The organism is Pantoea sp. X-Soil-ISGK-285 (genome assembly GCF_059730815.1).
On the sequence record NZ_AP035938.1, the window covers coordinates 2,914,041 to 2,970,210 of the forward strand.

The following is a 56,170-nucleotide window of genomic DNA, read 5'->3' on the forward strand; positions in this document are numbered from 1 at the left end:
CGATCATCGCGTGTCGCGAATCACCGGCCGGCAACAGACCCAGCAGGGTCTGCCATGCGTCGATAGCCTGACCATATTGCTGCTGTCCGTAAGCATTAAATGCCAGCAGGCTCAGCGTACGCAGGTTTTGCGGATCCGCTTTTAGCAATGCCTGCAGCAGCAGTGACGCCTGACGGTTATCCTGCGGGTCGGGGGATCGCGTCAGGACTTCGGCATAATCCTGTTTTAGCGCCAGATCGTTGGGAGCAAGCTGTAGCGCATGCTCAAATGCCTGGCTGGCCGTATCGGCATTATTCAGCACCATGCCGAGCCGTCCCAGCATCGTCCAGTCAGCCAGATTATCCGGTTCCGTTTGCAACGCGGTACGCAATCCGAGCTGTAAACGCGCCAGCTCCTCCATGCTCAGCGGTTTAGCGCCAGGGTCCATCAGTCGGGCACGCAGCTCAGGATACGCCTGCTGCACCTGCTTCCAGCCCGTGAGCTGTGCCAGGCCACCGGTTTTCAGGTAAGTCCCCAGCGATATCCCAATCAGCACGATCAGGCCTGGCAGCAAAATCCAGCGACCGCTGCTGTGTGATTTCATCGTCTGTGCCGGTGGAATATCCGCCAGCAGTGTCTGCTGTAACTCCCGCTCCATCAGTGGACGCTCAGCGACGACGCCCTGATCTTCATCCTGTGCCAGCTCATCTATCCGCTGATGGTAGAAGCGCTGATTAAGGCGATCGCGATCGCCTGTGCTGGCCTGACGTTGCCGCCAGCCCGCCGCCAGGAACAGCGTACAGGCCGCCAGCAGTAACAGAAAAAGGGTAATCCAAAATGCACTCATTACGGCTTCCTGTCTGACTTCAGTAGCGCATTAAGACGCTGTTGCTCATCTTCATCCAGCTCACTGCGGGTTTTGCGCTGACGGCTGCGCAGGATAATCACCGCACCGCCCATCAGCGCAAACAGCGCCGGACCAGCCCACAAAACCAAAGTTGAGGGCGTGACCGGTGGCGAATAGCTGACGAAGTTGCCATAGCGCGCCACCATGTAGTCGATGATCTGCTGGCGACTCTGGCCCTGCTTCATCAGCTGATAGACTTTCAGCCGCATATCGGCGGCAATCATGGCGTTTGAGTCGGCGATGCTGTTGTTCTGGCACTTCGGACAGCGCAGTGAAGCGGTCAGATCGCGGTATTGTTCTTCCTGGGCCACCGAGTCAAATTGCAGCGTGTCGATGCTTGCCCATAGGTTGATGCTGAACAGCAGGCCGCAGAGCAGTAACAGCATTCTCATGATCCCGCCTCCGCGCTGTATTTCACCCACAAGGGTTTCACTTCCTGATCCCAGACGCGCGCATTGAGATCGCCCGCGTGGCGATAACGGATGATCCCCTTACCGTCGATCAGAAAAGTTTCCGGCGCGCCATAGACGCCGAGATCCAGTCCCAGCATGCCGTTGCCATCATAGAGGCTCAGCGCGTAGGGGTTGCCCAGCGTATTCAGCCAGTTAACCGCCTTGTGACGATCGTCTTTGTAGTTCAGTCCGACGACGCGAATGCCCTGCTCCGCCAACGTATTCAGATACTGATGCTCGGCGCGACAGGTCGGACACCAGGTCGCCCAGACGTTCAGCAATATCGGTTTGCCATCCGTCAGCACGCGCTGGTCGTAGGTTTTGCCTGGCTGGTCGAGTGCTTCCAGCCGGAACAGCGGCACCGGCTTGCCGATCAGAGCGGATTCGAGACGGGTCGGATCGTCGCCATCGGCATTACGTGTCAGTTGCCACAGCAGCGCCGCCGCCAGCAACAGAAACAGCATCAGGGGAATAAACAGGATTTTTTTGTTCATGTCCGCTCCTCAATTCCCGCTTTTTTGCGCGAACGATAACGGGGATCAAACAGGCAGAACAGCCCACCCAGCGCCATCAGCGCGCCACCGAACCAGATCCAGCGGACAAAGGGTTTGTAGTAAATGCGCACGGCCCAGCCGCCATCCTCCAGCTCTTCGCCCAGCGCCGCATAGAGATCGCGGCTGAAACCCCCATCAATCGCCGCTTCGGTCATCATGGTGCGGGCGGCCGTATAAAAGCGTTTCTCTGCCTGCAGCGTCGCTTCATGTTTGCCGTTGCGCGTGACATCGATGATGCCCATGCCACCGCTGTAGTTAGGTCCCTGCAGATTCTGCACGCCGCGGAAGACAAAGTGATAGTGATGAATATCGATGCTATCACCCGCCTTCATCCGCACATCGCGTTCCACGCTGTACTGGGTGCTGAATGCAATACCGATCACCGTCACCCCTACCCCAAGATGGCCCAGTACCATGCCCCAGTGACTGCGCGACAGGTGACGTAAACCGGCAAAGAACGGATGGCGGTGAGTGGCGCGCTCATGAAGTTCCAGCAGCGTCAGCACGATAATCCAGAGTGACATCAGCAGGCCAACCACGGTCATCGCCTCAATGCGATCCTGCAGCCACCAGGGAATGATGACGGAACAGGCCAGGGTCACGATCAGCGCCAGCGCCAGCCGCTTTGCCAGCTTCTGCGGCTCATCGCGACGCCAGCGCACCAGTGGCCCGATCCCCATCAGTAGCGCAAACGGCGCCATCAGCCAGCTGAACATGGTGTTGAAGAACGGCTCACCGACCGAAATGCTGCCCAGGCCCAGTTGCTTGTGCACCAGCGGCAACAACGTGCCGAGCAGAACCACCAGCATCGCGGCAATCAGCAGCACGTTATTACTCAGCAAAAACGATTCGCGCGACCAGGTTTCATTCTGCACCCGGCCACGTACCTGCCCGCCTTTAATTGCGTAGAGCAGGAGCGAACTGCCGATAACAATCACCAGAAACGCGAGGATAAACATCCCGCGCGCCGGATCCGAGGCGAAGGAATGCACCGACACCAGCACCCCGGATCGCACCAGGAACGTCCCCAGCAGGCTCAGCGAAAACGCGGTAATCGCCAGCAGCACGGTCCAGGCCTTAAAGGTGCCTCGCTTTTCAGTGACCGCCAGCGAGTGCATCAGGGCGGTGCCTGCCAGCCACGGCATAAACGACGCATTTTCAACCGGGTCCCAGAACCACCAGCCGCCCCAGCCCAGTTCGTAATAGGCCCAGGCCGAGCCAAGGACAATACCAATCGTCAGAAAGACCCAGGCCGCCGTGGTCCAGGGACGCGACCAGCGCGCCCAGGCCGTATCCAGCCGTCCGGCCATCAGCGAGGCGATAGCAAAGGCAAACGCCACCGAAAAGCCGACATAGCCCATATAGAGCAGCGGCGGATGGAAGATCAGGCCGATATCCTGCAGCATCGGATTCAGGTCATGCCCGTCTATCGGGAAGTCCGGCAGCGTGCGGCCAAATGGATTCGAGGTCAGCAGGATAAACAGCAGGAAGCCGAGATTGATCATTCCCATGACCGCCAGCACGCGTGCCAGCGCATCCTGCGGCATTCCGCGACTGAATATCGCCACCGCTAATGTCCAGGTGCTGAGCAGCAACACCCACAGCAGCAGCGATCCTTCATGCGCGCCCCAGGTGGCAGCAATGCGATAGTAAACCGGCAGCAGGCTGTTGGAGTTTGTAACGACATAGGCAACGGTGAAATCGTTGCTGATAAAGGCCCAGACCAGCAGCGCAAAAGCCGCCGCGATGCAGATAAACAGACCGCAGGCCAGCGGACGCGCCATCGCCATCAGGCGGGCATCCTGGCGCACTGCGCCCCATAGTGGATAGCTGCTCAGCAGCAGGGAGAGCCCCAGCGCCAGGCAGAGCAGAAAAGTACCAATCTCGGGCATCATGATGATTTATTTCCCGCCTGATACAGCGACTGCGGGCCGGTGTGATTACTCTTCATCGCGTCTTCAATCTCCGGCGGCGTATATTTCTCATCATGTTTCGCCAGGACTTCTTTGGCGATCACCTGGTTGCCCGCCGCCAGCACGCCCTGCGCGACGACGCCCTGCCCTTCACGGAACAGATCCGGCAGGATGCCTTCAAAACTGACGCTGACCACGCCGCGGGCATCATAAAGTTTGAACGACACGGCAAGCGTATTCGGATCGCGCCGGACGCTGCCGGGCATCACCATGCCGCCGACGCGCAGCCGCTGACCCGCTTCGGGCTTCTCGTGCGCTTCGCCTTTGCCGTAAAGGATTTCACCTGGGGTATAGAACAGATCGATGTTTGAGCGCAGCGCATACATCACCAGCGCGGTGGCCAGGCCGAGGCCGAGCAGAATCGCCACTGCCGCATAGAGGCGGTTGCGTCGACGGGTATTCACAATGTCTCTCCTGCCGCTTCAGCCGCGGCTTTTTTAGATTTCGCTGCCCGGATGCGGCGTTCCCGCGCGTCGCGCTGGCGGATCTCAGCCAGCAGGCGGCGGTGCAGCAACAGGGTATGCAGCGTCAGCCCGACAAGCGGAATCAGCGTGCAGGCAACCGCCAGCCAGACATAGAAGGCGTAGCCCCCCATCTCAAAGAAGGCGTGCCAGGAGGAAAAGGCGGGTGTCATGCCTGCTCTCCTCGCTTCGCCACATCAATCGCCCAGGGACGGTGACGTTCGGTTAACAGAATCAGGTTGCGCAGCCGCATAAGGGTCAGCGTGATAAATACCAGCAGATAACCGATGATTGCCCAGCGCAGCGGCGTTCGCATCACCGGCGCAATCGCCTGCTGGAGAATGCCCGACGAGCCCTGATGCAGGGTATTCCACCACTGCACTGAGAAGTGAATGATCGGCAGATTAACTACGCCGACCAGGATGAGAACACCCGCGGCCCGGCCTGCGGTGCGGCGGTCATCAAAAGCGTGCCAGAGCGCAATCACGCCCATATAGAGGAACAGCAGCACCAGCTCCGAAGTGAGGCGCGCATCCCAGATCCACCAGGTCCCCCACATCGGCTTACCCCATGCGGATCCGGTGACCAGCGCAATAAAGGTAAAGACCGCGCCCACCGGTGCCATGGCGGCGGAAACCAGATCGGCCATTTTCATCTGCCACACCAGACCGATAAAGGCGGCGATGGCCATCGAGGCATAAATGCCCATCGACCACATCGCGGCGGGCACATGAATGTACATGATGCGGAAACTGTCGCCCTGCTGATAGTCAGCGGGAGCAAATCCAAAGCCCCAGGCCCAGCCCAGCAGCAACGCCGCCAGTCCTGAGATGGCGAACCACGGCACCAGTCGCCCCGAAAACTGATAGAGCCGTTCGGGCCTGGCCAGCTGATGTAACGCTTTCCACATATCAAATGCTCACATTAACGATAAAAGAGTGTTGCCGCGTCTTTTACGCGCGGTTATTTCAACGGCTGTTATTGCAAAGTAATTCTTAGCGCTGCCGCCGTAGCAAACGGGGAGAGCGTGGCGCTGCCCAGCAGCATCGCGCCGAGAATCGCCAGATAGCCATTAATCGGCAACCCCTGACTGGCCGCCTCCATCGCCGCACTGGCGAAGATCAAGACCGGAATAGCCAGCGGCAGCACCAGCAGGCTAAGCAGTACGCCACCGCGCCGTAAACCCACCGTGAGACCTACACCAATCGCGCCGAGAAAACTCAGGGTTGGCGTGCCGAGCAGCAGCGTCAGGGCCATCGCCCGCCAGCCATTAAAATCCAGTGACAGCAGCAGCGCGGCCAGCGGCGACAGGATTATCAGCGGCACGCCTGTGACCAGCCAGTGCGCCACTACTTTGCCGATAACCGTTACCGGGAGCGGCGTCGGCAGCAGTACCAGTTGCTCCAGCGAGCCATCGCTGAAGTCATCGCGAAACAGCCGCTCCAGCGCCAGCAGCGACGCCAGCAGCGCGGCAACCCAGGCTACGCCCGGTGCAATGCGCGCCAGCTGTTGCGGGTCAGGTCCGATGCCCAGCGGAAACAGGGTAATAACAATCAGGAAAAACCAGAGCGGATTGATCACATCAGCCCCGCTGCGAAAGGCGATGCGTAATTCACGCTGGATGAGGCGAAACAGCATCAGCCTTCCTCCCCGTCGCCGAGGCGAATTTTACGCACCCGCGCAGCATCCGCGGGCAAATCCTGATGGGTTGTCAGGATCACTGCGCCACCGTTATCGGCATGCCGGGCGAATTTCGCCATTAATTTTTTAACACCCGCTTTGTCGATGGCGGTCAGCGGCTCGTCGAGAATCCATATGCGGGCCTGGCTGAGCCATAGCCGCGCCAGCGCTACCCGACGCTGCTGACCCGCCGATAACCGGCTAACCGGCACCTCTTCGTCGCCCGTGAGATCGACGCTTTCCAGCGCAGCAAAGATCTGCGCATCACTGCAATCAGGATGGTAGAAACGCAGATTTTCCAGCGGTGTAAGCACGCCTTTGACACCGGGATGATGGCCCAGATAGAGCATCGCCTGATGCCAGGCTTCGCGCTGCCGCAGGATTGGCCGCTGCTGCCAGCGTATTTCACCCTGTTCAGGACGGCTCAGGCCAGCCAGCAGGCGCAGGAGTGAGGTCTTACCGGCACCATTGGGGCCTTCAATCTGCACAATGTCGCCTGCAGAGACGCGAAATGAGAGCTGCCGGAACAGCGCACGTTCGTCGTATGCACAAGTGAGCGTAATGATTTCCAACATCGAGGGGGGAATCGCACCAGCTAAAAGTGGCCGGGATATTACCACAATGTTGCTGTGGGCCGAAGTGTGAGCCACCGCTCAGTTTCGATGCCATGGGTTTATTCGTGCGGTATCGCTCGCAGTCTGAATAAAAATGCAGTTCCGAAAAACGTTGTTACGCTTATTCGCATCAATCGTTACATTATCGGCAAATAAAAAACGGCTACGCTTATTACGCGACAGCACTATCACCAGGAGAAAATATGAAGCCTTCATCAGGTAATGAACAGGGTCCTAACGACGTCGAGAGTGAAGAGAAGGATAAGGGCACTGACATCGAAGTCGATGAGGAGGCTTTACCCTCCCGCGCCGCTGCCATCCATGAAGAGATCCGCCAGGATGGGGAAAAGGAGCTGGAGCGCGATGGTATGGCGCTGCTCTGGTCAGCCATTGCGGCGGGCTTATCCATGGGCGCCTCGCTGATGGCGAAGGGGATATTTCAGGTGCATCTGGATGGCGTACCAGGGGCATTCCTGCTTGAAAACCTGGGTTATACCTTTGGTTTTGTTATCGTCATCATGGCGCGTCAGCAGCTGTTTACCGAAAATACCGTCACGGCAGTCCTGCCGGTTATGCACAAACCGACCTGGAGTAATGGCGCTCTGCTATTACGTTTATGGGGCATCGTCTTGCTGGGTAACCTGATCGGGACGGCACTGGGTGCGCTGGCGTTTAATGAGATGCCGATATTTGACGAGGCTACCCGTCAGGCGTTTACCAACATCAGTATGAAGGTGATGGAAAATACGCCCGGCGAGATGTTTGCCAATGCGGTGATCTCCGGCTGGATTATCGCCACCATGGTCTGGATGTTCCCCTCGGCGGGGGGCGCCAAACTGCTGGTGATTGTGATGATGACCTGGCTGGTTGCGCTGGGCGATCTGGCGCATATCGTGGTGGGATCGGTGGAAGTGCTCTATCTGGTCTTTAATGGCAGCATCAGCTGGTATGAATTCTTCTGGCCGTTTGCCCTGCCGACGCTGCTCGGCAACATTACCGGCGGCACGCTGATTTTTGCCCTGATCAGCCACGCGCAGATCCGCAACGACATGAGTGAAGCGGCCGTGGCTAAAGCGAAGGCTGAGAAGAAGAAGCAGGAGAAACGTCGCAAGCGTGAAGAGCAGGAAAAGGCTGAGTAAATCCAGGGCAGACAGAGCAGATTGAACCGCTCTGTCTACTTTTCAGGTCTGTTTGCTGAAGGCGATTTGCCAGGCGGGCGACTGAAAAACGTTTACTGGAAGTGTCTGCTGCAAAGAGGGAGTGAAGATTTTAGAGTCGGGGTGCCGCTTCAGTCTGGATGACATCCCGGACTTCAGTACAGCTGTTTCCGCTTTCTGCACGTAACGTTAGCGCGCGCAGAAAACCGGGATTGCTGGCGGAATGAGCAAACGGACGGCGATATAGTGAATCTCACTGCCTGTTTGCGCTATACTGCGCGCCGCTGTCCTCTTAGTTAAATGGATATAACGAGCCCCTCCTAAGGGCTAGTTGCAGGTTCGATTCCTGCAGGGGACACCAGACCTGCCCTGTACTTAAACCCGCCCAGTCAATTAAAACTATTAATAATCAATAACAAGCCATTACTGACGGCTATCCCCCTTTGCCCTTTTTCTTCTCAGAATCAATAATCATCTGCCGGCCCTGGCTATGTTCTTTAGGCAAATCCATCAACACCAGTGAATGAGTTGTGCTTATGACCTGCCAGGTCTGGGTTATTAGCTGGATACCTGTGCTTTAAATATCTTTTTTATTTTAATGAATCCTGTTTTATTTCTGCATAACGGGCAATCAGTTGCTTCAGATGCATCTCCAGCTGAGCTCTGACAGCCGCAGGCAAAGGTTCGCCTGCTGGATTTTGTGATAATACCCTTAGCTGCTCTTCAGCCGGTATGGGTTGATTAAAGGACTGCATAGCGGAAAAAACGACTGACTTCAGCTCACTGACCGTCAGGTATTTTCCTTTCTGCACATCCAGTTCGTTCAGCCTGTCACTCAGTTTTTGTAGTGTCGCCATTCCCTGAGACCAGCCATTCAGCTGTTCTGTTGGCAATGCGGCAGCATTAAGTTGTTGCTGCCACTGCTGGATTAGTGGCTTAGCCTGCTCCGGCCAAAGTACCCGGACCTGTTCCAGCAACTGTCGACTGTATTCAATATTCCAGTCAGGAGGCAATTTACCCAGCCGGGCAAGCTGCTGCTGTGTTTGTGTTATTAAAACCTGTGGTAACGGAGCTTGCTGACGCCACATATCCAGTTGTTCAGGCGTGAGAGATGCAGGCAATGGAGCCAGTGAGGCTGCAAGCTGAGTCTGCAACGGGACTGGCCGATTAAGAAACTGCCAGTTCCATAGTGTGACTGTGCTTACCACCAGCATGGTACACATCCCGGCAGCGAAGAATTTCCATTTTTTTACCTGATTGGGCATTGCCGCCATTGCTTCTGCATTCGCCTGGTGTTCCGGCAGCGCCGCATAAACCCACTTCACTACGCTTGCTGACGTATCTTCAGGCGGACTACCAGCAAGGTCCCTCGTGGATGCTGCGGCACTATTCATCGCGGTGGCAGGCAACCTGATACCTGGCTGAATGTCCGGCCTGGTGCTGGTTATGCCATCGCTGTGTTCCAGCCTGGCAGCACTGTTGTGCATCAAGGTACATAACGTATCGAGCTGGCTCAGATGCTTAAGCTCCAGGCCCTGCAGCACCTCACCCAGAGCGGTAAGCTGTTGCTCCGCCCGATACAGCTGGCTGAGGTCGCTGTGATTTAGCGGGAGCGAGCGAATCAGTTGCTGTAAACGCTGACTCAGACTGCTGAGGATTTTCATGCGGGCATGGACAGGCTGCGGCCAGAGTGCGCCCCACTGATGGCTTATCAGTGCCTCGAGTATCGCCAGACCTTCATTGAGCCCCAATAAACCAGCCAGTTGCGTTCGGGCCAGCGTGTACCAGGACAGCGTCTGTAGCTCCACACCATTCTGCTCAAACAGTGAGAGACAGCGTTTTTCGGCATAACGGGCTGGCTGACGCTCATGGTCAGGGGCTTTTTCAGCGGCGCGCGGCGTTTATCGTGGTGCCAGATTTTCGCCTGTGTGTTGGGTGCCAGCAGGCGCACCAGCGAGGCCATGCCTTCTGCGGTACGCCCCGGCAGCAACATGACCGGCAGCAGTGCCAGAAAGCGTGAAGCCGGAGTCGCGATACTGTCCGTGCAGCCGTTAATCCCGAGCCCGGCAAGTCCCAGCAGGTACTGCGAGGTGTTGTCCTTACCGCCTTCTTCGAAAGTCGCCGGGTATGAGTATTTACGCCAGATACGGTAGTACTGGGCAATCAGCCGGTGGTTGAAGATATCGAGGAAATCCGCGGTGGCCTCATACCCTTCCCGTCGCTGGGTAATGTCATCGATATAGTGCGTCGGCAGCGGGGACTCCACGCCGTAGAGTCCCATAAAGGTGATGCGCACAGTCGGCGGCAGATGCGAATGCTCAGACTGCTCAATACCTTTAATTTCTGAAGCCGGAAAACCCATCCCCGGGTGTGGCCGAAAACGTACCGGTTCATGACGTACCTGCCAGGTACTGCCCGTAACCGGTTTGTCCGGCTGGTTCTGCTCCAGCAACTGGCAGAAGCGGTAAAAGTTGATATATGGCAGCCGGTCCCCCAGTTGCGCTATCAGCCGGGCAGGCGCGGACTGTGATTCTCTTTCCACCGGATGCATTTTCCTTCTGGCTGAACAATGAGGGTGAGCTGGTTAAACTGGTTCATATCGGCATACAGAGCAAAGAACCGGTTGAGCATTTCACCAAACAGGTGAATATCGCCCTCGCCGGTGAAGCCGTTGCTGTCGAGGGTCACTTCGATATCCAGCCCCCGCAGCAGGTAGCCCTGCTCAAAACGTTGCAGGCGGTGGTGCTCCACCTGCTGAATCGCCTCCAGACGCCGGGTATTCAGTTCATCTTCCTGCCAGTTATAAAGTGCCAGCGTCCCGCGCAGCACTTCGGCAGTACTCATCATATTCAGAAACCCGGAGCCGAGGTGGCTCAATACCCGCCAGTGGAAACGGTCTTCCGCAGGCGGGTAAACCGGCAGCGTGGGCTTACAGAGGTTGCGTACTGAAAGCGGTGTACTGACCACCTGCTCACTGCGGTCGAGCAGCGTGCTCTGAAGCGCCCGGCGCGGTAACTGACCGTTGGTGCCGGTGATTTGCAGCGATACGGCTTCGCGCTCAAACAGGCGGTCATCTTCCCACTGGTGCCCGCCCAGAATCAGCCAGGTGTCATACAGCCCGGTGACACCCCGCTTAACGCGGGTGTGGTAATAGCGAGGTGGCGCATGACTGCGCATCATCCCGCCCTTGTGGCGGAAGCTGCTGAACGGCACGTATTCGGCATCACTGGTGCGGTTTGAACCGGTAACCGAATCCACCGAATAAATCTCAGTATGCCCGTCCTGGAGCCGCTTAGGACGCAGCAGGTACTCACTTTCAAGCCCGGTGATGGTGAGAGGGTCAGCCTCCAGCGTAAACAGGTTAATCACCGGCACGCAGTGGAGGCGAACCGCATCATCGGTGACCGGCAGGTCTGATGGCCACGGCGTGCTGAAGACCACTTCGATGTCGAAGTACTCAGCCCCGGCAGGCGGCGTAATGTCGTCCAGACCGTTGAGGTGGACAAACATAAACTTGTTGCGGAAGGTAAAATACTCCAGCAGCAGCTGGTAGCCACTGAATGCGGTGTCGCCTTTCGGCCACAGCCCATCCTCTTCGGCAAACCCGCCCGGTGAGAAATACCCGTCAAGCCGGATACGGTCGATCTGCCCGGGCAGGCGCATATACAGAGCGGCCTGCCTTCTGGTCAGCATCAGGTGCAGCTGGCTACTGACGGGCGCGTCAGGCGCGACAGCAGCCCTTTCAGGTCAGCCGCGACAATGTCGGCCAGCGTTTCCTTGCCGGATTTCGTCAGCGCCTGGTGGATGTACCACTGTAAATCCAGCCACAGGTGGTTGGCACCGCGGGAAAAGGTGCTGTCGGCCGTTTCCAGCATTTCAGCCCAGTTCTGCTGCAGGTAGAGGCGTTTGAGTAACGCGCGCTGGCGGCGGGGCCCAGTCACTGATGGCAGCCTCAACAGGCGGCACCAGGCGCAGCCCCTGATACAGCCCCAGGCGATAACGCAGTGGCTCCCCGCGACGCTGCCAGTCGTCCAGCAATGCGCCATCGGCTCGCAGGCGCTGCTGCGCACGCAGTTTCGGGGCAGCAGGCTTATCAGCCAGTTGGTGATATAACGCAAGGTGATCGCCCACATTACGAATGAGACGCTGGTTGTTCATCCAGGACGCCAGCATGGCAAGGGCCAGGAAAATCCCGCCCAGTAATCCGACATAGCGCCAGAACACCATTCTGCGACTGACACCGCGTCGGCGCGGTAACGCTGGCAGCAGCAGCTCAGGCAGCGGCAGTGGCTCTGTCGTCACAACGGCATCCGGTGGCAGCGCCGTCACGGAAGTAATGTGCTGTTGCCAGAGATTCCCCGCGATACCGCTCACCGGCACCATGCACATGCCCTGTACGCAAGTCTTCATCACCGGCAGCTCGCCCTGGCGTACCGACAGCAGGTCATTCACCGCGCTGTTCTGCCAGGCAAGCAGGCTGTCCAGCCACAGACCCTGACTCAGACGAGAAAGTCTCCCGTCAGATCCACTCTCCCGGGTCCACTCCGTCAATGAAACATTGCCCTGACCGGGCTGATACACCTGAATACCGCTTCGCTGGCTTACTGTGGTAAACCAGACGGGTTCGGCCTCCGCGCAGACCACTGGGGGCGATACCCAGGTCACGGTCCACAGCGGGGGGATCGTGCCAAATGCCGCACGGCACTGGACGACAGCCCGCTGCCAGCCCCGAAGATTCTGGGTAAAATCATCACCGGAGGTGTGCTGTTCAGGTACCACCGCCAGCATGACGGAAATTTGCGACGCCAGGGCCGGGCGCACCAGGCTCAGGTGCTGTGCCAGGAGTGGCAGCTGTTCTGCATCCTTCACCCACAGATACCAGCCCTGCCGGGTTTCCCGGTGACGGAAACCGGACACAAACAGCGGGGTGTTGTCGCCGCAGACGAGGATCACCGCCCCCTGAAAATCTTCCGGCGGCAGGTTTTCATCCACAATCTCCCGGACAGCGGTCGCCCGCGCCCCGGAGGCCCGACGCTGACGCCAGAACATCACCCCGGACACCAGAACAACCAGCAGACTGAGCGCCACGCGGCTGCCCGTGGGCAGTGGCCAGAATCCCAGAATGAGCCACAGCGCCAGTACGGCACCCAGGGCAGTTAACAGACTTCGGTACGCATCCCGCATCGCTTACTCCGGCCTGACAGTCTGGCTCACCAGCTCGGTAAGCGAAGACGAAAGGAAGAACCACAGCGCCACCAGGGCGACAGCGGCCACAACCAAGGTCATCCAGTACCAGCGACGACCGCTGCGCAGGCGTGATACCCGGGCAACAATGGGGGCATCCTGTGTCAGCGTGAAGGCCGGCACCCGTTCCGCGAGCGCACGAACGATATCTTCCCGACGCTCATCATCCTGGGCGCGATACTGACCGACAAAGCCCAGCTGCAAAGTGCGGTACATGCAGGTCAGAACGGCGGCGTCAGGGGCGGTTTCTTTCAGCAGGTTGCGGATCCGTTCCCACAGCTCCTCACCGGCATTGAGGGTACCAAAGAAGTGGGCCTGCAGCGGATCACGACGCCACGTCAGGTAACCATCATCAGTGGTTCCGCGATTCATCACGCTCTCATCAAGCAATGCACACAGGGCATACACCATATGGTCACGGCTGATGTCGCTGTAACCTGCCTCCGTGAGCGCCGTTTTCGCCTCCTGCACCAGACGGCAGGCACGGCGATAAAGCCCTTCCCCGTCCCGGACTTCCTGACCGCCCCGCAGCTGGCTGGCCATCAGCCAGCCCGGGTAGAAAATACGTTCTATCTGGCTGAGTTCGGATTTATTCATGAGCGCAGGACCGCAAAGAGTTCCAGATTTACATCCCCCAGTGAGCGCGGGGTGTAGAAGGTGCAGCTGCCCATCTCAAGCATTGCCCGTGCCGCCTCCGTACTCAGATCCAGCGAGAAATACTGGTTCTCAAGACGTAAAGGGATAGCGGCCGGAACATGGGCCAGCGGCTTGATAACCATCCCGCTCAGGGCCACATTAACCACATCCGACACATCGTCAAAGCTGCCCGCTTTACACAGCTGCGGGAATTTCGTCTGTAGTTCATGATTCGGCATGGAGGATCGAACGGAGAGATAGAAGTCTGCCCCTTCGCGCAGGCGCGCATCGTGCAGGGCACCTTTCCAGATCTGATCCTGATGCTCCAGGTGGATACTCACCACCCGCGACGGCAGGCTCGCTTCCAGAAGCTTGTCGAGCAGTGCCAGCAGCGGCGGAAATACCCGTTCCGGTGCATCGTGCTGATAAGCAGGAATATCCCCGGCGTCGTGCTCAAGTGAGAAAGTCAGCAGGCTGCCGGCCAGGCGGGTCAGTTCGCGGTACAGCAGTTCCGGGTGACGAGACGGGGTCTGCAACAATTCCGTCAGTACGGGTTCAGCGCTGTTCAGGGCATTGAGCAGCCAGAACAGGGAGACATCGGCGACCGCAAAGTCGGCCATCCGCTCATTGCTTTCACGGCGCATGGCCATCAAACGCTTCCTGCGTGCCTGCAGGCGCACCAGCAGGTCATTCAGTTCGGTAGTAAGCCACGGACTGGCCGCAACGGACATCATCGGCGGGATAAAAGCCGGGTCCCGGCTCCACTGCCCCTGCGCATTACGCACCAGACGGGCTACCGGACAGGTCAGGTATGCCGTGTTTTCCTGGCTGGACAGACGCAGGGTCAGCGCATGACGGAGGATCGCGAGTTCCCCGCTTTCATGGCCGGCCAGTTCCTGCACGACGACACGCTCCGCTTTCCAGCGGCGCGGCCGCTCACTGTCCTGACCGTTATCGAGGTTGCCACCGCCGGCACTCAGCAGTGGCAGCGCGACAACCACGTCAACAGCCTCACTGCCGGCGGCAACAGACAAATCACAGACCGGAGGAAGCGTGTCTGCCAGGTCGGTATCAACAAGGGTCCCGTCCTGAAAGCGCACCACCAGACGTGTGGCATTCAGGCGCGAGAGCGCAAGCACTGCATCATCAAATTCTGCCGCAACCACGCCCCAGGGATGAGAAATACCCATCCGGGCGACCATGTCTGCAACACGTTCATTCCAACGGGCCTGCTGCTGGAACTGTTGCGGGGCCAGAGCGGCCCCATCTTCCCAAAGTGGGCGGTAAATTTTCATCCCTGATTTCCCCTCGCCTCAGGATTTAGCTTTCGGCATCTGGGAAACCAGCGACAGATTGACGTCCATCCCTTCCACCTGGAAGTGCGGCACGGCATAGAGCTTCACACGGAAGAAACCTGGGTTGTCCTCGATATCCTCCACCGTCACTTTCGCGTCGCGCAGCGGGTGAGAAGCCTGCAGCTCGTCGCCCGGATCGGTCATTTCAGTCACCAGACTACGAACCCAGGTGTTCAGCTCAAGCTCCAGCAGACGACGGTCCTTAGTGGTACCGATGTTTTCACGCTGAATAAGCTTCAGGTAGTGGGCAATACGCGACAGCAGGAAGATGTACGGCAGACGCGCATTGATGCGGCTGTTGGCTGTCGCATCTGCGGTGTCATACAGGGCTGGTTTCTGGGTCGAGTTCGCCGAGAAGAAGCACGCGTAGTCGCGGTTTTTGTAGTAGGAGAGCGGAATGAAGCCGAGGTTGGCGAATTCAAATTCGCGGGTTTCCGGGATCATCACTTCAGAGGGGATTTTCACCTGATTGCCGGTGCCGAGGTCATACAGGTGGATAGGCAGATCCTGAACGGCACCACCGGCCTGCGGGCCACGGATTTGCACACACCAGCCGTTATTGATAAAGCTGCGCACCATGTTGGATGCAAAGGCGAAGGATGCGTTGGCCCAGAGGTATTTGTCGTGATCCGGGCCTTTCACTTCTTCAACATAGTTGAAGCTGCGCACGGGTACCGTCACCGGCAAGCGTGTTTTTAACGGTGAGATTTACTTTTGGGGAATATTCGGAAAGTACTGAGTCAAAGTTATTTTTGTTCAGATTAACTTTTTTGCGTTCAGAGAGTGGCGCGGACTTCTGACCATTACTGAAGTCGCCCGCCACCAGTAATTTCAGGGGGAGTTCGGTTTTCTTGCTCGCCCCGCCCGTATGCAAATCAAGTTTTAAATTGATACGTGCCTTGGGTATTTCGGACTGAAAGGAAGAGTTAGACATGGCTGTCCCTGTTCTATGGAGTGATAGAAACCGCCACAGCCAGTGTCAAATATTAAGAATGGCTTACCCTGCCATAAAACATTCCTGCTATTAAACATTCAATGAAAAGCAGGACCTGCGGTCAGAAGCGAGTACATTCCATTTACTGGCGATATGACGCGATGAAAGAGCGTAAATCCTGAATTTATTTTTCAGATAAACACCCATGGCGCGAGTTTAGAAATAGTGGGTCAGCTAAAGGAAATGATAATATGTAACCATATGTAACAAAGTAATCTTGCCGGAAAATATCTTATACTGATCTGATATATAAGATTTTTCTTAAGATTTCGGCTGTGAGGCGCATGATAGCTGGGACTAAAAAATGTTTCAGTGAATAGTTCATTGCGGGATTGAGCAGAGAAATTACCCAATGCTAAAAAGTGCGGTTCATGCTTTTTTTACAGGATAGCGGCAGAAAGTGAAAACGAGAACCAGCCCAAACGGGTTAGTTTTTATAATAAGTTATGTTAATGATTTGTGGCACTGTTATACGCTGCTAATGTGCCTGTTGCCGCTAAGAAGTTCATCGACTTTCCCGACGACACGCCGAGGGCGTCATACCATAAACCTGCCGGAAACGATGGCTGAAGTGGGCTGAAGAGTGGTAACCACACTGAAGGGCAATATCGGTCAGCATAAGATCGGGCCGCTCAAGCAACATCCTTGCACGATCCATACGACGGCGCATCACGAACTGGTGTGGTGCCTCGCCAGTGGTGTGACGGAACATGCGGGCAAAGTGAAACTCACTCAATGCCGCTTCCTGCGCCAGCACAGACAGGGTTAAAGGCTGATCGAGATGGGTTTCAATAAATTCCAGAACCCGCCGTAATACAGCGGGAGCCAGTCCACCCCGTACCTGGGGCAGTTGCCACTTAACTTCGCTGTAGTGCTGCAGCAGATGGGTCAGCAAGAGTGTTGATGCGCTGCTCAGCGTCAGCTGGCTGGCGGGCTGTTGCCAGTCGCTGCTCAGCAGAAAGTGTCGATAGAGCTGGGTAATGCGGTCATCAACAGAGAAGATTTTCTCATGCAGGTTTAACTGCGCCGGACTGCGGTCCCAGACCCGTTCGGCCAGTTGCCGCAGCTGGTTCTCGCTGCAATAGAGATGAACAAAGGCGAGATCGGCACGCAGATCCCAGGTTGATTCCGTGCCTGCCGGCATCAGACAGAAGCGGTCCGGTGCGCCACCGTTACGCCAGCCATTCGGGGTTTTATGCCAGGTATCGTAGCCGCCCGCCACGTAAAGGCTCAGCGTGTGATGGTCGCTGAGGTTTGTCACGCGATCGCCACTATTAAACCAGGCTGCCAGCTGAATGCCGCTGTGAAGCTGCACCTGATCGCGCAGTTGTGCTTTGTGTCGTTGCAGCATGTCAAAGGTCTGGAAGCGACTCATCGGGGTATCAGTTCAGATAAACAGAGTGCCAGTTTACGGATTGCGTGGGACAGAAAACAGAGCACATCGGGACAGAGAGTAAAAATGCGCAAGATTTTGCAAACCCTGCGCAATCCGCTGCAAGACCAGGGAGCGTTGCGGGTGCAGACTCGGCGTTTTGCGGTGGAGAATCTGGTAATGAACCTGTTTTTGTATCTCTCAGTCGTGCTGATCTGGGGCACGACCTGGATTGCGATTTATGCGCAACAGTCTGCAGGCATCAGCGCCGTAACTGTCGCTGTCTTCTGGCGTTTTTTGCTGGCCTCGCTGGTCATGTTATTGCTGCTTAAGCTGATAAAGCGTCTGCACAGGCTGACGCTGCAGGATCACCTCTTCTGTGTGCTGCAGGGCTGTTGCGTTTTTGGCTTTAACTTTGTCTGCTTTTATTACGCCTCTGGCTATATCAGCAGCGGACTGGAGTCGGTCATTTTCTCTATGGCTGTGATGTATAACGCCATTAACAGCTGGATATTTTTCCGTCAGCGCCCTTCCGCACGTCTGATTCCGGCGATAGTGCTCGGCATGGCGGGTATTGTTGCGTTGTTCTGGCACGATCTGCGCAGCACTCAGGCCTCGGCCGGCTTGATGTGGGGCATTGGGTTAAGTGCGCTGGGCACCCTGGGATTTTCATTCGGCAATATGATCAGTCAGCGGCATCAGCGTCTGCAACGTGACGTGCTGACAACCAACAGTTACGGCATGTTATACGGTGCGCTGATCATGGCACTGGTCTCGCTGCTGCAGGGTGTTTCGCTGCAGCCGACATGGAATACACAGTGGTTTGGGGCATTGATCTATCTGGCTATCGTGGGATCGGTGATGGGATTTGGAGCCTATTTTACGCTGGTGGGACGCATCGGAGCCAGTCGGGCTGCCTATACAACGGTTCTGTTTCCGCTGGTGGCGCTGGCACTCTCTACCCGTTACGAAGGATATGAGTGGCATGCCAGCGCCATCCCTGGCCTTGTCATGATTTTACTGGGCAATATCGTGATGTTTGCCCGTTGGCCGGCAAGTCGCCGCCGGATAATCATCTGACGCGGAGGCGGGCTGAAGCCCGCGTCCGGATGGGCGTTATGCCCACTGCTGCTGAAGGAGTTTCTGTGGTTTATTGATCGCTTTACGCGCAATCCAGTAGAGCAGAACACGCTCATCGTCACTATCACGATCGGCCATCGACAGCAGTTTTAATGCCAGTGTCGATTTGGTCACAGGCTGTTGTTCTGTACTGAGTTCAATCACCGCCTGACCGATAATGCAGCAAACTTCATCCTCACTGGTGCTGGATTCATATGTCCGGTCTTTCATATTTCCTCCTGATAAGTGAACTCTTAGCCTGGCAAATAATCTGTAAACCTGCTCACAGAATCATCTGATTGAAACATTATCTTACGGCTAATTACGCTTAATCATTAAGCTGCCGTTTTGCTTACTTTTGACGCGACGTCGCTAACCTCTCCCGATGCCATTCATACCGCCTGAATGGCATTTCATTCCCCGATCCGTTCCGTTCATGCCTTTACTGCTCACGCGCGCGAATCACTGCTTTATTCTGACCGCAGTTTCCAGATTCCCGGACGGGAGAGATAAATTATGAACCAGACTCAACAGGCTTCTTACCAGCGTGCTCGCTGGCTTACATTGTTCGGAACGGTAATCACTCAGTTCGCACTGGGGTCAGTCTACACATGGAGTTTGTTCAACGGCCAGCTGTCACAGAAGCTGGATGCGACGGTCAGTCAGGTCGCTTTTTCGTTTGGTCTGCTGAGTCTGGGGCTGGCTATTGCCTCCTCGCTGGCCGGTAAATTACAGGAACGTTTTGGCGTACGCCGCGTCACTATCGGGGCGGGTGTGCTGATGGCGCTGGGTTTCTGGCTTACTGCGCATGCTAATAACCTGATGATGCTCTATTTCAGCGCCGGGCTGCTGGTGGGTCTGGCGGATGGCGCAGGTTACCTGATGACGCTCTCAAACTGCGTGAAGTGGTTTCCGGAGCGCAAAGGGATGATCTCTGCCTGTGCGATTGGCGCTTACGGTCTGGGTAGTCTGGGATTCAAATTTATCTGCGGGGCGCTGCTGGCAACGGTTGGTCTGGAGCAGACCTTTATGATCTGGGGCGTGCTCGCGATGTCGATGATTATCCTCGGTGCACTGCTGATGCGTGATGCCCCCCTTCAGGATACCGGGAGCAGCACGAATGGTCAGCAACATGCGCGGGATTACACGCTGGCACAGTCGGTACGTCTGCCACAGTACTGGATGCTGGCACTGATGTTCCTGACAGCCTGCATGAGCGGTCTCTATGTGATAGGCGTTGCCAAAGATATCGGCGAAGGACTGGTGCATCTGACTACGCAGACTGCTGCCAGTGCGGTAACGGTGATTGCGATTGCCAACCTGAGTGGCCGTCTGGTGCTGGGCATACTGTCTGACAAAATGATGCGCATCCGGGTTATTTCACTGGCGCAAATCGTGTCGCTGATCGGGATGAGCGTGCTGCTGTTTACCCGAATGAATGAGATCACCTTCTTCCTGTCACTCGCCTGTGTAGCCTTCAGCTTTGGCGGTACCATCACGGTATTCCCGTCGCTAGTCAGTGACTTTTTCGGCCTTAACAACCTGACAAAAAACTATGGTCTGCTCTATCTCGGATTTGGTATCGGAAGCGTGCTGGGCTCACTGGTCGCCTCGCTGTTTGGCGGGTTCACCGTCACCTTCAGCCTGATTATGACGCTGCTGGTCATCTCCCTGTTCCTGTCACTCACCATCCGCTTACCACAGAGTTCTGTTACAGCAACACCTGTATTGCAACGTCATTAACCATCACGACGGGCCGCGCCAGAGCGGCCCGTTCACGTTTAGCCGCGGAATCGCGGCTCTGCCATGCCCGCCACCGAGACGTCCACCGCAAAGATATCGCCTGACTGCGGATAGCGCGCCAGCTCCTCTTCGGTGCGATCTTCCCGTGAACTGGTAATAAACAGCGTTTTAAGATCGGCGCCACCAAAGGCCACCATGGTTGGCCACTTCACCGGCAGCAGGATCTCATCGACGATTTCGCTGCTCTGGGGATCGATGCGTACTACGCGACCGCCATCAAACTGTGCGGACCAGTAAAATCCTTCGCTATCCACTGCGGCACCATCCGGCAATCCACCTTTCGCGTCGAAACGGCGGAACAGGGTGCGTTCGCCCGGTTCGCCCTGCGCATTTAATGGATAGCGATAGAGCGCTTCATTCGGCGTGTCACTGTGATACATCCAGCGCCGGTCGGGAGAGAAGGCCAGCCCGTTGGAAATTTTAATGTCACGCGCTTTGACCTCCAGCTTCAGGTCAGGCGTCACGCGGCACAGCAGCCCGCCATTTTTGTCCTGCGGTTCCCACAGGCTGCCGCACCAGAAATTCCCCCAGGGATCAACGCGGCCATCATTAAATCGGCTTTGCGCAGCCTCACCGGGATTTTCTGCGATCTTTTTCTCTGGCTTACCCTGCGCATCCAGCAGCCAGACACCGCCACGCAATGCAGCTATCAGACCGCCCTGCTCACGCAGACCGATGCATCCCACCTCTTCCGCCTGCGGGAAAGTTTGCAGTTCACCGCTGACCGGATTAAAACGGTGAATGGCGGGTGCCAGAATATCGACACAGTACAGCACCTGTTCCTTGACGGACCAGAGCGGGCATTCGCCCAGTTCAGCCTGTAAAGCCAGAATATTTTTAACGTCATGCGCCATGTTTCTCTCCCATTGAACTGACATGCTAATAATGTAGTTGTAAAAACTTTCAAATGAGAATTATTTTCGCTTGATTTTGAGACTATTCTCTTTGATAGTATTTACTATTCAGTTCATTCTTATTTCTTTATTATTCTCCGCTGCAAAACGCAGCACTCTGAAATATTCCGTCATACCTTCTTAAATAACTCTACAAAGCCTGCATCTTCACTCCACTTTTCCAGCGTAGTGTCATAGTCATTGGAAAAGAGGAGAAGCTTCCGATGAAGAGATTAATTAAAGTCGCTTCGGTGGTTGCGCTGATGACCTTATTAAGTGGTTGTATCATCAGCCCCAGACACGACAATGGCTGGCACCGCGGGGGTGGCGGCGGATATCATGGAGGCTACTATGGAGGTTATCACGGTGGGTATCATGGCGGTCACCATCGCCGCTAACGGGCAAAGATGTCACACAGCATAAAATAAAAGCATTAAACTTTAAGGGCGGGATAATTATCCCGCCCGTTTTATTTAGCTTTTTACAGCATAATTACACTGGAACCACGCTTTCTGCAGTCCCGGAATATGACTCTCCTGCACAGGTAACGCCTCGACTTTATCAAAGCCTTTATTACTGCAGTAATTCGCCAGATCAATATTCATTGCATCACGATTGACCTTTACCGGGTCAAAACGGTACTGCACGGTATTTGAGCCTGGATCTTCATCTACACGTTCAAATGCCCCGGGTTTGCTGGCAGTACATCCACTACATCCACTCAGCAAAATCAGCGCCAGTGCGCCGGTTATTAGTTTTTTCATTAAGTTATCCTCACGTTGCCGCGCAGTTTATGACGCAGCATGCCGCGCATCCATAGGATTAATGCGCGAAAGTTCAAAACTTGAGAAGCTTTTACCGATTAATGTAATACGATTAAACGGCTATCACTATCATGCACGGCGTGACAAGATGCATTCAGACAAAACGAAGACTGCACCACACCAGGAAATGCCAAAAATAAAAATCTGTTCCTCTCTTTCCTGCCCGCGCTTAGCGGGCTTTTTTTCGCCCGCTATTCCGCTATTCCGCTATTCCGCTGCCGCTTACTGGCCAGTCAGTGCAATCATTCTACGTAACAGGTTAGCAGCGCGCTTGTCAGGTAATGCCAGAATCGCGCTGTAGAGATCAATCGACATGGCACACAGCGATGAGCGATCAACCGCCGTGTCGGCAGGCATATTCAGCTGCTGCAGCTTATCCCCCCACTGCTGATAGAGCCGGGCGACAATCTTTTGCAGATCATCCTGCGCCTGCGTCTTATCCAGCGGTTGCTCGGGAAGTGGACTGTTCAGCAGCAGCTGCTCCATGGCATCCGCCTCTTTGCGATTCAGCGACGGCGGCAGCGTGGTCAGCAGATTGATGCCGCCACTCACCTGCGGATAGAGATAACGGAAGCAGAGGCCCGGATCGATTTGGTTCAGCGCCCGCATCTCTTCAACTGAGACGCTGATATAGTTGACCACCGCCGCGTCAGTTCCGCGCATCAGCCGCTGATTAATCACCTCAATCAGCCAGCCACGTAGCTCGCCCGTCGCCTTCTCAGCTGGCTCCCCCGCACGGATGCGCCGGGTCAGCTCCTGGGTCAGCAACAGCCATAACGCCGGTTCCTGAGTCTGCAGCACCCGATAACCGGGCATCTTTGCCAGTTGATTTACCGCCTGCTCACGCTGACTGGCCTGCAACTGATGCGGCGCAACCCAGCTGAACCAGAGCAGGTTTGCCAGTATCAGAGGCAGCAGAAAGATGATCAGCCCCTGCCACAAACGCAGCCGGGTGGTTTTGATCAGCACAATAACAATCAGCGCCAGCAGCGCAAACGCGGCCAGCGTAATAAAAAGCAGAGCATTCATGCGGCGGGATTAATCCTTACGCACATCGATCAGCACAGGGCAGTGAGCGCGCTCAATAACCGATGCGCTGACTGAGCCTTTTAACAGCCGATTCAAAGAGGAGAGATGGCGACGTCCCATGATAATCATGCTGGCCTTAAGCTGTTGCGACTGGGCAACGATAGTATCTGCCGCGTCACCCGCCAGAATCATGCCCCGCGCATTAATGCCCGCGCGCAGTAACGGAGCCAGTGCATGGCGCACCACCATTTCTGCCGTATTCTGCTCATCCTGCGCAGCCACAAAATCGGCCGGATCTTCACCCGCATCGATTTCCATTGGCTGATTACAGGAGGAGTAAGCGGGATCGACGCAGCACAGCACGACCACCTCGGCGCGATGCGCCAGCGCTTCTTCAATGGTTAAGGCGACCACTTTTTCCGCTACCGGAGAGTGATCAATGGCCATCAGCAGGGTTTTCATCGAATGCTTATCCTTCTATCGCGGCGACTTTGCCGATTTCACGCACCAGTGCCTCTTTACACTTCAGCATCTCGTCACGAAAACGGGCTTCGTGTCGCAGAAAACGTGCAGAGGGCACCAGCAAAGAGACAGAAAAACGACCAAACAGCGTATCCAGCGCAAACGCCATGGTAGAGATACCTTCCAGCGTTTCACCGCGATCCACGGCGATACCGGTTTCGCGCACTTCCCTGATAAGTTGCAGCAACTGAGGCAGCGTTTTCACCGTCATATCGGTTAACTCCTGCCAGGCGTCGCCAACGATCGTCCGTACATCTTTTTCACACTCCAGCGCCAGCAACGCCCGTCCACCGGAGGTGCTGTAGAGCGGCAGATTGAGTCCCATATGCGGAACCACCCGAAGCTCACGCGACGCCACCACGTGGTGAATTATCGCCAGCTGACTGCCGCTGGCGCGCGCCAGCGAGACGGTTTCATTGGTGTCGGAAGAGAGTTTTTCCAGCAGCGGACTGACCAGATCAACCACATCGGTATGTACGCTGGAGATCAGTTTTAACAGCGCTGGCCCCAGACGCAATCCGCCCGCCCCGCTGCTGCGCACCAGCTCTGCACTGTCGAGCGCGGCAACAATACGCTGCACCGTTGAGCGCGGCAGTTCGACCGCCTGAGCGATCTCACCGAGGCTCATGCCGCCGGGCTGTTCGCCAAGCGCATTAAGAATTTTTGCCGCACGGGCGATGACCTGTATACCGCCCGTTTTTTCATCCTCGCGGCTGGAGGGTTGATGTGCCATAGCGTCGTCCTGTTTGAGCTGCCTTACTGTAGCGCGAATGCCGCACTTTTTACAGCCTGTACCACATTGCAATACAGTATACCGGGATGTAATATTACGACCTGTATCACATCGCAGTACACTGCATCATAATAACGAGATCGCCTGCAATGAACGCTAAGCCTGCCGCCGCGCCGGCCCCTCATCCTTTTACACTGCGACTGGCACTGGGATTAGTCGGCGTGCTCATCGCCGCCCTGACCTCCGGGCTGAACGATCGCGTCAGTGATATCGCGCTGGCCGATATCCGTGCCGCGATCGGCATCAGTTACGATCAGGGTAGCTGGATTATCTCTGGCTATCAGGCGGCAGAAGTAGCCGCCATGATGATTGCGCCCTGGTTTGCCGTCACCCTGTCGCTGCGGCGTTTTACGTTAGGCGTGTCGGCGGGATTTATGCTGACCGGCATTCTGCTGCCGCTGGTGCGGGATCCGACGCTGTTTATCAGCCTGCGCGTATTGCAGGGCCTGTTTGGCGGCGCCTTACCGCCAATGCTGATGACGGTCGCCCTGCGCTTTCTGCCGCCGCCCTTTAAACTTTTTGGCCTGGCGGGCTATGCCCTGACTGCGACGTTTGGCCCCAACATGGCGGCCTCGCTGGCCTCGTTGTGGACCGACCACGTCAGCTGGATGATGGTGTTCTGGCAGGTCGTGCCGTTGATGCTGATCGCTATGCTGCTGACAGGATGGGGATTGCCCCAGGATCCGCTGCGACCGGAACGCTTTCAGCAGATCGATCTGTTCGGCATGGTGACCGGCTGCAGTGGTGTTGCGCTGCTGATTCTGGTGCTGACCCAGGGTGAGCGCCTCGACTGGCTGAACTCGCCACTGATTACCGGTATGTTGCTCACCGCGCTGCCGCTGCTGCTGGTTTTCCTGATTAATGAGTGGTTTCACCCGCTGCCGCTGTTTAAATTGCAGATGCTCCGACGGCCAAATCTGGCGCATGGCTTGCTGGGCCTGGCCTGCGTGCTCATCCTTGGGCTTTCTGGCTCCGCGCTGCCTTCGGCCTATTTTGCTCAGGTCAGCGGCTTTCGCACCCTTGAGTTTGCCCCGCTGGCGCTGGCGGTGGGTCTGCCGCAACTGCTGATCGCACCGCTGATTGCAGCCCTGCTGAATATCCGCTGGATCGACTGCCGCTGGATGCTGACGGCGGGCGTCGGCTTGCTGGTGACCTCCTGTCTGCTGGGCACACAGATCACCAGTGACTGGGCAAGACAGAATTTCTGGCTGCTGCAGATCCTGCAGGCGTTCGGACAACCGATGATCATTTTGCCGATACTGATGAGCGCCACCAGCGTTGTGGCCCCGCCAGAAGGCCCGTTTGCCTCGGCAATGTTTAATACGGTGCGCGGCTTTTCCAGCATCGCTGCCTCTACGCTGGTTGAGGTTTTCCTTTCGCATCGTGAGCAGTTTCACTCCAGTGTGCTGATTAATCAGGCGGCCAGTCGCAGCTGGCTGATGACAGCGCCGACGGCCAGTCAGGCCAGCAGCAGCTTGCCGCTGTTGCCGGATGGCAGCATCAGCGCCGCCGATAATCTCAGCGGATTCGCTTCCCTGGTCAGGCATCAGGCCACGATCCTTGGTCTGAGCGACAGCTGGCTGATGCTGACCGGCTTTGCCGCCTGCCTGTTATTGCTTACCGCCATCCTGCCAAAACGGGTGTGGCCGCCTCAAACTTTGATTCAAAACCCTTCCCGGAATAACTGAATATGCGTGCTTTCGAAATGAAAAGAACCCTGCTGCTGAGTCTGTTGCTGCTGGTGTTACTGGCCATCGCTTTTGTGGTCTGGTCACTGATGACCGGCAATGATCACCGCACCAACGACGCTTACGTCAATGCGGACTACACCCTGGTGGCACCGAAAGTCTCGGGCTACATCAGCCACGTGCAGGTGCAGGATAATCAGCAGGTCAAAGCGGGTCAGCTGCTGGCGACGCTGGACGATCGTGACTATCGTGTGGCGCTTGAGAGTGCGGAGGCTGACCTGCAGGTGAGCCAGGCGAAACTGCTGAGCAGTCAGGCACAGCTGGAGCAGCAGCAGTCGGTGATTGATCAGCAGAAAGCCAGCGTGGCGGCCAGTGAAGCCTCTGCGCAGTATGCCGGTCAGAGCGCCGATCGTTATAACCGCCTCTATAAAAGCGGTACCGTGGCAGCCGACGATCAGCAGAAAGCCAGCTCAAACCAGCGCTCGGCGCTGGCAGCCGTGCATCAGAGTCAGGCCGCGCTGGCGTCAGCAGTAAAACAGGTGGGGGTGTTACAGGCGGCGGTGCGTTCTGCGGAAGCGGATGTTGCAGCGGCGAAGGCCAGCGTCGATCAGGCCAGGCTGAATCTCTCCTACACGCGCATTACTGCGCCCGTTGACGGCATGGTAGGTCAGCGCTCGGTGCGGACCGGCGCGTACGTTTCAGCCGGCACCCGTCTGCTGGCGGTGGTGCCACTGCAGCAAACCTACATTACCGCTAACTATCTTGAGACGCAGTTAAGCGATGTGCGTCCCGGCCAGCGGGTGCGGATCCGGGTGGACGCCCTGCCGGGCGAGACCTTTACCGGTCATGTGGACAGCATCGCACCGGCCACCGGCGCAACTTTTTCGGCGATCTCTCCCGATAACGCCACCGGCAACTACACTAAAGTCGTTCAACGTCTGCCGGTGAAAATTGTGCTGGATGGCGACCAACAGCATCTGGCTCAGTTACGTGTAGGCATGTCGGCGATCCCTGAAATCGAAGTGCCGTAAAATTGTGAGCAATATCTCAGAACGGACCTATTTCATTTGGGGAGGATTACGCGTAAATTAGCGCTCGATCCTGTTCTGAGTTATTCAGATCAACCCGGAAAAGAGCAGACCATGACTGTAAATGGCGATCTCTTTTCCACATCTGTTCGCGTTGCACTGGTTTGGGATCGCCATCATCGTAACCGCTCAGAGGAGTTGCTTTGTGAAATATGCCTTGATGGGAATATCTTTTTTCGCGTTACTTTGGTTCGGAACCTTTGTTCTGCTGCTGAAGTAATGGCGTGACAGTGCCGCCACGGGGCGACCCTTGAGTCGCCCCTGCTGGCTGTCAGCGTTCTTCTTCCATTTTTATGCTGCCTGGCAATAAGCCATCGGCACGAAACATCGCTTTAATTCCCCGTACCGCCTGACGAATACGATCGCTGTTCTCTATCAGCGCAAAACGCACGTGCGTGTCGCCATAGTCGCCAAACCCGATACCGGGCGAGACACAGACTTTCGCCTCCTGCAGCAGTTGCTTAGCGAACTCCAGCGACCCAAGATGTGCGTAATGATCCGGTATTTTTGCCCAGACGTACATTGATGCTTTCGGGTTATCCACCATCCAGCCCGCTTCATGCAATCCTTTGACCAGCACATCACGGCGGCGTTTGTACTGCTCTGCGATGTCGCGCACGCACTGTTGATCCCCTTCCAGCGCCGCAATCGCCGCCACCTGCAGTGGCGTAAAGGTGCCGTAGTCATGATAACTTTTGATTCGCGCCAGCGCGGCGACCAGCTCTTTGTTGCCCACCATGAAACCGATACGCCAGCCCGCCATGTTGTAGCTTTTTGACAGGGTAAAGAATTCGACGGCGACATCACGCGCGCCCGGCACCTGCATAATCGATGGTGCTTTCCAGCCATCGTAGACGATATCGGCATAGGCCAGATCGTGGATCACCAGCACGTTGTACTGCTTCGCCAGCGCAATCACCCGTTCGAAAAAGTCGAGCTCCACACACTGTGCGGTGGGGTTGGACGGGAAGCCGAGGATCATCATTTTTGGCTTGGGATAGCTCTCGCGAATGGCGCGTTCCAGCTCATTGAAGAAGTCGACACCCGCCACCAGCGGCACCGAGCGTACCTGCGCCCCGGCAATCACCGCACCGTAGATATGGATCGGATAGCTGGGATTGGGCACCAGCACGGTATCACCGTGATCCAGCGTCGCCAGCATCAGGTGCGCCAGCCCCTCTTTGGAACCGATGGTGACAATCGCCTCTGATTCAGGATCGATCTCAACCTGATAGCGATCGGCGTACCAGCGCGAGATCGCCCGGCGCAGGCGCGGAATACCGCGAGAAGTGGAATAACCGTGGGTATCGTCACGCTGCGCCACCTGGCATAACTTTTCGACGATGTGTGGCGGAGTCGGACCATCCGGGTTGCCCATTGAAAAGTCGATGATATCTTCGCCGCGCCGACGCGCAGCCATCTTCAGTTCAGCGGTGATGTTGAAAACGTAAGGGGGTAAACGTTCGATACGTGAGAAACGACGGGGTGTGCTGTTATCAGCCATGATGTCCTCTGGATTACGTAAGCGCCCGGACCGTCCGAGCGACGCGGGTCACTGTGGTGACCCGTTACGAACATAACGTGGCGAGGATCATTTTGTCGAGGGTGGCGGAAAATATTTTTATTTTTGCGGATTCAGCCGCCCCAGCAGCCAATCGTTCACCCAGCAGCCGTTCAGCAGATAATTATCCCGTAGCGTGCCCTCCAGCTGAAAGCCGTTTTTCTCCAGAATACGGCGTGACGCCCAGTTCCCTTCAATCACCATCGCTTTGAGTTTGTGGAAATCGGCTTCAAGCAAAAACTGACACAGCGCCGCCAGGGCTTCGCTGCCATATCCCTGACCGCAGTGGCGATGCAGCAGCATATAGCCCACCTCCGCCTGACGGTATGGCTCCCATTCGGGGCTGCAGCCAAACAGGCCAATCGGCTCACCGTTGTCACGACGTCGCGCAACCAGGCAGAGCATATGAAAACTGCTCGCCTGCCAGGGGGCCAGACGCTCGGTGAAGCGCTGGCGGATATCCGCTTCATCGGGGATTTCGCTCACCCAGGTCATGGTGTTGCGATCTTCATGGACGGCACGAAACAGTTGCCAGTCTTCTGGCTGTAATTTACTCAGGGTTAATCTGGCGGTGACAAGTTGCATCTGCTGCTCCCGATGGGCGCGGTTTTCCAGCGGTCACTGGCGCACCTCATCGCGCAACATAGCAAAACGGCACCTTAGCGACCAGCCTCTGCAGGGCGAAAAAACTGTTCCCCTTTAATGCACTCAACCTTTCCTCTTTTTGCAGATATGCCGTAAAAATTGATCTGAAACACTAACTCCCGCCGTGATTGATCGGGACGCTAGCGGTTCGCGATCACATTTTTTATCATAGAGGCACTTTCCATTGCCGACGAGTCGCCTGTGTCCTCCCACTTCACGATGTTACTGGCAGTATTTGACCGCGCCGCCCTGATGCTGATCTGCCTGTTCTTTCTGACACGCACCCGCCCGTTTCGTCAGCTGCTGCAAAAAGATGAACACACCCGTGCGGAGAAAGTAGCCGTTACTGCCATCTTTTCCCTGTTTGCGCTGTTCAGTACCTGGTCGGGTGTCGATGTCGATGGTTCACTGCTGAATGTGCGGGTCATCGCCGTGATGGCGGGTGGCATTCTGTTTGGTCCCTGGGTCGGGATCGCCACCGGGGTTATTGCCGGTCTGCACCGTTTTCTGATCGATATTCACGGCGTAACCTCCGTGCCCTGCCTGATTACCAGCATCATTGCCGGTATCGTCGCGGGCGGTATTAATCGCCGGGTACTGAAAGAGCACCGCTGGCGTGCCGGTATCGTCGGCGGCATGCTCTGTGAAGCCCTGACGATGTTGTTGATTGTTGTGTGGGCGCGCCCCACCTCACTCGGGCTGGCGATTGTGTCGGAAATTGCCCTGCCGATGATCCTCGGTGCCTCCAGTATCGGCATCATTGTGCTGCTGGTGCAGAGCGTTGAGGGTGAGAAAGAGGCGATTGCTGCCCGCCAGGCCAAGCTGGCGCTGGAGATCGCCAATAAAACCCTGCCGCTGTTCCGTCAGGTGAACAGCGACTCGCTGCGCAACATCTGTGACATTATCCGACGGGAGATCAAAGCCGATGCGGTGGCGATGACCGATAAAAAACAGATTCTGGCCTACGTCGGCTATGGCGAACATAATTATAAACATGGGGATGATGGCATCAGCCCCACCACGGCGCAGTCGATCGCCAGCGGTAAAATTATCATTAAGAACAACGATGAAGCGCATCGCACCAAAGATATTCACTCCATGATTGTGATCCCGCTGTGGGAGAAAGGCAAAGTCACCGGCACGCTGAAAATCTACTATCGCCGCGCACACCGTATTACCGGCTCGCTGAAGGAGATGGCGATCGGCCTGTCACAAATCATCTCAACCCAGCTTGAAGTATCGCGTGCCGAGCAGTTGCGCGAGATGGCTAATAAAGCGGAACTGCGTGCGCTGCAAAGTAAAATAAATCCTCATTTCCTGTTCAACGCCCTGAATGCTATCTCCTCTTCTATCCGGCTCAATCCCGATACCGCCCGTCAGCTGGTGATAAATCTGTCACGCTATCTGCGCTACAACCTGGAACTGAACGACGATGAGCTAATCGACATCCGTAAAGAGCTGTGGCAGGTGAAAGATTACATCGCCATCGAGCAGGCCCGGTTTGGCGATAAGCTGACGATGATCTATGACGTCGATGAGGATCTCCATTTTCTGCTGCCGAGTCTGCTGATCCAGCCTCTGGTGGAGAATGCCATTGTCCATGGCATCCAGCCCTGTAAAGGCAAAGGCGTGGTGACGCTGAGCGTCCGTGATCTGGGCGATCAGGTACGGATCTCGGTGCGGGACACCGGTCAGGGCATCAGTGACGAAGTGATAGCACGGGTGGCGCGTAACGAAATGCCCGGTAATAAAATCGGCCTGCTCAATGTGCATCATCGGGTAAAACTTTTGTCGGGTCAGGGATTGAATATCGTGCGGCATCAGCCGGGCACCGAGATTTCCTTTACGCTGAGTAAGAATGGCCAGCGCCTGGCGGAGAATCTGTTATGAAAGCCATTATTGTGGAAGATGAATTCCTGGCGCAGCAGGAGCTGAGCTGGATGATTCAGCATCACAGCAAAATCGAGATTGAAGCCTGTTTTGACGATGGTCTGGACGTGCTGAAGTACCTGCAACAGCATCGGGTTGATGTGATTTTCCTCGATATCAACATCCCCTCACTGGATGGCATGCTGTTGGCACAGAATATCCATCAGTTTGCCCACAAGCCACTGATTGTCTTTATTACCGCGTGGAAAGAGCATGCGGTGGAAGCGTTTGAGCTGGAGGCGTTTGACTACATTCTCAAGCCCTATCAGGAGTCGAGGATTGTCACCATGCTGAACAAGCTCGAAGCCACAGCGCAGGCGCAGCAGGCGGTCAGCCATCTCAGCGCCACGCCCGCGCCGCAGACGGTCAACCTGATCAAAGATGAGCGCATTATCGTCACTGACGTGAATGATATTTACTACGTTGAGGCGCATGAGAAGCTGACGTTTGTTTATACCCGGCGCGAATCCTACGTGATGTCGATGAATATTACCGAGTTCTGTTCACGCCTGCCGGAACAGCAATTTTTCCGCTGCCACCGCTCTTTCTGCGTCAGCCTCAGCAAGATTCGTGAAATCGAGCCGTGGTTTAACAATACCTATCTGCTGAAGCTGCGCGATCTGGAGTTTCAGGTGCCGGTCAGCCGCAGTAAGGTGAAGCAGTTTCGACAGCTGATGCGCCTGTAGCGCAGGAGGGTTACAGGTCTGTTCAGAAAGGGGGATGGCGAAGCAGGAGAGCAGCAGCAAAAAATCCGGGGGGATTTCCCGATCCTGCCCCGCTTAAGCAGGCAGATCGGGAAAATCGCTCGCGCGCAGAATGGCAGTGTGCGCGAGGTAAAGCAGAATCAGATTTCGCGACCCAGCGTCTGGCGCAGATGCGCGCCCGCGCCCAGCAGGCCAGGCTGGTCGTGCGTAATCATATAAACCGGGATGCTGGCAACATAGTCGCGGAAGCGGCCTTTATCTTCAAACGCCGCACGGAAACCCGACGACTTAAAGAACTCCAGGAAGCGTGGCACGATGCCACCGGCAATATAGACACCACCAAAGGTGCCAAGATTCAGCGCCAGGTTACCGCCGAAACGGCCCATGATGACGCAGAACATTGACAGCGCGCGACGGCAGTCGGTGCAGCTGTCATCCAGCGCACGCTGGCTGACATCTTTCGGCTTCAGGTTTTCCGGCACGCGATTATCCACTTTAACAATCGCACGATAGAGGTTAACCAGACCGGCACCTGACAGCACACGTTCCGCTGAAACATGACCCAGTTCTTCGCGCAGCACTTCCAGGATCTGATCTTCTTCTTCGCTGTTGGCAGCGAAGTCGACATGACCGCCCTCACCTGGCAGGCTGACCCAGCGCTTGTCCACATGCACCAGATGGCTGACGCCTAATCCGGTGCCGGCACCATAAATCGCGATAGGCTTATCTTTGACTGGCTCTGTACCGCCAAACTGAATCACGTTTTCGGCGGTCAGCATCGGGATCGCCATGGATACCGCAGTGAAGTCGTTAATGATTTCCAGGTGTTCAAAACCGATGTTCTCTTTGAGCTTGCGCGTGGAAAACGCCCAGTCATGGTTGGTCATTTCAACCCAGTCATCGGTAATCGGGCAGGCAATGGCAATACAGCCATCTTTAACGTCCTGCTGTTGTTCATCAAGATAGTGGCGGATGACGGCTTCGAGGCTGTCGTATTCTGATGTTGAGAATGTTTTGGCCTGGGTGATGCTGCCGCTTTCCACCTCACACAGGGCGAGGCGTGCGTTAGTACCGCCGACATCGCCGACCAAGGCATAGGTTGTCATTCTTCTGTTGCTCCGCTTGGGGTCTTAAGAGTTGGAGGACACTATAAAATTCTGCCCATAAAACAACAACGCTCACCGGTGCGATTGGTGAGCGTCTTACTCAGGTGTGCTACAGCCTAACCGCGATAGTCCACCCTGCACAGCGGCAACTATCTGAATCTTAGCCGCCGTTGCGTTGATTCAGGCAGGCGGTGACTTTTCGTAGCAGTGGCGGCAAATCCTCTTTCTGCATGACGACTTCAACCAGAGAGAGCCACTTCGGCTCTGAGAGTCGCGCCATCACTTCCTCTAACTGCACCGTTTCACTGATACGCCAGCTCTGCGCCTGGCCCTGCAGGCTAAGGGCGTGCGGTAAGGCCGTCCAGTTCCACTGGGCAATATCATTGTAACGTTGTGTTGCGCCATGAATCGCCCGTTCGACGGTATAGCCTTCATTATTCAGCAAAAAGAGTATCAGTCGCTGCTGGTCACGCAGCATCGAACCCAGTTCCTGAATTGTCAGCTGCGCCGAACCGTCCCCGATGATCAGGATAACCCGGCGATCAGGATCGGCAGTCTGCGCGCCAAATGCTGCCGGAAGAGTATAGCCGATTGATCCCCATAATGGCTGAACCACCAGCTGCGCCTGCGAGGGCAATCTTAACGCGGCGGCCCCAAAGGCGGCTGTCCCCTGCTCGGCCAGAATAAGGTCGCCGGGTTGCAGGAATGTCTGCATAGCCTGCCAGAACGCCTGCTGGCTGATCACCGCCGCCGGTTCTGCAGGCTGCGCGGCGGGCGGCGTGGCGCCGGGTTGCCACTGCTGGCCATAGCGTTCAAACAGCGGCAGCAGCTCGCTCAGCGCATCCGCCATCGACAGCGGCGCAAAATTTTCACCGCCCACGCTGGCGCTGAGGGGCTGCAGATCAATCAGTCGCTCAGGGTTAAACTGCTGCGTGAAGCCAGCAGTAATGGTGTCGGTAAATCGCACCCCGACGCAGATCGCCACATCCACCTGCTCGATCTGTTCGCACACCTGACCTGCGCTGGCCTCACCGGCATAGGTACCGACGTAACCCGGCTGCTGTTCATCCAGAACCCCCTTGCCCATCAGCAGGCTGGCACAGGGAATCGTACGCTGTTCACGCAGCGCGGCCAGTGCGGACTGCTGCTGCCAGCGCAGCGCAAGAAAATCGGCCAGCAGTGAAACCCGCTGCGCCGGTGCCAGCAAACGTTCCGCCGCGTCGCTGAAAGCGCGACGCGCAGCGGGCGAAGAGGATTGATGACTGTTCAGGGGCTGCGCGGGTGGCTGCACCTCCATGGCCGCCACGTCGACGGCCAGCGATAAATAGCCGGGACGGCGGGCCTGCAGCGCACAGACGATCACCCGATCAATCTCAGCCGTGGCGTTGTCGGCGGTAAGCTGTGCCGTTGCCGCACTGACTTCTGCGGCCATGCGAATAAAATGCTGGAAATCGCCATCGCCCAGCGAATGATGAACACAATCCCCCTGCAACTGGGCCTGCGTCGCAGGCGCGCCAACGATATGGATCACCGGCAGATACTCGGCATAACTGCCTGCAATGCCATTAATCGCGCTGAGCTCGCCCACACCAAACGTGGTCAATAGCGCTCCTGCGCCGTTGCAGCGTGCATAACCGTCTGCCGCATAGGCTGCGTTAAGCTCATTAGCGCAGCCTACCCAGCTGATGGCCGGATGGGCGATGACGTGGTCAAGAAATTGCAGGTTATAGTCGCCCGGCACGCCAAACAGATGCTTTACACCAATCTCCTGCAGACGGGTCAGCAGGTAATCTCCAACAGTGAACGTGGACATTGCGCATTCCTTTCAGGGAAGAGTCGGGTTAAGTATCTGACAGAGGATGAAATTAGCGAGGCGTGCCGCTATTTTAGCCAGCCGCAATGGCTGGAAAGGCGACGTTACGCTGGCGGAATATTCTGTAAAAATGCGAATTGCAGCGCGCTGTCACTGAGTGTAACCGTATACACTGATAGACTTTTGGCACATATCCCCGTTTTTACCCAGGAGCGCTGAATGTCCCTTTTCCCTCATCCCGATCGCTATCAACAGATGGAATATCGCCGCAGCGGCCGCAGCGGAATCAAACTGCCCGCCATTTCGCTGGGACTGTGGCATAACTTTGGTGACAGTACCCGGGTCGATAACAGCCGTGAGCTGCTGCGTCATGCGTTTGACCTTGGCATCACGCACTTCGACTTAGCCAACAATTACGGTCCACCCCCTGGCTCAGCAGAAGAGAACTTCGGGCGTATTCTGCGGGAAGATTTTCGTGCCCATCGTGATGAGCTGATCATCTCCACTAAAGCGGGCTATACCATGTGGCAGGGGCCTTATGGGGATTGGGGTTCGCGTAAATATCTGGTCGCCAGTCTGGATCAGAGCCTGAAGCGAATGGGGCTGGAGTATGTGGATATTTTCTATCATCACCGTCCCGATCCGGAAACCCCGCTGGAAGAGACAATGCGCGCGCTGGACCATGTGGTGCGCCAGGGCAAAGCGCTTTACGCTGCCCTTTCTAACTATCCGGCCGATCTCGCCGCCGAAGCGATAGCTATCCTGCGCGATCTCGGCACCCCTTGTCTGATTCACCAGCCGCGATATTCGATGTTTGAACGCACACCTGAGCAGGGATTGATTCAGACGCTGGGCGATGCGGGCGTCGGCTGTATCGCCTTCTCTCCGCTGGCAGGCGGCGTGCTCACCGATCGCTATCTGCAGGGCATTCCTGAAGATTCGCGCGCGGCCAGCGGCAGCAAGTTCCTGAATGAGAACCAGCTGACGGATGAGAAGATGGAGAAAGTCCGCAAGCTTAATGCTATTGCGCAGCAGCGCGAACAGAAGCTGGCGCAGATGGCGCTGGCGTGGGTGCTGCGCGATGAGCGTGTGACTTCAGTACTGATCGGAGCCAGCAAAACAGCCCAGATCGATGACGCGGTGGCGATGCTCGCTCGCCGTCAGTTCAGCGACAGCGAGTTAGCGGCGATTGACGCGGCGCTGCTGTAACGGTTTTAGCGCCCGGCTGAGGCCGGGCGTTTTCTGCGCCAGAATAGTCTCAAACCCCTTTCTCTCCCCAATTTCCTCACAATCTTCCGACACAATGATGCGGTAACAACAGCAATACGCAGGCATAATCGCTGCGCCGCAACAGCGTCAGACTGTTGATGAGGAGAAGAAAATGAAAAGAGCCCTTATTTTTGCTGCCCTGCTGGCCCTGTTGTCGCCGCTGGCACACCACACAGCCCAGGCCTCCAGTGCCTCTATTACTCTGGCCCCCGGCGTCACCCTGAATCTTGGCGATCGCGATCGCCGTGGCTATTACTGGGATGGTGGTCGCTGGCGTGAACCGCGCTGGTGGAACGACCGCTATTCTTACAACGAACGCCGCTGGTGGCGACACGAAGAGTGGCGTCGTCAGCAGCAGTGGGAGCGCGAACGCCGCTGGCATGAGCGCGACCGTGAGCGTCGCTGGGAACATCAGTATCGCCGCGATCGTGATCGTGGCTGGGATCATCATGACCGTCGTGGTCCTGACCATCGCGGACACGATCGCCATTAATAAAAACGCCCGGCAGAACCGGGCGTTTCAGGTTTCACAGTCGCTACAGCCCCAGCGCTTCACCCACCAGCAGGTAAAGATTCAGCGTAATCACCAGCAGCACGATCAGTCGCCCGGTGTTCTGCATCAGACGCGAGTTAACCATATCATCGCCCATCAGCTCGCGGTTGCCGGTAAAGGAGAGCAGCGGAATCAACGCCAGTGCAATACCGAAACTCAGCAGCACCTGGCTCATTACCAGCACCCTTGTCGGGTCCCAGCCGGCCCAGATGACAATAAAGGAGGGCAGCATGGTGACGGTTCGGCGCACCCACAGGGGAATATGGAAGTGGATAAAGCCCTGCATCACCACCTGCCCCGCCAGCGTACCGACCACCGTTGAAGATAATCCGGCGGCCACCAGGCTCAGACCAAACACCGTCGCCGCTGCCTGACCTAACAGCGGTTGCAACGTCAGATAGGCCTGATCGAGTTCAGCGATTTTACTGTGCCCGCTGAAGTGAAACGCCGCTGCGGCAGTCGCCATCATTGCCAGGTTAACAAATCCGGCGATGGTCATGGCAATCGCCACATCCAGTTTAGTTGAGGAGTACCGCTGACCTTTGCTGTCCTCACTTTTGCCCTGCGTCAGCGCGGAGTGCAGGTAAATCACGTGCGGCATAATGGTCGCACCCAGCACACCCGCCGCCAGGAATACGGCATCCGACGTTGGTAACGCGGGCAGCGCCATGCCGATCACCAGCTCTTTGACACTGGGTTGTGAGAAAAAGAGTTCAACGATATAGGCCGCCGCCACAAACAGCAGCAGTCCGCCAATCACCAGCTCCAGCGGCTTTTGCCCACGGCTCTGTAACATCAATATCAGGAACGTGGCGATGCCTGTCAGCACCGCGCCCTGCATCAAAGAAATACCGAGCAGCAGTTTGAACCCCAGCGCGGCTCCGATAAATTCCGCCAGGTCAGTGGCCATCGCGATAATTTCCGCCTGCACCCAGTAAAACCAGACGGCGGGCCGGGGAAAACGATCGCGGATGTGTTCAGCGAGGTTTTTGCCGGTAGCGATACCCAGCTTGGCTGACATCAGCTGAATCAGCATGGCCATGATGTTGGCCCATACCACCACCCACAGCAATTTGTAGCCGTAAGCAGCGCCCGCCTGAATGTTGGTCGCAAAGTTGCCCGGATCGATATAGCCGATAGCGGCGATAAAAGCGGGCCCCAGTAGTGCGAGTTTGACTTTTCTGACTCCGCGAGCGGCGCGCTCGGCGGTACGACTTTCAAACATATCCGGTACCCTGTCTGAACATTTGCCTGCCCCGGCAGCTTAGGGGTTAGCAGGTGCAAGTGAAATTCGTTTATTGTTATCGGTGTAATAGATGCTGCTATAAAGTATAGCCATTGCTATACATTACAGTAAAGGATGTGATTGCTAAAAATGTGAGCAATAGTGTCACTTTACGCCCGGTGTAAAATTCAGACAATAATTATGTGGTTATCTGAGGTGAAGTATTTGTAAACAGGACGTGATCTCTGGAACTTTTCTGGAAAATATAGCGATAGCGAATACTTATATTGTGGTTCAGATCTCGTTTTTAAGTAACGCGTTACATAGAATACGCAACAAAATACAACCCTCCTCAAATTTGGAGCAACCATGTCCCATATTTTGCAATTTCTTTTAGCACTGGTGGTGGTCGGGATACTCGCCTTGCTGGTCAGTCACGATCGTAAAAGCATTCGCATTCGCTACATTATACAGCTACTGGTGATTGAAATTGTGCTCGCCTGGTTCTTCCTGAACTCAGAAGCGGGACTCGGTTTCGTCAAAGGATTCGCGGGCTTCTTTGACCATCTGCTGAAGTATGCCGCTGAGGGTACCAACTTCGTCTTCGGCAACATGAGCGACAAAGGCCTGGCCTTCTTCTTCCTTAACGTATTGTGCCCTATCGTCTTTATCTCTGCGCTGATCGGTATTCTGCAGCATTTCCGTATCCTGCCATGGGTGATTCGCGGTATTGGTACCGTACTGTCGAAAGTGAATGGCATGGGAAAACTGGAATCTTTCAACGCCGTAAGTTCTCTGATACTGGGACAATCAGAAAACTTCATCGCCTATAAAGATATCCTGGGCCAAATGTCACAGCGCCGCATGTACACCATGGCCGCGACCGCGATGTCGACCGTATCGATGTCGATCGTCGGCGCCTACATGACCATGCTGCAGCCGAAGTATGTGGTCGCCGCGCTGGTGCTCAACATGTTCAGCACCTTTATCGTGCTGTCGCTGATCAACCCTTATCGCGTTGAGAACGAAGAAGATCTGCAGTTGCAGGATCTGCACAAAGGCCAGAGCTTCTTTGAGATGCTGGGCGAGTATATCCTGGCCGGTTTCCGCGTCGCGATTATCGTTGCCGCCATGCTGATTGGTTTTATCGCGCTGATTTCAGGTCTGAATGCGCTGTTTGATTTGATCTTCGGCATCTCTTTCCAGGGCGTTCTCGGCTTTGTCTTCTATCCGTTTGCCTGGGTGATGGGCGTACCTGCTGGCGAAGCGTTGCAGGTCGGCAGTATTATGGCGACCAAGCTGGTGTCGAATGAGTTTGTTGCCATGATGGATCTGCAGAAAATCGCGGGTCAGCTGTCACCACATTCAGAAGGTATTCTTTCTGTGTTCCTGGTCTCGTTCGCTAACTTCTCTTCTATCGGCATCGTGGCCGGTGCGATTAAAGGTCTGAACGAAGAACAGGGTAACGTGGTTTCCCGCTTTGGTCTGAAGCTGCTGTACGGCTCTACGCTGGTCAGCGTGCTTTCCGCCGCTATCGCCGGTCTGGTTCTGGCGTTCTAAGCACGGTTCTGCGCACTACTCTAAGCATCAAAGGGCGAGCAGGTCTCGCCCTTCTCTTTCTGCTCTATCGTTGCTCTGCTTCCCGCTGATTCCACTTTCCTGCGTTAACTCTTTCATTGCACATGTCACATCTGCATTCAGATCGTGCACGAGAGGCGGCACAACGTCCTGCAAACAGCATCGGATGTCATGACAGGTTATGCCGGTTAATAACGCAATTAAGCGTGCGCAGCAGCGTGAATAGCAAAGCAATAGCGTTGGGATCCGCAGCAACTGGCGAATAAGAGATTAATCAGAAAGGATTTTGACAACGGCGTGTCAGAAAATGGTGGAGATAAGCGGGATCGAACCGCTGACCTCTTGCATGCCATGCAAGCGCTCTCCCAGCTGAGCTATACCCCCACATCTGGAATCGTTTTTCAGTGCCAAACTTTTGGGAAGAAGTTTGGTGGAGCTAAGCGGGATCGAACCGCTGACCTCCTGCATGCCATGCAGGCGCTCTCCCAGCTGAGCTATAGCCCCGAACCGAAAAACTGTCGCGTTAAGCGACGGACGGCATAATATGAAACCCCCTCCGGGGTGTCAACGGCAAAATGACATTCTCTGTTTGATCGCTGAAAAAGGCGGCAACCTGCGAAGTTTCAGCAGCATGCTGCAGGGGAAAATCGTGTCTGTTCACACAGGACCGTTTTTTAACTGTTATTCAGTCTGCCGTCAGGTTAATTCACGGTTAAATATGTTATAGGAATTTTCTTGTCTTCGGCTTTTTCGCATGCAAAACTTAGCCCGCTAATTTAGTGGTACCCGGGACCCTCTCCCGCGCACCACGCGTCCACCAGGCGTTATCGTCCCATTAATCATAAAAAAACTACTGAGATACTATGTCGCTGCATACACCTAAAGAAATCGCACAACTGGCGATCCAGTCAGGCGTGGCTAAAAGCCGTGCACCTGTCAGCATCCTTCTGATTCTCGGCTTTATGGCGGGCGCATTTATTGCGACCGGCTTCCTGCTGGATCTTCACGTGATCAACACCCTTCCCGCTGAATGGGGCTCTTTTGGTGGCCTGTTAGGCGCCGCGGTCTTCCCGGTGGGGATCATCATGACCGTGCTGGCGGGTGGTGAACTGCTGACCGGTAATATGATGACCTTACCGGTGGCCTGGTTCGCCCGTCGCATCAGCTTTATGAGCGTGGCGCGCAACTGGTTCTGGGTTACCCTGGCTAACTTTCTCGGCAGCGTGGCTGTCGCCTGGTTCTTTGGTCACATGCTGGGTATGACCGAGGGCGATTACCTGAAGAAGACCGTTGCTATCGCTTCTGCAAAAGTCCACGCTGATTTCCTGCACGCCTTTATTTCCGGCATCGGCTGTAACTGGCTGGTTTGCCTGGCGGTATGGCTGGCCTTTGCCAGTAAAGATGTGGTCGGCAAGATCTTCGGCATGTGGTTCCCGGTGATGGCGTTTGTGGCCATTGGCTTCCAGCACGTTGTCGCCAACATGTTTATTATTCCGGCCGCCATTTTTGCCGGTCAGATGAGCTGGGCAGAGTACTTCCCTAATTTTATTGCCGTCTTCTCAGGCAATGCCGTGGGTGGTGCCGTGTTCGTTGGTCTGGCCTATTTCCTTGCATTCCGCCCTGCCGCTGAACCCGCCAGTAATCCTCAGTAATGATGTTTTGCCTTTTGTCGAGAGACAAAAGGCAATTTCAGCTTCAGTTACTTTCACCCGTTACGTTTTGCTGTAATATGTCCTGCTAATGTATTAATCAGGGACTGCATCGTGAAAAAGGAATGGCTTACCCCCGAAGAGCTGGCTGCAGAGACGGGTTACAGTCGGCAAACGGTGAATAAATGGATCAAGCGGGAAAACTGGACGACCACGCCGAAGCCCGGTGTGCAAGGCGGTAAAGCCCGATTGATTCACATTGATGAGCGCGTGAAAAGTTTTATTCAGTCGACCCGTAACCTTAACGAGCCGACGGCAACTTATGGCACTCCGTCCAATTCATTACCTGCGTTATTAATAAGTTCCGTCCAGCAAATGACTCAGGACGAGCAGGATCAATTCACTGCACTAATCTTACGCGAAGGTATCAAGGGCGTTTTGCAGCGACTGGGAATCAGCGAAGAGTAAGGTGTATTTATCAGGGAAGGTATGATGAAAAAGGAATGGTTAACACCCGAAGAACTCGCCTCAGAGACGGGCCTGAGCCGACAGACAGTGAACAAATGGATTAAGCGCGAAAACTGGACCACCCTGCCCAGACCCGGCATTCAGGGCGGCAAGGCGCGATTGATTCATGTCGATGATCGCGTAGAAAAATTTATCCATTCGACGCGTAGCCTGCACGAACCCGCCGCAATGTATAGGGTTCCGGCAGATTCACTGACGGCACTATTGGTGAATGCGGTTCCGCAAATGAGTCAGGCTGAACAGGAGCAGCTGTCAGCGCTGATATTACGGATAGGTATTAAAGGCATGTTGCAGCGTCTGGATATCACTGAAGAGTAAAAAACCGGACGCGCGAAGCTTCCGGTTCTGTTTACTAAGCCTGCGCTTCACGCTCATTGATAAAGGCCAGCGCCTGCTCAATACGTGCAATGCTGCGGCTGCGGCCTATCGCTTCCACGGTGACATCCAGTCCGGGTGACTGACCGGCACCGGTTACGGCCACGCGCAGCGGCATGCCCACTTTCCCCATCCCGACTTCCAGCTCATCTGCGGTACTCTGAATAGCCTGATGTACGTTTTCAGCCGTCCACTCTTCGATCGCGGCCAGCTTATCGCGTACCACTTCCAGCGGCTGACGTGCTACCGGACGAAGATGTTTCTTCGCGGCATCGGCATCAAATTCTGCAAAGTCTTCATAGAAGTAGCGGCAGGATGCAGCCATCTCTTTTAACGTTTTGCAGCGCTCGCCTAACAGACCTACCAGCTTCGCCAGTTCCGGACCCGTACGGGTATCAATTTTCTGCTCTTCAATATGCCACTGCAGATGTGTCGCCACATATTCTGGCGGCAGCGTATTGATGTAGTGATGGTTCAGCCACTGCAGTTTCTCAGTGTTGAACGCACTGGCAGACTTACTGACTGCATCCAGGGTAAAGAGCTCAGCCATTTCGGCCACGCTGAAGATTTCCTGATCGCCATGTGACCAGCCCAGACGAACCAGGTAGTTGAGCAGCGCTTCCGGCAGGTAGCCATCATCACGATACTGCATCACCCCTACCGCGCCATGACGCTTGGAGAGCTTTTTGCCGTCATCGCCCAGGATCATTGAGACGTGGGCATAGACCGGAACCTGCGCGCCAATTGCTTTGAGAATGTTGATCTGACGTGGCGTGTTGTTAATGTGGTCTTCACCGCGAATCACATGGGTGATGCCCATATCCCAGTCATCCACGACGACGCAGAAATTGTAGGTTGGCGAACCATCGGTGCGGCGGATGATCAGATCATCCAGCTCCTGGTTGCTGAACTCAATCGGGCCACGGATCTGGTCGTCAAAGATGACCGACCCTTCCTGCGGATTGCGGAAACGCACAACGCACGGCTCATCATCTGCATGATGTTCATGGCTGTCACGGCAGCGGCCGTCGTAACGCGGCTTTTCGTTGTTGGCCATCTGCTCTTCACGCAGCGCTTCCAGACGTTCTTTAGAGCAGTAGCATTTATAGGCTGTGCCCGCTTCCAGCATTTCATCAATGACCGCGTTGTAACGATCAAAACGTTTTGTCTGGTAGTAAGGGCCTTCATTCCAGTCGAGGCTCAGCCAGTTCATGCCATCCATGATGGCTTCGATAGCTTCCGGCGTGGAGCGCTCCAGATCGGTATCTTCAATGCGCAGCACGAACTCGCCCTGGTTGTGACGGGCAAAGAGCCAGGAGTAAAGTGCGGTACGGGCGCCACCTACATGCAGATAGCCAGTCGGGCTGGGCGCGAAGCGTGTTTTGATTTTCATTGAGTATTGCCTTAGATGCGCGGGTTCTCTGTCTGGATGACAAAAAACAGGTTAGACGCGAAAAAACAGTGGGCACATTCTAGCATCTGACGGTGAATCCTCAATGCATGCCCGCCAGTTGCCGCCCGGGAAAAGGGGCTTTTCTGCCAGTAAAACCAGCACATTGGCTAAAAGCGCGACAGGGTGTTTAAAAATAAACCGAACGCACATTTATGTTTTAAAAAGCGTTGACTCAAAATCAACTATCCCTATAATGCGACTCCACACAGCGGGGGTGATTAGCTCAGTTGGTAGAGCATCTCCCTTACAAGGAGGGGGTCGGCGGTTCGAACCCGTCATCACCCACCACTCTTAACAGCGTGGCCCGCAGTGAACAGGTATGAAGATATGGGTGATTAGCTCAGTTGGTAGAGCATCTCCCTTACAAGGAGGGGGTCGGCGGTTCGAACCCGTCATCACCCACCATATCTTGCCTGTTAGTAGTACTGAAGTACGAAGTGGGTGATTAGCTCAGTTGGTAGAGCATCTCCCTTACAAGGAGGGGGTCGGCGGTTCGAACCCGTCATCACCCACCACTTCGGGTCGTTAGCTCAGTTGGTAGAGCAGTTGACTTTTAATCAATTGGTCGCAGGTTCGAATCCTGCACGACCCACCAATTCAGAATAAAGCGCCTTTAAGGCGCTTTTTTCGTTTCCGGGGCACGGACTTTACCGTGCAGGATGAGAACCTGCTGCAGGTTCGACTGAATCGCCGGGAGCGATTCAGGCTGATGCGACAGCATCACCCGCAGGGCGAGGCCCACGACGGGCCGAGGCTATCCTGCACGACCCACCAATTCAGAATAAAGCGCCTTAAGGCGCTTTTTTCGTTTCTGCTGCACTGACTTAACCATGCTTAAATCTGAACTGCCCTTTTCTGCGACTTCAGGCTTTAAAAAGCGTGCTGGATCAGGGAGCACTGACATTGGCGTAACAGATAAGCTCTCGCCTTTTCGCAACCTTAACAATTTCAGCTCTCAAGTCGTTTCACAGCGTGCCGATAACGTATCTGACAACTTACAGGGAGAAAAATGATGTCTTCAATTTCCGGAATTCTAAGCAGTGCAGTCAGTGGCGGTGACAGCGGTAGCGGCAGTGTTGCCTCTCAGGTCGCGGCGCTGAATAAACAGATTCAGAACGTCTTAACGCAAGTCAAAGAGCTGGCCGACAACAAAGAACTGACTGACGAACAGAAGTCTGAAATGCAGCAGATGTATCAGTCACAAATCACCATGCTGCAGGCACAGATTGCTCAGCTGGAACAGAAGCAGGCCGAGCAGGATCAGCCAAAGAGTGACAGCTCGTCCGTCAGTGAAAGCAAAGCAGACGGGATTAACCGCCCTACCGACACCAACAAAATTGACGTCTACATCTAAAATGCGGGCCTGGCCTCGCGTTGTTGCGCCAGCAGCGTCGCCTGCTGGCGCACCTCCTGCCAGATCGCTTCGGCAGCAGGCGTCAGCGAACGGTTTTTACGCTTGATCAGCGTAAGGCTGCGATTGATTTCCGGATATAGACGCCGCACGGTTAATGCGCGATCAGCCGGCAACGGTAACGCCAGCGCGGGCAGAATACTGATGCCGATCCCCACCTGCACCATCGGAAACAGCGTAGCGGGATGACCAATCTCCTGAACGACTTCAGCCCTGATATTCTGCTGCTGCATCGCCGCATCAATGAGGACCCGACTGCCCGAAGCATAGTCCTGAAGCACCATGGTGCGGCCATCCAGCATTGACCATTCTGCCCTTTCCACCTGCGCCAGCGGATCATCATCACGGCATAGCAGCAGGAAAGGCTCATCAAGAATCGCGATGCTGTCAAAATCGCTGTCGCTGAGTGGCCCAATCACAATCCCGAAATCGACTTCGGCGTTACGCACACTTTGCAGCACCCACTGCTGGGCGCGATCGTGCAGTATCACTTTGATGTCAGGAAAGTGTTGCTGGCTGGCAGCCAGACATTGCGGCATCAGATGAGCGGAAATGGTCTGGCTGGCTGCCACCCTGACGGTACCACTGCGCTGTTCGCCAAAACTGCGGATATCCAGCAGCGTGGTATGAATCTCCTCCAGCAGGCGCTCCATGCGTGACGCCAGCTGTTTTCCCGCTTCAGTCAGCATCACCTCCCGGGTGGTTCGATCCAGCAACCGCACGCCGGTTTCCGCTTCCAGCTCTTTAATACTGTGGCTGACCGCCGACTGACTCAGACCTATCGCCTGCCCCGCCTGGCTGAATCCGCCATAGTGTGCCACCGCAATAAAGGTTCGTAGCTGACGCAGGGTGTAATTCATCGATTCTGCTCATAGATTAATTCAATAAATCAATTTTATTTCTAAACAGGTTTCACGCACAATCGCGCTATTGAAAAATTTACCGGAATTTAACAATGGGATTTTTAAAACTCGATCCGATGATGGTTAAACTCATCATCACCGTGCTGCTGGCCTCTTTCCTGCCAGCCAGAGGGATCTACGTTGATATATTCAGCTATCTCGCGACGGCAGCGATAGCACTGCTGTTCTTTATGCATGGTGCCAAGCTGTCGCGTGAAAAGATCATCTCAGGCAGCAGTCACTGGCGGTTGCATCTGTGGATTATGTTCAGCACCTTTGTGCTGTTTCCAGTGCTGGGTCTGTTGCTGGTCTGGTGGCATCCGGTTAATGTCGGCCCGGAAATTTATACCGGCTTTATCTACCTCTGTATCCTGCCTGCGACCGTGCAGTCTGCTATCGCGTTTACCTCCATGGCGGGCGGTAATGTTGCGGCAGCGGTATGCAGCGCCTCTGCATCAAGCCTGCTGGGTGTGTTTATTTCGCCGTTGCTGGTGAACCTGGTGATGGATATTCACAGCAGCGCGCCCAGCGATGGACTGGAGCAGATCGGGAAGATTATGCTGCAACTGATGGTGCCTTTCGTGCTGGGTCACCTCTCCCGGCGCTGGATCGGGGGCTGGGTTGAAAAGCACCGCAGCCTGATTGGCAAAACCGACCAGACCTCCATTCTGCTGGTGGTCTACTCCGCCTTCAGTGAAGCGGTGGTTAACGGCATCTGGCATCGCGTTGGGTTGATTACGCTGCTGTGGATTGTGGCAGGCTCAATCATCCTGCTGACCGCCGTGCTGATTATCAACCTGCTGGCCTCGCGTCTGTTCCGCTTTAAACGCGCCGATGAGATTGTGGTGCTGTTTTGTGGTTCGAAGAAGAGTCTGGCGAATGGCGTGCCGATGGCGAATATCCTGTTCCCGGCCAGTACCGTGGGGATTATTGTACTGCCACTGATGATTTTCCATCAGGTACAGCTGATGGTCTGCTCATTTATTGCCGGACGTTATAAGAAGACCAATGAGAAGCAGCAGCAGGCTGTGCAGGTCAAGGATTCGGTAATGGAGTCTCAGAAATAGATCGGCTGCCCGCCAGTGCGGGCAGCGTTACTTACGGGTCTGAAGCGGTTTAACTAACCCTTCCAGACCCTCAATTTTTATTGTCAGGGTGAGTTGCATGAGATCACCCAGCAGACCAGACGGAAAGTCCCCACTGCGGGCAAACCACAGCAGATAAGGCTCAGGCAGATCGATCAGCATCCGCCCCTTATATTTGCCAAACGGCATAGGCGTATTGGCTATCGCCACCAGCTGATGTTCATCCATCTGAGGCTCCCAGCAGGCGGATCATTTCCGCTTCATCAATCACTTCAATGCCAAGCTCCGCTGCTTTCGCCAGCTTTGAACCAGCCGCTTCACCGGCAATCAGCAAATCAGTTTTCTTTGAGACACTGCCGCTGACTTTTGCGCCCAGCGCGATCAGCTGCGCTTTGGCATCATCGCGGTTCATCTGCGACAGTGAGCCGGTCAGCACCACCGTTTTACCGGCGAACGGACTGTCGATCTCTTCGGCTCTCACCACCACCACCTGCGGCCAGTGAATACCGATATCCTCGACCAGCTGGCGGATAACCTCACGGTTGCTTTCCTCTTCCATGAAGTTGCGCACGTGTGCCGCAACGACTTTGCCGACATCCGGCACCGCAATCAGCGCCTCAAGATCGGCATCCATGACCTTCTGCAACTCACCAAAATGGTTAGCCAGATTAGCAGCGGTGGCTTCACCTACTTCACGAATGCCCAGTGCATAGAGGAATCGCGCCAGCGTAGTCGATTTCGCTTTCTCCAGCGCGTCGACAACGTTTTGCGCCGATTTCGGCCCCATGCGATCCAGTCCGGTCAGTTTGCCCGCCGTGAGACGGAACAGATCCGCTGGCGTGTTGACGTACTCTTTCTCCACCAGCTGGTCGATAATCTTATCGCCCATGCCATCAACATCCAGTGCCCGGCGCGAGACAAAATGCTTCAGCGCCTCTTTGCGCTGAGCACCGCAGATTAAACCGCCCGTGCAGCGCGTGACCGATTCCCCTTCGACCCGTTCAACCTCGGAACCACAAACCGGACAGTGTGCCGGAAACAGGACTTCACGCGTCTGTTCAGGGCGCTCGGCGAGCACCACGTTGACCACCTGCGGGATCACATCACCGGCGCGGCGAATGACCACCCGATCGCCGATGCGTAATCCCAGCCGCTCGATTTCATCCGCATTATGCAGCGTGGCATTGCTGACGATCACGCCCGCGACCTGCACCGGCTCAAGGCGAGCTACCGGTGTGATAGCCCCGGTGCGGCCAACCTGAAATTCGACGTCCCGCACCCAGGTCAGTTGTTCCTGTGCCGGGAATTTAAAGGCAATCGCCCAGCGCGGCGCACGCGCCACAAAGCCCAGCTTTTCCTGCAGTTCCTGTGAATCGACTTTGATCACCACGCCATCAATATCAAAACCCAGATTCGGACGCTGTTGTTCAATATCACGATAGAAGGCCAGGGCTTCTTCTGCGTTGTGCACCAGCTTAATGCGGTCGCTGACCGGCAGGCCCCAGGCTTTAAACTGTTGCAGACGCCCCATGTGACTGTGCGGCATCTCACCGCCTTCCAGCAGGCCAAAACCGTAGCAGAAGAAGGTCAGCGGACGTTTGGCGGTAATGCGCGGATCCAACTGACGCAGAGAACCGGCTGCTGCATTGCGCGGATTAGCAAAGACTTTGCCATCAGTCCGGCGTGCTTCCTCATTCAGCTTTTCAAAGCCGCGCTGCGTCATAAATATTTCGCCACGCACTTCCAGCCGTGCCGGAATGTTGTCGCCTTTAAGCCGCAGCGGGATAGCGCGAATGGTGCGGACATTGGCGGTAATGTTCTCGCCGGTTGTGCCGTCACCGCGCGTTGCGGCCTGGACCAGCAGACCATTTTCATACATCAGGCTGACCGCAGCGCCATCAAGCTTGAGTTCACAGCAGTAGGTTATGTCGTCACTGCTTTTCAGGCGATCCTGCACCCGCTTGTTGAAAGCCATAAACGTGGCTTCATCAAAGGCGTTATCCAGCGACAGCATCGGGACTTCATGGCGCACCTGCTCGAAGACCGTCAGCGGCGCGGCACCCACGCGTTGTGTCGGCGAGTCTGGCGTAATGAGATCCGGGTGCTCCTCTTCCAGCTGACGCAATTCGCGCATCAGACGATCGTATTCAGCATCCGGCACTTCCGGCGCATCCATAACGTGATAGAGATATTCATGATGGCGCAACGTGGTGCGCAGTTCGGTGATGTGATCCTGGACGGATTTCATAAAGCCCCATCAGATAAAAAACCCCCGACAGGCGGGGGTTTGTTTTTAACAATTCAGATAGCGTTTAGCGCAGGTCTCAGACGCCAACCACATCGCGGATACGCGCTTTGTAAGTTTCCAGCTTCTGTGGCGTCATCATGCGACGCTCATCATCCAGCACCACGCCACCTACATCATCAGCGATACGCTGAGCCGACTGCAGCATCAGCTTGAAGTTCTGATTCGCATCGCCATAAGAAGGCACCATCATAAAGATAGAGATGCCAGGCGTGCTGAAATCGGTCATCAGGTCAGGATTGAATGAGCCCGGCTTAACCATATTGGCCAGACTGAACAATACAGGGCCGCTGCCAGCCGGACTGAGATGACGATGGAAAATGTTCATTTCACCAAACTGGAAGCCCGCCTGGAGAATACCCTGCAGTAGGGCCTCACCGTTCAGTTCACCGCCCGAGTGTGCGGCAACATGCAGCACCAGTACCGCTTCTTTCGGTTTTTCCGCTGGCGCTTTAGCAGCAGGCTGTGCTGGCGCGGGCGCCGGTGTCACTTCAGGCTGCGGCTCAGGTTCTGCCTGGTACTGCGGTGCTGGCTGTACAGATTCCAGCGGGTCGAGATCCAGCAGTGGGTCGGCCTGAACGGGCGGCGCGACAAAAGTGGGTGCGGGCTGCTGACGAACCGGTTCAGGGCGCGACTGCGGAGCAGGCTGCGGTGCCGTGTTAAAAAGCGGGTCGCTTTCAGGTTCGGGTTGCGGTGCGGGTCGTGGCGCAGGCTGACGCACAGGCTCAGCGGGCGCAGGCTTACGCGGCGCTTCTGGCTGTGGCTCGCGAATCTCATCGAAACGCGGTTCCTGATGTACGTTGCGATCAGAACGAACGCGAACCTCGCCGACGCCATCATCCTCGTCGTCAATCAGGTCCTGCTCATCATTTTCATCACGTTGTTTTAGACGTTTGTGCGGGCGATCGCGGAACACTGACGAACGCTCTTTACGGCTGGTCCACAGCCCGTGAAGAAGGAGCGCTATAATGGCGATCGCGCCAACAACGATTAATATCAGACGCAAATCCTGCATCATTGTATTCTCTGTTGTTCCAATACCTTGCCACCGCGGCAAACTTTATCCTCTAACTGTATTTGCCCTGCTACACAAGTGCAAGTCTGTGCACTATTTTCTGACAAATAAGATAGGCAACCCACGCTTTTTCGCTGTTTTTTTACCCAAACGGCACCTGGCCTGGAGAAAAAGCCAGGTTATAGTGGGCGCGCCTTAACATCTTCAGGAGAACTGGCTTTATGGCCATTGAGAATTCCGTCTCAAATTTTAACGGCATGCACTACTTTAGCCAGGGCTGGAAACTGGTACGTCTGCCTGGCATTCGCCGCTTTGTAGTGATGCCGTTGCTGATCAATATCGTGATGCTGGGTGGCGCTTTCATCTGGCTGTTCTATCGTCTCGGTGACTGGATCCCGCGGCTGATGGCCCATATTCCGGACTGGCTGCAGTGGCTGAGCTATCTGTTATGGCCGCTGTCGGTGATTGCGATTGTGCTGGTGTTTAGCTACTTCTTTTCGACCCTGGCAAACTTAATTGCCGCTCCGTTTTGCGGCCTGCTGGCCGAGCAGCTGGAAGGCCGCCTGACAGGCAAGCCTCTGCCGGACAGCGGCTGGGCTGGAATGATCAAGGATGTGCCGCGCATTATGAAGCGCGAGATGCAAAAACTGGGTTATTACCTGCCCCGCGCGCTGGGACTGCTGCTGCTCTACTTTATTCCTGGCTTTGGCCAGACCGTAGCGCCGGTGCTGTGGTTCCTGTTCAGCGCCTGGATGTTGTCCATCCAGTATTGCGACTATCCGTTCGATAACCACAAAGTGCCGTTTCAGCAGATGCGCAACGCCCTGCGTCAACACAAAACGGCCAATATGCAGTTTGGCGCGCTAATCAGTCTGTTCACCATTATCCCGGTTCTGAACCTGGTGATCATGCCGGTTGCCGTCTGCGGTGCCACCGCCATGTGGGTCGATCGCTACCGGTCAACGCTGGCACGTCATGAGTTGCGTTAAATTCATCAGCGCGCCTTATGCTCTTTTTAGCAGGGCTTATTGCCGGGCGACATATAGATATACGATTTCTTTCCTTCCGCCACCAGGCAGAAAAGGTATGCTCATAGGGTTCCCAATAATTCATACAGTTAAGGACAGGCTATGAGTAAGATCTATGAAGACAACTCTTTGACAATTGGTCATACGCCATTGGTTCGACTGAACCGCATCGGTAACGGCCGCATCCTTGCGAAAGTTGAATCCCGTAACCCGAGCTTCAGCGTAAAATGCCGTATCGGTGCCAATATGATTTGGGACGCAGAAAAACGCGGTATTCTGAAACCGGGTGTTGAACTGGTTGAACCGACCAGCGGCAACACCGGTATTGCTCTGGCCTATGTCGCCGCAGCGCGCGGTTATAAATTAACGCTGACGATGCCAGAAACCATGTCAGTTGAGCGCCGTAAATTGCTGAAGGCGCTGGGCGCGACGCTGATACTGACCGAAGGCACCAAAGGCATGAAAGGTGCCATCAGCAAAGCTGAAGAGGTTGTTGCCAGCAATCCGGATAAATATGTGCTGCTGCAGCAGTTCAGCAACCCGGCCAACCCGGAAATCCATGAAAAGACCACCGGCCCGGAAATCTGGGAAGACACGGACGGCGAAGTGGATGTCTTTATTGCCGGTGTCGGCACCGGCGGTACGCTGACCGGCGTGAGCCGCTACATCAAAAACACCAAAGGCAAAAAAGATCTGATTACCGTCGCGGTTGAGCCGACCGATTCCCCGGTGATTGCTCAGGCGCTGGCGGGCGATGAGATCAAGCCCGGCCCACACAAAATTCAGGGTATCGGCGCAGGCTTTATCCCGGGCAACCTTGAGCTGAATCTGGTGGACCGCGTCGTGGCCATCACCAATGAAGAGGCGATCAGTACGGCGCGTCGGCTGATGGAAGAGGAAGGTATTCTGGCCGGTATCTCATCCGGTGCTGCCGTTGCCGCGGCGCTGAAGCTGCAGGAAGATGAAGCCTTCGCCAACAAAAATATTGTGGTGATCCTCCCCTCCTCCGGTGAACGCTATCTGAGTACCGCCCTGTTTGCCGATCTCTTCACTGAAAAAGAGCTTCAGTAGCAGAGGCCGATAGTCCGAAAATGGAGAAAAAAGCACCCAATCGGGTGCTTTTTTGTGGTGCAGATCTCACTTTCATCACCCGGCAGATTGATTTCAGTGACGCCGCTCTGGTATTTAGACTGCCAATTATTTCGATGCCTGAAATTAATCCGCGTTTGAAGTGGATCAAGCTGAATCGATTTACGGATTCAGTGAAACGGCGAATCACGGCATAATTAACCGGTGACGTGTAGAATCGGTTTTGAGACGCAACGGACTGTAGATTTGACGCATGCGCGTCTTTGGTCAGCATGAAGCTATACCCGCGCACCTACACAGGCTAAAGTAAAGGCTCCAGGCTAGACTTTAGATCCATAACACTCATCCTGATAACGTTGGGGAAATAGAATGTTCCAGCAAGAAGTTACCATTACTGCACCAAACGGTCTGCACACTCGCCCAGCTGCGCAATTCGTTAAAGAAGCCAAAGCTTTCCAGTCAGAAATTACCGTGACCTCTAACGGTAAATCAGCGAGCGCGAAGAGCCTGTTCAAGCTGCAGACACTGGGTTTAACCCAGGGAACGGTTGTGACCCTTTCCGCGGAAGGTGAAGACGAGCAGAAAGCAGTTGAGCATCTGGTCAAACTGATGGCTGAACTGGAGTAATCTCCGCTCAGCTCTCCAGCAAATCGACTCCTCTGCGCCATTGAGTGCAAACATCTTGATCGCGGACAACCTGTCCGCGTTATTGCTTTCGTAGAGTACGTGTCCCGCGACAATGGCACCGCACAGAGTCCCATCAGCCATCGTGATTAAAAGGTAGCGTTATGATTTCAGGCATTTTAGCATCACCAGGTATCGCTTTCGGCAAAGCACTGCTGCTGAAAGAAGACGAGATCGTCATCAACCGCAAGAAAATTTCTGATGACCAGGTTGAGCAGGAAGTTCAGCGCTTCCTCGATGGCCGCAGAAAAGCGGCATTACAACTGGAAGCGATTCGCGTCAAAGCGGGTGAAACCCTCGGTGAAGAGAAAGCAGCAATCTTCGAAGGCCACATTATGTTGCTGGAAGATGAAGAGCTGGAGCAGGAAATCATCGACCTGATCAAAAAAGATCACGCTTCTGCCGATGCTGCTGCTTACTCGGTCATCGATGGCCAGGCGAAAGCACTGGAGGAGTTAGATGACGAATATCTGAAAGAGCGTGCGGCTGACGTACGTGACATCGGTAAGCGTCTGCTGCAAAACATCCTCGGTCTGCATATCGTTGACCTGAGCGCTATTCCGGACGAATCCATTCTGGTGGCAAAAGATTTAACGCCGTCAGAAACCGCACAGCTGAACCTGAAGAAGGTGCTGGGCTTTATCACCGATCTGGGTGGCCGTACCTCACATACCTCAATCATGGCGCGCTCGCTGGAGATCCCAGCCATTGTCGGTACCGGCAATGTGACCGTCACGGTGAAAAATGGCGATTTCCTGATTCTGGATGGCGTTAACAATGCGATTCACGTCAATCCTTCAGAAGCGATTCAGGAAGAGCTGAAAGCCGTACAGAACCAGTATCTGTCGGAAAAACATGAATTAGCTAAGCTGAAAGATCTGCCAGCCGTTACGCTGGATGGTCATCAGGTTGAAGTCTGCGCCAACATCGGTACTGTGCGCGATATCGCCGGTGCTGAACGTAACGGCGCTGAAGGCGTGGGTCTCTACCGCACCGAATTCCTGTTTATGGATCGTGACTCACTGCCAAGCGAAGAAGAGCAGTTCCAGGCGTACAAAGCCGTCGCTGAAGCCATGGGTTCACAGGCCGTTATCGTGCGTACCATGGACATCGGCGGCGACAAAGACCTGCCTTACATGAACCTGCCAAAAGAAGAGAACCCGTTCCTCGGCTGGCGCGCTATCCGTATCGCCATGGACCGCAAAGAGATTCTGCATGCGCAGCTGCGTGCCATTCTGCGCGCCTCCTCTTTCGGTAAACTGCGCATCATGTTCCCGATGATTATTTCGGTTGAAGAAGTACGCAGCCTGAAAGCGGAGCTGGAACTGCTGAAAGCGCAGTTGCGTGAAGAAGGTAAAGCCTTTGATGAGAGCATCGAAGTCGGCATCATGGTGGAAACCCCGGCTTCAGCCGTGATTGCTCATCATCTGGCGAAGGAAGTCGACTTCTTCAGTATTGGGACAAACGATCTGACGCAGTATACTCTGGCGGTCGATCGTGGTAATGATTTGATCTCGCACCTGTACAACCCAATGGCGCCGTCTGTGCTTAACTTAATCAAGCAAGTCATTGATGCATCTCACGCTGAAGGTAAATGGACCGGCATGTGTGGTGAGCTGGCAGGTGATGAACGTGCTACACTACTGTTACTGGGAATGGGGCTGGACGAGTTCAGCATGAGTGCCATTTCTATCCCTGGCATCAAGAAAATCATTCGTAATACTAATTTTGAAGATGCGAAGGCATTGGCGGAGCAGGCACTGGCTCAACCGACAGCGGAAGATTTAATGAACCTGGTAAACAAGTTCATTAAGGAAAAAACGCTCTGCTAATCCGCATGATGCTGGCCCCAAATTACTGCTTAGGAGAAGATCATGGGTTTGTTTTCTAAACTTTTTGGCGAAAAAACGGATAGCGCTGGGACAATTGACATCGTAGCGCCTCTGTCAGGCGAAATCGTGAACATTGAAGACGTACCAGATGTGGTGTTTGCAGAAAAAATCGTGGGCGACGGTATTGCGATCAAGCCCAGCGGCAACAAAATGGTTGCTCCTGTTGATGGCACTATCGGTAAGATTTTTGAAACCAATCACGCTTTTTCGATCGAATCAGACAATGGCATTGAGCTGTTCGTCCACTTCGGTATCGATACGGTAGAACTGAAAGGTGAAGGCTTCAAACGCATCGCTGAAGAAGGCCAGAAGGTCAAAAAAGGCGACGTGGTTATCGAGTTTGACCTGCCGTTGCTGGAAGAGAAAGCGAAATCAACCCTGACACCGGTTGTCATCTCCAACATGGATGAAATCAAGGAATTGATTAAGCTGACTGGCCAGGTCACCGTCGGCGAAACGCCGGTGATTCGCATCAGAAAGTAAGCATTCGTTCATAACATAACGGCACCCGCGGGTGCCGTTATCGTTTCTGCTGTATGCCTGTTCAGGGCTGCCAGTGCGGCAGACGCAGCGTCAGTTCCAGTCCGCCTTCTGGCCGGTTTCTTGCCTCAACCTCACCATGATGCGCCAGCACCACCTTGCGCACGATAGCCAGTCCCAGACCATAACCTTTGCCCATCAGCGGCGAATTCACCCGCACAAACGGGTCAAAGATGCTGGAGAGCTTATCCTCATCGACACCCGGCCCCTGATCGCGCACCTGAATCACCAGCCACTGCTGTTCTGCGCGCAGATGAACATCAATCCGCTGCCCTGGCTGAGAGAAGCGCAGCGCATTGCGTAATACATTCTCTGCTCCGCGCCGTATCAGCTCTGCATTGCCTCGCACGGTGTAATCAGCGCGATCGTCGACCTGCAACTCTACCTGCACGCCTGGGATCTGCGCTTCATAACGGACATCGGTAATAACCGCCTGCAGCAAGCCGGTCAGATCAAAATATTGCTCATCCGGGATGCTTTCATGCTCAGCCCGCGACAGTGTCAGCAGTTCACCGATCATCTTGTCCAGCCGACGCGCCTCTTCATCAATGCGATCAAGCGAACTGTTCACACTTTCTGGCGTCTGTCTGGCCAGCCCGGTCGCCAGCTGCAGTCGCGCCAGCGGTGAACGAAGCTCATGTGAGATATCATGCAACAGTTCTTCACGGGCGCGCACCAGGGTATCGAGCCGCTC

Annotated in this window: 50 protein-coding genes, 7 tRNA genes, 1 other RNA gene and 7 pseudogenes (2 of these 65 only partly in view); 27 read left to right on the forward strand and 38 right to left on the reverse strand. The window is 55.4% G+C overall.

What is annotated here, in order from left to right:
- The 9 genes from ccmI to ccmA all read right to left on the reverse strand — a co-directional run.
- On the reverse strand, positions 1–826 hold the 5' portion of the coding sequence (gene ccmI, locus AC6I8B_RS13715; RefSeq protein ID WP_497817471.1) for a c-type cytochrome biogenesis protein CcmI. It extends 386 nt beyond the left edge of the window; only the first 826 of its 1,212 coding nucleotides appear in the window; it begins with the start codon at positions 824–826; its stop codon lies beyond the left edge, outside the window.
- Positions 826–1,278 carry a cytochrome c-type biogenesis protein gene (locus AC6I8B_RS13720; RefSeq protein ID WP_029519443.1) on the reverse strand — a complete coding sequence of 151 codons (453 nt, stop codon included), beginning with the start codon at positions 1,276–1,278 and terminating at the stop codon, positions 826–828. Before AC6I8B_RS13720 ends, ccmI begins: the two co-directional genes overlap by 1 nt.
- Positions 1,275–1,832 carry a DsbE family thiol:disulfide interchange protein gene (locus AC6I8B_RS13725; protein ID WP_010257920.1) on the reverse strand — a complete coding sequence of 186 codons (558 nt, stop codon included), beginning with the start codon at positions 1,830–1,832 and terminating at the stop codon, positions 1,275–1,277. The genes AC6I8B_RS13720 and AC6I8B_RS13725 overlap by 4 nt, the downstream gene beginning before the upstream one ends.
- Positions 1,829–3,787 (reverse strand): heme lyase CcmF/NrfE family subunit, encoded by a 1,959-nt coding sequence (locus AC6I8B_RS13730; protein WP_167430173.1) that lies wholly within the window; start codon positions 3,785–3,787, stop codon positions 1,829–1,831. The genes AC6I8B_RS13725 and AC6I8B_RS13730 overlap by 4 nt, the downstream gene beginning before the upstream one ends.
- Entirely contained in the window at positions 3,784–4,269 is a 486-nt protein-coding gene (gene ccmE / locus AC6I8B_RS13735; RefSeq protein WP_010671430.1) for a cytochrome c maturation protein CcmE, read from the reverse strand. The genes AC6I8B_RS13730 and ccmE overlap by 4 nt, the downstream gene beginning before the upstream one ends.
- A complete protein-coding gene (gene ccmD / locus AC6I8B_RS13740; RefSeq protein WP_157352692.1) occupies positions 4,266–4,499 on the reverse strand; it encodes a heme exporter protein CcmD in 234 nt (77 codons plus the stop codon). Before ccmD ends, ccmE begins: the two co-directional genes overlap by 4 nt.
- Positions 4,496–5,236, reverse strand: coding sequence for a heme ABC transporter permease (locus AC6I8B_RS13745; RefSeq protein ID WP_010257913.1), 741 nt, complete (start codon positions 5,234–5,236; stop codon positions 4,496–4,498). Before AC6I8B_RS13745 ends, ccmD begins: the two co-directional genes overlap by 4 nt.
- Before the next feature lie 68 nt (positions 5,237–5,304).
- Positions 5,305–5,964, reverse strand: a complete 660-nt coding sequence (ccmB, locus tag AC6I8B_RS13750) for a heme exporter protein CcmB (protein WP_010257910.1) — start codon at positions 5,962–5,964, stop codon at positions 5,305–5,307.
- Complete coding sequence (gene ccmA, locus AC6I8B_RS13755; RefSeq protein WP_033767505.1) at positions 5,964–6,581, reverse strand: cytochrome c biogenesis heme-transporting ATPase CcmA; 618 nt, start codon at positions 6,579–6,581, stop codon at positions 5,964–5,966. Before ccmA ends, ccmB begins: the two co-directional genes overlap by 1 nt.
- 242 nt (positions 6,582–6,823) lie before the next feature.
- On the opposite strand from ccmA, the gene AC6I8B_RS13760 reads away from it, so the two are divergent.
- Both AC6I8B_RS13760 and AC6I8B_RS13765 read left to right on the forward strand, forming a co-directional pair.
- On the forward strand, positions 6,824–7,759 hold the full coding sequence (locus AC6I8B_RS13760; RefSeq protein ID WP_157352694.1) for a formate/nitrite transporter family protein: 936 nt from the start codon (positions 6,824–6,826) through the stop codon (positions 7,757–7,759).
- 304 nt (positions 7,760–8,063) lie between these two features.
- A tRNA-Arg gene (locus tag AC6I8B_RS13765) sits at positions 8,064–8,138 on the forward strand.
- 229 nt (positions 8,139–8,367) lie between these two features.
- Here the strand turns inward: AC6I8B_RS13765 and AC6I8B_RS13770 are convergent.
- From AC6I8B_RS13770 to AC6I8B_RS13815, 10 genes and pseudogenes are all read right to left on the reverse strand, one after another.
- Positions 8,368–9,627, reverse strand: a pseudogene (locus AC6I8B_RS13770) (VasL domain-containing protein); the annotation flags it as partial.
- Positions 9,615–10,328, reverse strand: a pseudogene (gene tssG / locus AC6I8B_RS13775) (type VI secretion system baseplate subunit TssG); the annotation flags it as partial. The pseudogenes AC6I8B_RS13770 and tssG, both read right to left, overlap by 13 nt.
- Positions 10,283–11,500 (reverse strand): annotated as a pseudogene (tssF, locus tag AC6I8B_RS13780) (type VI secretion system baseplate subunit TssF); the annotation flags it as partial. The pseudogenes tssF and tssG, both read right to left, overlap by 46 nt.
- Positions 11,497–11,700, reverse strand: a pseudogene (locus AC6I8B_RS13785) (type VI secretion system domain-containing protein); the annotation flags it as partial. The pseudogenes AC6I8B_RS13785 and tssF, both read right to left, overlap by 4 nt.
- A pseudogene (locus tag AC6I8B_RS13790) lies at positions 11,699–12,961 on the reverse strand (OmpA family protein); the annotation flags it as partial. The pseudogenes AC6I8B_RS13785 and AC6I8B_RS13790, both read right to left, overlap by 2 nt.
- A 3-nt stretch (positions 12,962–12,964) precedes the next feature.
- Entirely contained in the window at positions 12,965–13,618 is a 654-nt protein-coding gene (tssL, locus tag AC6I8B_RS13795) for a type VI secretion system protein TssL, short form (protein ID WP_157352709.1), read from the reverse strand.
- Positions 13,615–14,952 (reverse strand): type VI secretion system baseplate subunit TssK, encoded by a 1,338-nt coding sequence (gene tssK, locus AC6I8B_RS13800; protein ID WP_157352711.1) that lies wholly within the window; start codon positions 14,950–14,952, stop codon positions 13,615–13,617. Before tssK ends, tssL begins: the two co-directional genes overlap by 4 nt.
- Positions 14,953–14,970: 18 nt before the next feature.
- A pseudogene (tssC, locus tag AC6I8B_RS13805) lies at positions 14,971–15,696 on the reverse strand (type VI secretion system contractile sheath large subunit); the annotation flags it as partial.
- Positions 15,665–15,946 (reverse strand): annotated as a pseudogene (locus AC6I8B_RS13810) (type VI secretion system contractile sheath small subunit); the annotation flags it as partial. The pseudogenes AC6I8B_RS13810 and tssC, both read right to left, overlap by 32 nt.
- Before the next feature lie 565 nt (positions 15,947–16,511).
- Positions 16,512–17,381, reverse strand: coding sequence for a helix-turn-helix domain-containing protein (locus tag AC6I8B_RS13815; protein WP_157352715.1), 870 nt, complete (start codon positions 17,379–17,381; stop codon positions 16,512–16,514).
- A gap of 177 nt (positions 17,382–17,558) precedes the next feature.
- On the opposite strand from AC6I8B_RS13815, the gene AC6I8B_RS13820 reads away from it, so the two are divergent.
- Positions 17,559–18,458, forward strand: coding sequence for a DMT family transporter (locus tag AC6I8B_RS13820; protein WP_033772868.1), 900 nt, complete (start codon positions 17,559–17,561; stop codon positions 18,456–18,458).
- 36 nt (positions 18,459–18,494) lie between these two features.
- Here AC6I8B_RS13820 and AC6I8B_RS13825 read toward each other — a convergent pair whose 3' ends face one another.
- The gene (locus AC6I8B_RS13825) at positions 18,495–18,728 is read right to left on the reverse strand and encodes a hypothetical protein (RefSeq protein ID WP_010257893.1); all 234 of its coding nucleotides are present in this window, start codon (positions 18,726–18,728) and stop codon (positions 18,495–18,497) included.
- Positions 18,729–19,013: 285 nt separating this feature from the next.
- Between AC6I8B_RS13825 and AC6I8B_RS13830 the strand changes: the two genes are divergently transcribed.
- A complete protein-coding gene (locus AC6I8B_RS13830; RefSeq protein ID WP_022624176.1) occupies positions 19,014–20,240 on the forward strand; it encodes an L-lactate MFS transporter in 1,227 nt (408 codons plus the stop codon).
- Between the two features lie 38 nt (positions 20,241–20,278).
- On the opposite strand, the gene AC6I8B_RS13835 is transcribed toward AC6I8B_RS13830, so the two are convergent.
- From AC6I8B_RS13835 to AC6I8B_RS13855, 5 genes are all read right to left on the reverse strand, one after another.
- Positions 20,279–21,154 (reverse strand): SMP-30/gluconolactonase/LRE family protein, encoded by an 876-nt coding sequence (locus tag AC6I8B_RS13835; RefSeq protein WP_157352717.1) that lies wholly within the window; start codon positions 21,152–21,154, stop codon positions 20,279–20,281.
- Between the two features lie 512 nt (positions 21,155–21,666).
- On the reverse strand, positions 21,667–21,957 hold the full coding sequence (locus AC6I8B_RS13840) for a membrane lipoprotein lipid attachment site-containing protein (RefSeq protein WP_157352720.1): 291 nt from the start codon (positions 21,955–21,957) through the stop codon (positions 21,667–21,669).
- 282 nt (positions 21,958–22,239) lie between these two features.
- Positions 22,240–23,046 (reverse strand): hypothetical protein, encoded by an 807-nt coding sequence (locus AC6I8B_RS13845; protein WP_052272199.1) that lies wholly within the window; start codon positions 23,044–23,046, stop codon positions 22,240–22,242.
- A gap of 9 nt (positions 23,047–23,055) precedes the next feature.
- Positions 23,056–23,508: a universal stress protein gene (locus AC6I8B_RS13850; RefSeq protein WP_010257878.1), complete on the reverse strand. Its 453-nt coding sequence runs from the start codon at positions 23,506–23,508 to the stop codon at positions 23,056–23,058.
- 7 nt (positions 23,509–23,515) lie between these two features.
- Positions 23,516–24,301: an IclR family transcriptional regulator gene (locus tag AC6I8B_RS13855; protein ID WP_010257875.1), complete on the reverse strand. Its 786-nt coding sequence runs from the start codon at positions 24,299–24,301 to the stop codon at positions 23,516–23,518.
- A 149-nt stretch (positions 24,302–24,450) separates the two neighbouring features.
- Between AC6I8B_RS13855 and AC6I8B_RS13860 the strand changes: the two genes are divergently transcribed.
- The 3 genes from AC6I8B_RS13860 to ypdK all read left to right on the forward strand — a co-directional run bounded on the left by AC6I8B_RS13860 (position 24,451) and on the right by ypdK (position 27,357).
- Complete coding sequence (locus AC6I8B_RS13860) at positions 24,451–26,049, forward strand: MFS transporter (protein WP_157352722.1); 1,599 nt, start codon at positions 24,451–24,453, stop codon at positions 26,047–26,049.
- A gap of 2 nt (positions 26,050–26,051) precedes the next feature.
- Positions 26,052–27,080, forward strand: a complete 1,029-nt coding sequence (locus AC6I8B_RS13865) for an HlyD family secretion protein (protein ID WP_010257869.1) — start codon at positions 26,052–26,054, stop codon at positions 27,078–27,080.
- A gap of 202 nt (positions 27,081–27,282) precedes the next feature.
- Positions 27,283–27,357: a membrane protein YpdK gene (gene ypdK, locus AC6I8B_RS13870; protein WP_099257831.1), complete on the forward strand. Its 75-nt coding sequence runs from the start codon at positions 27,283–27,285 to the stop codon at positions 27,355–27,357.
- 51 nt (positions 27,358–27,408) lie between these two features.
- On the opposite strand, the gene alaC is transcribed toward ypdK, so the two are convergent.
- Both alaC and AC6I8B_RS13880 read right to left on the reverse strand, forming a co-directional pair.
- Positions 27,409–28,641, reverse strand: a complete 1,233-nt coding sequence (alaC, locus tag AC6I8B_RS13875) for an alanine transaminase (protein ID WP_010671374.1) — start codon at positions 28,639–28,641, stop codon at positions 27,409–27,411.
- 117 nt (positions 28,642–28,758) lie between these two features.
- Positions 28,759–29,283, reverse strand: a complete 525-nt coding sequence (locus AC6I8B_RS13880) for a GNAT family N-acetyltransferase (RefSeq protein ID WP_010671373.1) — start codon at positions 29,281–29,283, stop codon at positions 28,759–28,761.
- Positions 29,284–29,562: 279 nt separating this feature from the next.
- Here AC6I8B_RS13880 and AC6I8B_RS13885 point away from each other — a divergent pair, with 279 nt between their 5' ends.
- Together AC6I8B_RS13885 and AC6I8B_RS13890 are read left to right on the forward strand one after the other, a co-directional pair.
- Positions 29,563–31,233 (forward strand): sensor histidine kinase, encoded by a 1,671-nt coding sequence (locus AC6I8B_RS13885; protein WP_010257859.1) that lies wholly within the window; start codon positions 29,563–29,565, stop codon positions 31,231–31,233.
- Positions 31,230–31,958, forward strand: a complete 729-nt coding sequence (locus tag AC6I8B_RS13890) for a LytR/AlgR family response regulator transcription factor (protein WP_033769736.1) — start codon at positions 31,230–31,232, stop codon at positions 31,956–31,958. Before AC6I8B_RS13885 ends, AC6I8B_RS13890 begins: the two co-directional genes overlap by 4 nt.
- Before the next feature lie 158 nt (positions 31,959–32,116).
- On the opposite strand, the gene glk is transcribed toward AC6I8B_RS13890, so the two are convergent.
- Positions 32,117–33,082 (reverse strand): glucokinase, encoded by a 966-nt coding sequence (gene glk / locus AC6I8B_RS13895; RefSeq protein ID WP_010257856.1) that lies wholly within the window; start codon positions 33,080–33,082, stop codon positions 32,117–32,119.
- A gap of 160 nt (positions 33,083–33,242) precedes the next feature.
- Positions 33,243–34,895: an indolepyruvate decarboxylase gene (ipdC, locus tag AC6I8B_RS13900; RefSeq protein ID WP_157352723.1), complete on the reverse strand. Its 1,653-nt coding sequence runs from the start codon at positions 34,893–34,895 to the stop codon at positions 33,243–33,245.
- 219 nt (positions 34,896–35,114) lie between these two features.
- Here ipdC and mgrA point away from each other — a divergent pair, with 219 nt between their 5' ends.
- Positions 35,115–36,104 carry an L-glyceraldehyde 3-phosphate reductase gene (gene mgrA, locus AC6I8B_RS13905; RefSeq protein ID WP_010257851.1) on the forward strand — a complete coding sequence of 330 codons (990 nt, stop codon included), beginning with the start codon at positions 35,115–35,117 and terminating at the stop codon, positions 36,102–36,104.
- Positions 36,105–36,276: 172 nt separating this feature from the next.
- Positions 36,277–36,657, forward strand: a complete 381-nt coding sequence (locus AC6I8B_RS13910) for a DUF2502 domain-containing protein (RefSeq protein WP_033758570.1) — start codon at positions 36,277–36,279, stop codon at positions 36,655–36,657.
- Between the two features lie 43 nt (positions 36,658–36,700).
- Here the strand turns inward: AC6I8B_RS13910 and AC6I8B_RS13915 are convergent, their stop codons facing one another.
- Positions 36,701–37,942 (reverse strand): Nramp family divalent metal transporter, encoded by a 1,242-nt coding sequence (locus tag AC6I8B_RS13915; protein WP_010257845.1) that lies wholly within the window; start codon positions 37,940–37,942, stop codon positions 36,701–36,703.
- 369 nt (positions 37,943–38,311) lie between these two features.
- Here AC6I8B_RS13915 and AC6I8B_RS13920 point away from each other — a divergent pair, with 369 nt between their 5' ends.
- Entirely contained in the window at positions 38,312–39,502 is a 1,191-nt protein-coding gene (locus tag AC6I8B_RS13920) for a NupC/NupG family nucleoside CNT transporter (RefSeq protein ID WP_010671371.1), read from the forward strand.
- 326 nt (positions 39,503–39,828) lie between these two features.
- Here AC6I8B_RS13920 and AC6I8B_RS13925 read toward each other — a convergent pair.
- Together AC6I8B_RS13925 and AC6I8B_RS13930 are read right to left on the reverse strand one after the other, a co-directional pair.
- Positions 39,829–39,904, reverse strand: a tRNA-Ala gene (locus AC6I8B_RS13925).
- 44 nt (positions 39,905–39,948) lie between these two features.
- Positions 39,949–40,024 (reverse strand) — tRNA-Ala (locus AC6I8B_RS13930).
- Between the two features lie 359 nt (positions 40,025–40,383).
- Between AC6I8B_RS13930 and AC6I8B_RS13935 the strand changes: the two genes are divergently transcribed.
- The 3 genes from AC6I8B_RS13935 (at position 40,384) to AC6I8B_RS13945 (ending at position 42,015) form a co-directional block, all read left to right on the forward strand.
- Entirely contained in the window at positions 40,384–41,172 is a 789-nt protein-coding gene (locus AC6I8B_RS13935; protein ID WP_010257841.1) for a formate/nitrite transporter family protein, read from the forward strand.
- A gap of 111 nt (positions 41,173–41,283) precedes the next feature.
- Positions 41,284–41,637 carry a YfeC-like transcriptional regulator gene (locus tag AC6I8B_RS13940; RefSeq protein WP_010257838.1) on the forward strand — a complete coding sequence of 118 codons (354 nt, stop codon included), beginning with the start codon at positions 41,284–41,286 and terminating at the stop codon, positions 41,635–41,637.
- Positions 41,638–41,661: 24 nt separating this feature from the next.
- Positions 41,662–42,015, forward strand: a complete 354-nt coding sequence (locus tag AC6I8B_RS13945) for a YfeC-like transcriptional regulator (protein WP_010257835.1) — start codon at positions 41,662–41,664, stop codon at positions 42,013–42,015.
- Positions 42,016–42,049: 34 nt separating this feature from the next.
- On the opposite strand, the gene gltX is transcribed toward AC6I8B_RS13945, so the two are convergent.
- A complete protein-coding gene (gltX, locus tag AC6I8B_RS13950) occupies positions 42,050–43,465 on the reverse strand; it encodes a glutamate--tRNA ligase (RefSeq protein ID WP_157352726.1) in 1,416 nt (471 codons plus the stop codon).
- A gap of 272 nt (positions 43,466–43,737) precedes the next feature.
- Here gltX and AC6I8B_RS13955 point away from each other — a divergent pair.
- The 6 genes from AC6I8B_RS13955 (at position 43,738) to AC6I8B_RS13980 (ending at position 44,879) form a co-directional block, all read left to right on the forward strand.
- Positions 43,738–43,813: transfer RNA gene (locus tag AC6I8B_RS13955), tRNA-Val, on the forward strand.
- A gap of 41 nt (positions 43,814–43,854) precedes the next feature.
- Positions 43,855–43,930, forward strand: a tRNA-Val gene (locus AC6I8B_RS13960).
- Positions 43,931–43,964: 34 nt separating this feature from the next.
- Positions 43,965–44,040: transfer RNA gene (locus tag AC6I8B_RS13965), tRNA-Val, on the forward strand.
- A 4-nt stretch (positions 44,041–44,044) separates the two neighbouring features.
- A tRNA-Lys gene (locus AC6I8B_RS13970) sits at positions 44,045–44,120 on the forward strand.
- 43 nt (positions 44,121–44,163) lie between these two features.
- Positions 44,164–44,299, forward strand: a non-coding RNA gene (locus tag AC6I8B_RS13975) — RtT sRNA.
- Between the two features lie 238 nt (positions 44,300–44,537).
- Positions 44,538–44,879 carry a FlxA-like family protein gene (locus AC6I8B_RS13980; protein WP_157352943.1) on the forward strand — a complete coding sequence of 114 codons (342 nt, stop codon included), beginning with the start codon at positions 44,538–44,540 and terminating at the stop codon, positions 44,877–44,879.
- On the opposite strand, the gene AC6I8B_RS13985 is transcribed toward AC6I8B_RS13980, so the two are convergent.
- Complete coding sequence (locus AC6I8B_RS13985) at positions 44,876–45,796, reverse strand: LysR family transcriptional regulator (protein ID WP_010259882.1); 921 nt, start codon at positions 45,794–45,796, stop codon at positions 44,876–44,878. The two genes, AC6I8B_RS13980 and AC6I8B_RS13985, sit on opposite strands and share 4 nt — an antisense overlap.
- 95 nt (positions 45,797–45,891) lie before the next feature.
- Between AC6I8B_RS13985 and AC6I8B_RS13990 the strand changes: the two genes are divergently transcribed.
- Positions 45,892–46,905 carry a bile acid:sodium symporter family protein gene (locus tag AC6I8B_RS13990; protein WP_010671370.1) on the forward strand — a complete coding sequence of 338 codons (1,014 nt, stop codon included), beginning with the start codon at positions 45,892–45,894 and terminating at the stop codon, positions 46,903–46,905.
- A 27-nt stretch (positions 46,906–46,932) separates the two neighbouring features.
- Here the strand turns inward: AC6I8B_RS13990 and AC6I8B_RS13995 are convergent, their stop codons facing one another.
- The 3 genes from AC6I8B_RS13995 to zipA form a co-directional block, all read right to left on the reverse strand.
- On the reverse strand, positions 46,933–47,151 hold the full coding sequence (locus AC6I8B_RS13995) for a DUF3820 family protein (protein WP_003848878.1): 219 nt from the start codon (positions 47,149–47,151) through the stop codon (positions 46,933–46,935).
- Positions 47,144–49,171, reverse strand: a complete 2,028-nt coding sequence (gene ligA / locus AC6I8B_RS14000) for an NAD-dependent DNA ligase LigA (RefSeq protein ID WP_022624163.1) — start codon at positions 49,169–49,171, stop codon at positions 47,144–47,146. The genes AC6I8B_RS13995 and ligA overlap by 8 nt, the downstream gene beginning before the upstream one ends.
- Before the next feature lie 76 nt (positions 49,172–49,247).
- Entirely contained in the window at positions 49,248–50,246 is a 999-nt protein-coding gene (zipA, locus tag AC6I8B_RS14005; RefSeq protein ID WP_022624162.1) for a cell division protein ZipA, read from the reverse strand.
- A gap of 218 nt (positions 50,247–50,464) precedes the next feature.
- Between zipA and cysZ the strand changes: the two genes are divergently transcribed.
- The 5 genes from cysZ (at position 50,465) to crr (ending at position 55,419) form a co-directional block, all read left to right on the forward strand.
- Positions 50,465–51,232, forward strand: a complete 768-nt coding sequence (gene cysZ / locus AC6I8B_RS14010) for a sulfate transporter CysZ (protein WP_157352728.1) — start codon at positions 50,465–50,467, stop codon at positions 51,230–51,232.
- Between the two features lie 141 nt (positions 51,233–51,373).
- Positions 51,374–52,342 (forward strand): cysteine synthase A, encoded by a 969-nt coding sequence (gene cysK, locus AC6I8B_RS14015; RefSeq protein ID WP_010671366.1) that lies wholly within the window; start codon positions 51,374–51,376, stop codon positions 52,340–52,342.
- 387 nt (positions 52,343–52,729) lie between these two features.
- Complete coding sequence (gene ptsH / locus AC6I8B_RS14020; protein ID WP_003848868.1) at positions 52,730–52,987, forward strand: phosphocarrier protein Hpr; 258 nt, start codon at positions 52,730–52,732, stop codon at positions 52,985–52,987.
- 161 nt (positions 52,988–53,148) lie between these two features.
- A complete protein-coding gene (gene ptsI, locus AC6I8B_RS14025) occupies positions 53,149–54,876 on the forward strand; it encodes a phosphoenolpyruvate-protein phosphotransferase PtsI (RefSeq protein ID WP_157352730.1) in 1,728 nt (575 codons plus the stop codon).
- Positions 54,877–54,918: 42 nt separating this feature from the next.
- Entirely contained in the window at positions 54,919–55,419 is a 501-nt protein-coding gene (crr, locus tag AC6I8B_RS14030) for a PTS glucose transporter subunit IIA (protein ID WP_010259911.1), read from the forward strand.
- A gap of 61 nt (positions 55,420–55,480) precedes the next feature.
- Here the strand turns inward: crr and AC6I8B_RS14035 are convergent, their stop codons facing one another.
- Positions 55,481–56,170, reverse strand: the 3' portion of a protein-coding gene (locus tag AC6I8B_RS14035; RefSeq protein ID WP_157352731.1) for an ATP-binding protein. It continues 651 nt past the right edge of the window; 690 of the gene's 1,341 nt are visible here — the last part of the coding sequence; its start codon lies beyond the right edge, outside the window; it ends in the stop codon at positions 55,481–55,483.

Bases quoted from the DNA above. Each gene is read 5' to 3' on its own strand.
- AC6I8B_RS13720 (WP_029519443.1), bottom strand. From the start codon at position 1,278: ATGAGAATGCTGTTACTGCTCTGCGGCCTGCTGTTCAGCATCAACCTA.
- AC6I8B_RS13725 (WP_010257920.1), bottom strand. From the start codon at position 1,832: ATGAACAAAAAAATCCTGTTTATTCCCCTGATGCTGTTTCTGTTGCTG.
- AC6I8B_RS13730 (WP_167430173.1), bottom strand. From the start codon at position 3,787: ATGATGCCCGAGATTGGTACTTTTCTGCTCTGCCTGGCGCTGGGGCTC.
- ccmD (WP_157352692.1), bottom strand. From the start codon at position 4,499: ATGACACCCGCCTTTTCCTCCTGGCACGCCTTCTTTGAGATGGGGGGC.
- AC6I8B_RS13745 (WP_010257913.1), bottom strand. From the start codon at position 5,236: ATGTGGAAAGCGTTACATCAGCTGGCCAGGCCCGAACGGCTCTATCAG.
- ccmB (WP_010257910.1), bottom strand. From the start codon at position 5,964: ATGCTGTTTCGCCTCATCCAGCGTGAATTACGCATCGCCTTTCGCAGC.
- ccmA (WP_033767505.1), bottom strand. From the start codon at position 6,581: ATGTTGGAAATCATTACGCTCACTTGTGCATACGACGAACGTGCGCTG.
- AC6I8B_RS13760 (WP_157352694.1), top strand. From the start codon at position 6,824: ATGAAGCCTTCATCAGGTAATGAACAGGGTCCTAACGACGTCGAGAGT.
- tssL (WP_157352709.1), bottom strand. From the start codon at position 13,618: ATGAATAAATCCGAACTCAGCCAGATAGAACGTATTTTCTACCCGGGC.
- tssK (WP_157352711.1), bottom strand. From the start codon at position 14,952: ATGAAAATTTACCGCCCACTTTGGGAAGATGGGGCCGCTCTGGCCCCG.
- AC6I8B_RS13815 (WP_157352715.1), bottom strand. From the start codon at position 17,381: ATGAGTCGCTTCCAGACCTTTGACATGCTGCAACGACACAAAGCACAA.
- AC6I8B_RS13820 (WP_033772868.1), top strand. From the start codon at position 17,559: ATGAACCTGTTTTTGTATCTCTCAGTCGTGCTGATCTGGGGCACGACC.
- AC6I8B_RS13825 (WP_010257893.1), bottom strand. From the start codon at position 18,728: ATGAAAGACCGGACATATGAATCCAGCACCAGTGAGGATGAAGTTTGC.
- AC6I8B_RS13830 (WP_022624176.1), top strand. From the start codon at position 19,014: ATGAACCAGACTCAACAGGCTTCTTACCAGCGTGCTCGCTGGCTTACA.
- AC6I8B_RS13835 (WP_157352717.1), bottom strand. From the start codon at position 21,154: ATGGCGCATGACGTTAAAAATATTCTGGCTTTACAGGCTGAACTGGGC.
- AC6I8B_RS13840 (WP_157352720.1), bottom strand. From the start codon at position 21,957: ATGAAAAAACTAATAACCGGCGCACTGGCGCTGATTTTGCTGAGTGGA.
- AC6I8B_RS13845 (WP_052272199.1), bottom strand. From the start codon at position 23,046: ATGAATGCTCTGCTTTTTATTACGCTGGCCGCGTTTGCGCTGCTGGCG.
- AC6I8B_RS13850 (WP_010257878.1), bottom strand. From the start codon at position 23,508: ATGAAAACCCTGCTGATGGCCATTGATCACTCTCCGGTAGCGGAAAAA.
- AC6I8B_RS13855 (WP_010257875.1), bottom strand. From the start codon at position 24,301: ATGGCACATCAACCCTCCAGCCGCGAGGATGAAAAAACGGGCGGTATA.
- AC6I8B_RS13860 (WP_157352722.1), top strand. From the start codon at position 24,451: ATGAACGCTAAGCCTGCCGCCGCGCCGGCCCCTCATCCTTTTACACTG.
- AC6I8B_RS13865 (WP_010257869.1), top strand. From the start codon at position 26,052: ATGCGTGCTTTCGAAATGAAAAGAACCCTGCTGCTGAGTCTGTTGCTG.
- alaC (WP_010671374.1), bottom strand. From the start codon at position 28,641: ATGGCTGATAACAGCACACCCCGTCGTTTCTCACGTATCGAACGTTTA.
- AC6I8B_RS13880 (WP_010671373.1), bottom strand. From the start codon at position 29,283: ATGCAACTTGTCACCGCCAGATTAACCCTGAGTAAATTACAGCCAGAA.
- AC6I8B_RS13885 (WP_010257859.1), top strand. From the start codon at position 29,563: ATGTTACTGGCAGTATTTGACCGCGCCGCCCTGATGCTGATCTGCCTG.
- AC6I8B_RS13890 (WP_033769736.1), top strand. From the start codon at position 31,230: ATGAAAGCCATTATTGTGGAAGATGAATTCCTGGCGCAGCAGGAGCTG.
- glk (WP_010257856.1), bottom strand. From the start codon at position 33,082: ATGACAACCTATGCCTTGGTCGGCGATGTCGGCGGTACTAACGCACGC.
- ipdC (WP_157352723.1), bottom strand. From the start codon at position 34,895: ATGTCCACGTTCACTGTTGGAGATTACCTGCTGACCCGTCTGCAGGAG.
- mgrA (WP_010257851.1), top strand. From the start codon at position 35,115: ATGTCCCTTTTCCCTCATCCCGATCGCTATCAACAGATGGAATATCGC.
- AC6I8B_RS13910 (WP_033758570.1), top strand. From the start codon at position 36,277: ATGAAAAGAGCCCTTATTTTTGCTGCCCTGCTGGCCCTGTTGTCGCCG.
- AC6I8B_RS13915 (WP_010257845.1), bottom strand. From the start codon at position 37,942: ATGTTTGAAAGTCGTACCGCCGAGCGCGCCGCTCGCGGAGTCAGAAAA.
- AC6I8B_RS13920 (WP_010671371.1), top strand. From the start codon at position 38,312: ATGTCCCATATTTTGCAATTTCTTTTAGCACTGGTGGTGGTCGGGATA.
- AC6I8B_RS13935 (WP_010257841.1), top strand. From the start codon at position 40,384: ATGTCGCTGCATACACCTAAAGAAATCGCACAACTGGCGATCCAGTCA.
- AC6I8B_RS13945 (WP_010257835.1), top strand. From the start codon at position 41,662: ATGAAAAAGGAATGGTTAACACCCGAAGAACTCGCCTCAGAGACGGGC.
- gltX (WP_157352726.1), bottom strand. From the start codon at position 43,465: ATGAAAATCAAAACACGCTTCGCGCCCAGCCCGACTGGCTATCTGCAT.
- AC6I8B_RS13980 (WP_157352943.1), top strand. From the start codon at position 44,538: ATGTCTTCAATTTCCGGAATTCTAAGCAGTGCAGTCAGTGGCGGTGAC.
- AC6I8B_RS13985 (WP_010259882.1), bottom strand. From the start codon at position 45,796: ATGAATTACACCCTGCGTCAGCTACGAACCTTTATTGCGGTGGCACAC.
- AC6I8B_RS13990 (WP_010671370.1), top strand. From the start codon at position 45,892: ATGGGATTTTTAAAACTCGATCCGATGATGGTTAAACTCATCATCACC.
- AC6I8B_RS13995 (WP_003848878.1), bottom strand. From the start codon at position 47,151: ATGGATGAACATCAGCTGGTGGCGATAGCCAATACGCCTATGCCGTTT.
- ligA (WP_022624163.1), bottom strand. From the start codon at position 49,171: ATGAAATCCGTCCAGGATCACATCACCGAACTGCGCACCACGTTGCGC.
- zipA (WP_022624162.1), bottom strand. From the start codon at position 50,246: ATGATGCAGGATTTGCGTCTGATATTAATCGTTGTTGGCGCGATCGCC.
- cysZ (WP_157352728.1), top strand. From the start codon at position 50,465: ATGGCCATTGAGAATTCCGTCTCAAATTTTAACGGCATGCACTACTTT.
- cysK (WP_010671366.1), top strand. From the start codon at position 51,374: ATGAGTAAGATCTATGAAGACAACTCTTTGACAATTGGTCATACGCCA.
- ptsH (WP_003848868.1), top strand. From the start codon at position 52,730: ATGTTCCAGCAAGAAGTTACCATTACTGCACCAAACGGTCTGCACACT.
- ptsI (WP_157352730.1), top strand. From the start codon at position 53,149: ATGATTTCAGGCATTTTAGCATCACCAGGTATCGCTTTCGGCAAAGCA.
- crr (WP_010259911.1), top strand. From the start codon at position 54,919: ATGGGTTTGTTTTCTAAACTTTTTGGCGAAAAAACGGATAGCGCTGGG.